A 57,671-nucleotide genomic window follows, 5' to 3' on the forward strand; every position below is an offset into this window, starting at 1 on the left:
AACGAAAAGGCAAGCTTATAGCCGACCTGTCTCTGGCGGCTGTACTTCTAGCCGGAATCCAACTGTGGGAGCGAGCTTGCTCGCGAAGACAGCGGCACATCCAACGCTCATGCAAGCTGTTCCACCGCCATCGCGAGCAAGCTCGCTCCCACAGGGGAAACGCGATCACCCTAAACCAGGCCGGCTATCAGGCCGCCTCGCGGAGGACGTTGATCTCGGCGCCCCGTTAACCACGCTGGCCGAACGCAGGCATTGCGCAGTGGGCACCTCGGCATGGATGCCGAGGTAGCCGCGCTGGGCCATGGATGGCCCTTCGCGGCGGCCCACGGAGCAATTCCTGCGTTCGGGCATGCCGAGCCTAGGCGAGGCACCAAGTGGTGGGGCAAAAGCGCTTTGGTTACTTTCGCGCTTTTCGAAAGTGACCCGCCGTCAGGGCGGAACCCTAAGTGGCCGTTACCGAAGAAATGGATATGTACACGGTCAAAACATACAATCCGCTAGGCCGCCATCGCGAGCAGGCTCGCTCCCACAATGGTCAGAGTACAGCCAGACAATCTATGGTTAGTTGAAATTTCAGTAAATATTGCCTTGAATTGCTCTGAACCCCTGCTTGGCCTGTTTAGTGGGATGACAAATCACGGTCTAAGACAGACCTGATATATCCAGTAGTTAGCGGTTTCGTTGTCAAATTGAAAGCGGGTATGTAATATTTTGTACTCTATAGCGCTGATAATAAGTGTGTCGCCTTTTGACAGGTTTGACTCGATAAAGGTTGCGTCGCGGAAAAACATGAATTCGACGGTGTCGCGATCTATTTCGATGGGTTGAATGTCTTGATTGTTTTCTTTGGGGGGCGGGCGTGATCCAGAACTTGAAGCAGTCGTGGGAGGTTGAACCTGCTTAAAGTAAATTTCGTAGTCAAAGTTATGGCTGATTCGCCATGTGGCAGTTATGTCAGTAACCTCATAGTAATCCTTTCCATCTATATCTAAAGTGCTCCCGATGTCCATCCTGAAGAAGGCTTCCTCGTAACGGGATTTAGCATGATCTGGTGGGGTGAATTGCCGATTATCAATAAAGGCTTTTATATTCCAAGAGCCGAGTGTGCTGTTGCTCATGGCGATTCTCCTTTTTTTGAGAGATTGTTTATGGTTGTGAACGCAACCGTCGTACATATGGCTCTGGTGTCGCCTAGAATTAAACTGTAAGGAATAACAGTCGTGACGAACGGTCTTTCATTCTTCCTGTCCACCCACAGAGCGGCACGGGCCGTACGCAGTGACGCAAAAACATCGCATTGAAATGGTTGTCAGGCAGTGGAGTATTCAGCCACGTCGGCGGCGTAGAAGGAGAGCGCTCAGAGTGCATGGCTACTGCGTAGCCAGCGGGAGCAAGCTCCCTCGCCACGAAGACGAAATGTTGTTCAAAACGCCCCAGACCTCCCCGGACTCCCTGTAAACTCCGGCCTTTGCCCAGCACCCAGGGAGTCGGCAATGTCGGGTTCTATCCTTTATATTCACGGCTTCAACAGCGCCCCAGCGTCGACCAAGGCCAGTCAGTTGATCAAAGTAATGGCGCAATTGGGCCTGAGCGACCGTCTACAAGTCCCAGCCCTGCACCATCACCCCCGCCAAGCCATCGGTCAGCTGGAACAGGCGATTGCACAACTGGGGCGGCCGCTGCTGGTCGGCAGCTCGCTCGGCGGCTACTATGCGACTCACTTGGCCGAGCGCCACGGCCTCAAGGCCCTGTTGGTCAACCCGGCCGTCAGCCCGCATCGGATGTTCGACGGTTACCTGGGTACGCAGAAGAACTTGTACACCGACGAAACCTGGGAATTGACCCACGACCACGTGACGGCCCTGGCCGAGCTGGAAGTGCCGGCGCCCCGGGATCCGCAGCGGTATCAGGTATGGTTGCAAACCGGTGACGAAACGCTGGATTATCGCCACGCCCAGCAGTATTACCGCGCCTGTGCCTTGCGCATCCAGGCCGGCGGCGACCACAGTTTCCAAGGGTTTGCCCAGCAGTTGCCGGCGCTGTTGAGTTTTGCCGGCATTGGCGCCGATTTGTACCAGGCGATCGACTTCACCTCGCTGTGAGCCGTCGCCCCTTTTTCATTGAACACTGACGACGAGACCCCATGGCCACTCCCAGCGCTAGCTCTTATAACGCAGACGCCATCGAAGTCCTCTCGGGCCTCGACCCGGTGCGCAAGCGCCCCGGCATGTACACCGACACCAGTCGGCCGAACCACCTCGCCCAGGAAGTCATCGACAACAGTGTCGACGAAGCCTTGGCCGGGCATGCGAAGTCGGTGCAGGTCATCCTGCACGCCGATCACTCGCTGGAAGTCAGCGATGACGGTCGCGGCATGCCGGTGGACATACACCCGGAAGAGGGTGTGTCGGGCGTCGAGCTGATCCTCACCAAGCTCCACGCCGGCGGCAAGTTTTCCAACAAGAACTACCAGTTCTCCGGCGGTTTGCACGGGGTGGGTATTTCCGTGGTCAACGCCTTGTCGACCCAGGTGCGGGTGCGGGTCAAGCGTGATGGCAACGAATACCAGATGACTTTCGCCGACGGCTACAAGGCCACCGAGCTGGAAGTGGTCGGCACGGTCGGCAAGCGCAACACCGGGACCAGCGTGTATTTCGCCCCGGACCCGAAGTACTTCGATTCGCCGAAATTCTCCGTGACCCGCCTCAAGCACGTGCTCAAGGCCAAGGCCGTGTTGTGCCCGGGGCTGCTGGTCAGTTTCGAGGACAAGGCCACCGGCGAGAAAGTCGAATGGCATTACGAAGACGGCCTGCGCTCTTACCTGGTGGACGCGGTCAACGATTTCGAGCGCCTGCCCAACGAGCCGTTCTGCGGCAGCCTGGCCGGTAACAAGGAAGCGGTGGACTGGGCGCTGTTGTGGCTACCCGAAGGTGGCGAAAGTGTCCAGGAAAGCTACGTCAACCTGATCCCTACGGCCCAGGGCGGCACCCACGTCAACGGCTTGCGCCAGGGCCTGCTCGATGCCATGCGCGAGTTCTGCGAGTTCCGCAACCTGCTGCCCCGTGGCGTGAAGCTGGCGCCGGAAGACGTTTGGGAACGCATTGCCTTTGTCCTGTCGATGAAGATGCAGGAACCGCAATTTTCCGGCCAGACCAAGGAGCGCCTGTCGTCCCGTGAGGCGGCGGCGTTTGTTTCCGGTGTGGTCAAGGATGCGTTCAGCCTGTGGCTCAATGCCAACCCGGAAACCGGCCTGGCCCTGGCGGAGCTGGCGATCAATAACGCCGGCCGCCGTCTCAAGGCGAGCAAGAAGGTCGAGCGCAAGCGCATCACCCAGGGGCCAGCCTTGCCGGGCAAACTGGCCGATTGCGCCGGGCAGGACCCGATGCGTTCCGAGCTGTTCCTGGTGGAAGGTGACTCCGCCGGTGGTTCGGCCAAGCAGGCGCGGGACAAGGAGTTCCAGGCCATCCTGCCGTTGCGGGGCAAGATCCTCAACACCTGGGAAGTGGACGGCAGCGAAGTGCTGGCCAGCCAGGAAGTGCATAACATCGCCGTCGCCATCGGCGTCGATCCGGGCGCCGAGGACATGAGCCAGCTGCGCTACGGCAAGATCTGCATCCTCGCCGACGCCGACTCCGACGGCCTGCACATCGCCACGTTGCTCTGCGCCTTGTTCGTCCAGCATTTCCGCCCGTTGGTGGACGCCGGTCACGTCTACGTGGCGATGCCGCCGCTGTACCGCATCGACCTGGGCAAGGAAATCTACTACGCCCTGGACGAAGCCGAGCGCGACGGTATCCTCGATCGCCTGGTGGCCGAGAAGAAACGTGGCAAGCCGCAGGTCACCCGATTCAAGGGCCTGGGCGAGATGAACCCGCCGCAGTTGCGCGAAACCACCATGGATCCGAACACTCGCCGGCTGGTGCAGTTGACCCTGGATGATTTCGAAGCGACCTCGGAAATGATGGACATGTTGCTGGCGAAGAAGCGCGCCGGCGACCGCAAGTCCTGGCTCGAATCCAAAGGGGACCTGGCCGAGGTGCTGGCCTGATGCGCAACGGGTTCGCCCTGGCGTTGTGGCTGTGGGCGGGGGTGGTAGCCGCGGGACCTGCGCCGGAACTGAAGCTGCTCTCCGAGCACGCCGTCGATGGCATGCGCGGCGGCAACCTGTCCGGGCTGGCGCTGTGCGGCGGCGAGATGTGGACGGTGTCCGATCGCGACGATGACCGCATCTATCGCCTCGCACCCTCCGAGGCGCCGGTCTGGCAGGCCGAGGTGGTTGAAATCGAGGTGCCGAAGGTGCCGGACAACGGTTTGCCCTGGGGCTTGAGCTCGCGGACCTGGGCGGCGTCGTTCCTGCGTGGTGGTGAGCTGGATTTCGAAGGCATCAGCTGTGACAGCGTCGGCAACCGTTATGTGGTCAGTGAGTCCTATGCCGCGGTATTGCAGGTGCCGCCGTCGGGCCCCGCGTCCTGGTTGAAAATCGCCCCCACCCTGATCCGCCAGGCCCGTGCCAGCGGCATGTTGCTGCATTTCAATGCGTTGTTCGAAGGCTTGGCGATCAACCCGGCCGGTGACCAGCTGTGGTTGGCGGCCGAGCGCGAACGTCGCGGCCTGCTGCTGATCAAGCGTCAGCAGACGGTGTGGGACTGCGATGGCAATTGCGTGTTGCTGAGCGAAGCCGGACGGGAGATGCAGCCGGCGCAGTTCCCCAAGGCCAAGGCGGTTCCGCGGGATTTCGCGGACCTGTCATTGTTCAATGGCAAGCTGTTTACCCTGGAACGCAACGCCTATCAGATCTGCCGGCGTGACCCGCGGACCGCCCAGGTCGAGCGTTGCTGGTCGTTCGCCGCCGAGGCGTTGCAGGATAACCGCCGTTATCCCCAGGCCTACGGGCTGGCCGAAGCACTGGTGGTGGATGCCGAGGGGGCCTGGATCGGCCTGGACAACAACGATGGCAAGCGGGCCGATGGTGAACAGCGGCCAATCGTCTGGCGCTTCGCCGCGCCCGAGGGTGGCTGGAGTGCCTCGCCGTGAGCCAGCAGATGCCGGGCAAGCGCGCCGGCCGGGTGCTGATGATCCTGGCCTGGTGCGCCGCGCTGTTTCTGGCGACGCGGTTTTTTGCCCAATGGGAGCAGCGCCAGCAAAACCCCAATACCCAGGTGTATTCGCAAAAAGGTGAAGGTTTTATCGAGGTGAAGCTGGTCGGCAATCAACAGGGGCATTTCGTCGCCAGCGGCCAGATCAACGGCCAGCCGGTGGACTTCATGCTCGACACCGGTGCCACTGACGTGGCGATTCCGATGGAGCTGGCCGAGCGCCTCAAGCTGGAAAAAGGGTTCGGCGTGACCTTGAGCACCGCCAATGGTGTGAGCGAAGGCTACCGTACCCGCGTCGACCGGCTGCAATTGGGCGACATCGTCTTGCGCGATGTCCGTGCCCTGGTAGCGCCCGGCCTGGGTGGCACGCAAGTGCTGCTGGGCATGAGCGCCTTGAACAAACTTGAATTTACCCAGCGCGACGGCACCATGCTGCTGCGCCAGACAACGAACTGATGAGGCCCGCATGAGCGACATTCTTGCAGACAGCTTAGACGGCGTAGAACGCCGATCGCTGGCTGACTTCACCGAAAATGCCTACCTCAACTACTCCATGTACGTGATCATGGACCGTGCCTTGCCGCACATCGGCGACGGTTTGAAGCCGGTTCAGCGGCGGATCATCTATGCCATGAGTGAGCTGGGGCTGGATGCGGATTCCAAGCACAAGAAATCGGCGCGTACCGTCGGTGACGTGCTCGGCAAGTTCCACCCCCACGGCGACTCGGCCTGCTATGAGGCCATGGTGCTGATGGCCCAGCCGTTCAGCTATCGCTACACACTGGTGGACGGCCAGGGTAACTGGGGTGCGCCGGACGATCCCAAGTCCTTCGCGGCCATGCGTTACACCGAGGCGCGGCTGTCGCGCTATTCCGAGGTGCTGCTCAGCGAGCTGGGCCAGGGCACCGCGGACTGGGGGCCGAACTTCGACGGCACCCTCGACGAACCCCTGGTTCTGCCAGCACGTTTGCCCAATATCCTCCTCAATGGCACCACCGGCATCGCCGTGGGCATGGCCACTGACGTGCCGCCCCACAACCTGCGGGAAGTGGCCACGGCGTGCGTGCGTCTGCTGGACGAGCCGAAAGCCACGGTGGAACAGCTCTGCGAGCACATCCAGGGGCCGGACTATCCGACCGAAGCCGAAATCATCACCCCGCGCGCCGACCTGCTGAAGATCTACGAGACCGGTCGCGGTTCGGTGCGCATGCGCGCCGTGTACCACATCGAAGACGGCGACATCATTGTCACGGCGCTGCCGCATCAGGTCTCCGGAGCCAAGGTCCTGGAGCAGATTGCCGCGATGATGCAGGCAAAACCGTCGAAAGCGCCGCAAGTGGCGGACCTGCGCGACGAATCCGACCATGAAAACCCCTGCCGCATCGTGATCATCCCGGTCAACAGCCGGGTCGACCACGACGCGCTGATGCAGCACCTGTTCGCCAGCACCGACCTGGAGTCCAGCTATCGGGTCAACATCAACATCATTGGCCTGGACGGCAAGCCGCAGCTGAAAAACCTGCGGGCATTGCTGGTGGAATGGCTGGAGTTCCGGGTCAAGACCGTGCGCCGGCGCCTGCAATTCCGCCTGGACAAGGTCGAGCGCCGCCTGCACCTGTTGGACGGCTTGTTGATTGCCTACCTCAACCTGGATGAAGTGATCCACATCATCCGCACCGAGGAGCACCCCAAGGCCAGCTTGATCGCGCGCTTTGACCTGAGTGAAATCCAGGCCGACTACATCCTTGACACCCGCCTGCGGCAGTTGGCGCGCCTGGAAGAAATGAAGCTGCGCGCCGAGCAGGATGAACTGCTCAAGGAACAGGCCAAGTTGCAAGCCTTGCTGGGCAGCGAAGCCAAGCTCAAGAAGCTGGTACGTACCGAGCTGCTCAAGGACGCCGAAACCTATGGCGACGACCGGCGTTCGCCAATCGTCGAGCGCGCCGAAGCCAAGGCCCTGACTGAGCACGATCTGCTGCCGAACGAGAAAGTCACCGTCGTGCTGTCGGAAAAAGGCTGGGTACGTTCCGCCAAGGGTCATGATATTGACGCGACGGGGCTTTCCTACAAGGCCGGGGACGGTTTCAAGGCCCTGGCGGCCGGGCGTTCCAACCAGTTTGCGGTGTTCGTCGACTCTACCGGGCGCAGCTATTCGGTGCCGGCGCATACCTTGCCGTCGGCTCGCGGCCAGGGCGAGCCGCTCACCGGTCGATTAACGCCTCCACCGGGTGCAACTTTTGAATGTGTGCTGATGCCTGATGATGATGGACTGTACGTCATTGCGTCGGACGCGGGTTACGGGTTCGTGGTCAAGGGCGAGGACCTGCAAGCCAAGAACAAGGCGGGCAAGGCGCTGTTGAGTCTGCCGAACAACGCCAAGGTGATTGCGCCGCGCCCGGTGGCCGATCGGGAGAACAACTGGCTGGCGTCGGTGACCACCGAAGGTCGCTTGCTGGTGTTCAAGATCAGCGACTTGCCGCAGTTGGGCAAAGGCAAGGGCAACAAGATTATCGGCATTCCCGGCGAACGGGTCGCCAGTCGTGAGGAATATGTCACGGATATTGCAGTGTTGCCGGAGGGCGCCACGCTTGTGCTACAGGCAGGAAAGCGTACGCTTTCGTTGAAGGCGGACGATCTTGAGCATTACAAGGGTGAACGTGGTCGGCGGGGCAACAAGCTTCCGAGGGGATTTCAGCGGGTCGATGCGCTGCTCGTCGAAAACCTCAATTAGGCGTAGTAGAGGGCTCGGTCTGCGATTAAATGCCGCAGATCGATGCTTTCGCGCTGGAGTCGGCGCGCATATTCACGGATGATAGGCCCTTTCAAGCGCCGGCGTAGCCGAGCGTTCTTCACATTGACCGAGTATTTTTTCACTGTGGCAAGCCTTGTGGCTGCCACCTGGACGGAACGATGACTGCTCTGCGCCTCCCTATTTTGTGGCTCGCCGGCCTGCTTGGCCTGGCGGGCTGCAGCATGAACCAGCCGGTGTCGCTGTACCAACTGGACAGCGGAACCCCGGCCCAGCCTGCGCAAAGCACAGGCATGGCCGTATTGCTCGGCCCGGTTCTGATCGCTGACTACCTGCAGCGTGAAACCTTGTTGCAACGCCAACCGGACGGCAGCCTGCAAGCCGCCACTGACGGCCGTTGGGCCGGCAGCCTGTCCTCCGACATCGATCAGTTGCTGTTGCGCCAGCTCGCCGGGCACCTGGACAGCCAGCGCGTGGTGCTGGCACCGGCGACCCAGGGTTTCACCCCGGATGTGCAGGTACTGCTGTCGATTACCCGCCTGGACTCGGGTAAGGCCCAGCCGGCAGTGCTCGATGCCCAATGGCGGTTGATCGACCGTCGTGGCAAGGTGCGCGAGAACCGCATCGTTCATCTGCAAGAGCAACATGCCGGCACCACGGCGGCACAGGTCCAGGCCCAGGGCGTGCTGCTGCAACGCCTGGCCGAACAGCTGTCGGTGTCGCTCAAGCCCCTGGCCAACCAGCCGCCTGTCGCCGAAGTGCCCCGCAAGGCCGCGCCAGCCCCGGCCAAACCGGTAGAGAAGGAAAAGGACAAGATTCCCATGGCCTTGCCGATTCGTACGGACATGGAAGTGTTCAGGTTCTGACGGTTGGACCGGATACACGACAAAGCCCGCGTTGATGCGGGCTTTGTCGTTTCTGCCGGTTGGATCTCTCGTGCCTGGGCCGGCCCTATCGCGAGCAAGCTCGCTCCCACACTGGGTCTGAGACCGGCAGACATCTCCCTGTGGGAGCGAGCCTGCTCGCGATGAGGCCGGCCCAGGCAACAAAAAGCCCGCAGACAATCACTCATCTCCCACAGCAGGTCTGAGGCTTGCAGGGATCCCCTGTGGGAGCGAGCTTGCTCGCGATGGCGGCGCTGAAGGCAACAAAAAAGCCCGCAGACAATCACTCATCTGCGGGCTTCGTTATTTCATTTCTCGGGACTCAGGCCTGGCGCTCATGCATCCGCGCCAGTTGTCGCTCCAGCATCGATGGATAAGGCTCCATCAAGCGCTCCACGCAACACGCGCCTTCGGGGCTGGCGATGGGGCGGATGCGCGCGCGCTGGCGGATCAGGGCGTCGTCGTTGATCTTGCGCTCCACCAGCAGCAGGTTGCGGCTGTGTTGCGACAGCGCCAGGGCGTCCTGGGCGGTTTCGGTCAGCAGCAGGTCGATCTGGCTCAAGCCGAACAAGCCATCGCCCAAGGTCAGGCCCAACTGCAGTTGCAGGGTGATGCCGCTGTCGGCGACTTCGATCTGCAACTGGTGACCCAAGGCGCGCAGCAACTCACCGCAGCAAATGGCATTGGTCAGGTAGTCGTCGCCACTGTCTTCGGTGTGGAACAGCATCAGCGTGCTGCCGTCGTTCAAGGTGTGCAATTCGCCCTGATAGAGTGATGCGGCCTGGTCGAGGCAGTCGCGGTAGCGCTCGAGCAACTCCTTCAGGCGCGCCTGGGGCAGGCGACGCAGTTGATCCTGGGCGCCCAGTTGCACGGCCAGTACGGCGCTGTGCTGGGGCAGGTTCGAGGCCACAGGCCTGGCGACCGGCTGAGGTGCCCCATTGACCGACTCGTCACGCAGGTCGGCGAAGGCGTCGTCGTCTTCCTCGTCCTCCACCGCGCGCACCACGTGGCGTGGGGCCGGTTTGGAGGCCGGCATCGGCTGGCTTTCGTCGAAGCCCGGGTCGCGCAGGTCACGCACTTCGAAGCCTGGCTCGGCATCGTCGTCCGTGTAGTCGAGGTCTTCAGGTTCCGGCTGGGGCTCGGGTTCCGGGGCGAAGCTGGCGTGCAGTTGCCGGGCCAGGTCGCCGATCTCGTCCTGGCGCTGGGTGGCCGGCGTGTGTTCGTCGATGTCCCGCAGCCAGACGCGCAATTGCAGCAGCGGCGTGGAGATGTGCCGCCCCAGGCGCAGGCTCAGGGCCAGTGCCAGGGCCAGCAGGATCGCGCTGAGAATGCCCATGCTTTGCAGGCTGATGGTCATCGGTTGCTGGAACTGGTCCATGTCCAGGCTGATGCGCAGTTGCCCGGCGGTCACGTCCTGGAAGGTGATCTTGCTCTGGTACATGCCGCCGGACTCGCCCAGCAGGCCAGGCTTGGGCCGCTGGCCGGCCTCGGCGAGGATGCGGTTGTCCACGCTGTAGATGGCGGCGTGGGCCACCAGCTTGTTCTTGGTCAGGTTGTTGAGCAGCACGTTGAGGCTGAGGATGTCGTTGGACACCAGCAGCTCGGTGGCGGACGTGGCGGTCTGGGTGGTCAGGCTTTCACCCAGGGCATCGGCCTGCTCGTGCATCGCCTGCTTGAACTGCAAACCCATCACACAGGCATAGATGACCAGGGCCAGGGCGACCAGGATCACGTTATGGCTGGCAATGCGCAACGCGATCGGCACACGACGGTGGCGCAGCGCACGGAAGATCAGCAGGAAGAAGTTGTCGGTTTTGACTGGCGTGGGCCGGTTCACTGAGCTCGGCTCTTTGTCCGTGAAATTGACGCGCAGTATAGCGACAGGCCCATGACCGGCAAAGCACTGGCGGTGCCCGATGGTCACTGAATGTGGGTAGAATGCGGTTTTTTTCCACCTGCGGGGGTGCGCCTTGCGCGAAATCGTCCTGATAAACATCACTGGCAGCGACCGTCCGGGTCTGACTGCGGCCATTACCGGCGTTCTGGCCCAGGGTGGTGTGAACATTCTCGACATCGGTCAGGCGGTGATCCATGACACGCTGTCGTTCGGCATCCTGGTTGAAATCCCGGACGCCGAACAAAGCAAGTCCGTGCTCAAGGACATCCTGTTCACCGCCTACAAGCTCGACCAGCAGGTGCGCTTCACCCCGGTGTCCGAGGACGATTACCAGCATTGGGTGGCCGGCCAGGGCAAGAAGCGCCATATCGTGACCCTGTTGACTCGCAAGGTCACCGCCGAGCAGTTGCAGCGCGTCAGCTCGATCACCGCCCAATATGGCCTGAACATCGACCACATCGACCGCCTGTCCGGGCGCATGCCGCTGGACACCCCGGCCGACAAGGGCAAGGGCTGTATCGAGTTTTCGGTACGCGGCGAGCCGGCCGATCCCCAGGCGTTGCGTGCGGAATTCCTCAGCGTGGCCCAGGAACTGAACGTCGACATCGCCTTTCAGGAAGATTCGCTGTTCCGCCGCAACCGCCGCCTGGCGGTGTTCGACATGGACTCGACACTGATCGAGGCCGAGGTCATCGACGAACTGGCCAAGGCGGCCGGCGTGGGCGACAAGGTCTCGGCCATCACCGAGCGAGCCATGGCCGGCGAGCTGGATTTCCGTGCCAGCTTCAAGGAGCGCCTGGCCCTGCTTAAAGGTCTGGACGTCAGCGTGCTGGATTCCATTGGCGCTTCCCTGCGGCTGACCGAAGGCGCCGAAACCCTGTTCGCCGAACTCAAGCGCCTGGGCTACAAGACCGCCATCCTGTCCGGCGGCTTCACCTACTTCGCCAAGCAGTTGCAGGCCAAGCTCGGTATCGACTACGTATTCGCCAACGAGTTGGAAGTGGTGGACGGCAAGGTCACCGGCGTGGCCGTCGAGCCGATCGTCGATGCCCAGCGCAAGGCCGACCTGCTGCGTGAACTGGCTGAAAAGGAAGGCCTGCGCCTGGAGCAGACCATCGCCGTGGGCGACGGCGCCAACGACCTGCCGATGCTGGCGATCGCGGGCCTGGGCGTGGCATTTCGCGCCAAGCCGCTGGTCAAGCAGTCGGCCAGGCAAGCGATTTCCACCCTGGGGCTGGATGGGGTGTTGTACTTGCTGGGCTTCAGGGATCGTGACGGGCAGCTTTAAGGCCGACGCTTACCTGTGTAGGAGCTGCCGAAGGCTGCGATCTTTTGATCTTGATCTTTCGCTTCAGACTCAATTGGTCTTGGAAAGATCGCAGCCTCGCTCCGCTCGGCAGCTCCTACAGCGATTTCCACAACGAATCGAAATTCCCCTCTTGATCGCCACCATCCCCGGTTTCGGTTGAGTCCTCCGGGTGATAGGAAAACTGGTTGAAGCTGTGGGTGCTGGTCACCCGGCGGTCCAGGCCGGCGCGGCGTTCCTGGCCGTTGGTATTGATCAACACCCGCTGGCCTTCCTGGAAGGGCAGGCGGGGGGCGATCATGGTCGGGGGCAGGTCAATGGCGCTGATCTCGGGGAGCAACAGCCCGCGCAGGTAGTGACCGTGCTCGTTCTCCCGGACCAGTTGCAGCCCGCAAGGCTGGGCATGGGGGGCGACCAGTTCGATGCCCATTTGCATGGCGCCGTTGCGCACTTGGCGGATCCAGCGCACCACGGCGACGCTCCAGGCTTGGTCGCTGCTGTCGCGGATGCCGATCATTTCCCCGGCTTGCAGTTGTTCCGGCACCTCCTTGGGCCAACCGAGGCAATAGCCGCCAGGGCTGTGGTTGATGATCGGCAGGTCGTAGGTGGGGAAGTGATGCTGGTTGTCGGAGCTGGTGCCATCGTCATCGGCCGGGTTGACCGGGTACTCGATTTCTTCATAGGGCAGCAGGTCGCTGTCGCCGGCGGGGGCGGCGTCGAACGCTTGCTTCCAGGTATCGTTTGTCTTGCTCGGCGAGGCTTCGAAGCGGGCCTTGCGGGTGGCGGGGCTTTTCAGGATTTCGTTGAACGAGCGCTCGCCGCCAAGGTAGTAGTGCAGCGCACTCATGCCGACGCACAGGGTCAGCGCGCCGTTGCCCTCGGTGCGCTGGAAGCTGCGTTCAGCCGCTTCGCCCCAGGCGGCTTGCAGGTGATGCAAAGTGTCGGCACTCATGCCGCCAGGGACTGGCAACGTATTATCGGCAGGTTGTTCCAGGTGAGTGGCGATTGCACGCACCAGTGGCTGGGGATCGAAGCCCTGCAAGGTCGGCTGCTGTTCGGCCCGGAACTTGGAGCGGTAGCGTGGCCCGACATCCAGCTCTGGAGCGACGGCGAACAGGCTCCTGGCAGCGGTGGCAGGGTCCAGCTTGACCCACTGGCTCCAGGATTCGAGCACCTCGGTCAGTCGTCCGATCTGGCTCTGGCGCAATTGATTGCTGCGTGACGCGCCCAGCAGCAGGGCGACGACATAGGTCTGCTCGGCGTTCAATTGATGGACCTGGCTGGCCAGCTCGTCACTCACGCTCAGGTGTTGCAAGCGATGCAGGCAGGCGATCCGGTACAACTGATGCAAGTCCAGCCATAGCCCCTCGGGCACTGGACTGTAGAGCTGGCTGGCACGCAGCAGCGGGCCGTTGAGGGCATGCATCGCCCGTTGCAGCGCGGTGCTCAGCAGGCGGGCCCGGTCCTTGGTGTATTTCGACGCGATACGCGCCACGATCTGTTTGTAGCCCATCGCCAGTTGGGTTTGCAGGGCCTGGCACAGGTTGACGATCTTGCGCGAGCGATCATCCAGCACGATGGCCTGTTGCAGGAAGTGCCGCTCCAGGTGCTTGCAGACGTAATACACCTCGGGCCGCAGCAGTTCGAGCAATTGCAGGCGATTGTCGCTGGGCGTGAGCAGTTGGTTGAGTTCACCCAGGGCCTGGTACAACAGGCGGGCCGTTTCGCCGATGTTGGCCTTGGGCAGGTTGGCGATCCAGCGCTTGAGGTCCCGTGGCGTAGCATCGCAGAACGACAGGCGTGATTGTGTCGGGGTCAGGACGCGCAATAGCTGGAGAGGGCTGGTCTCATTCATGCCGTGTACGGGCTCCGGCGGGAAATAAACGTGATGTTTCCAACTCTAGCAGCTGACAGGCAGGCGTGTTGCCCTGAAAGTGCTGTGGGAGCAAAGCTTGCTCGCGATGCAGGCGCCGCGTTTTTTAGACCGCGTTATCGTTCATCGCGGGCAAGCCTTGCTCCCACAGACCTGCTTCAAGGGCGGGTGTGACTCAGCCTTTGGGCAGCGCCAGGCCCTGGCCCATCTGCACGGGCGACCCGGCCACCAGGTCTTCGGCCCATTTCACCTGGCCTGGACCGAACAGCACGATGGCGGTCGAACCCAGTTTGAAGCGTCCCAGTTCGGCGCCTTTTTCCAGATGGATCGGCCCACGGGCGGCTTCGTCGTAACGGAAGGTTTTCAGCTCACGCTTGGGCGGCGTCACCAGCCCGGCCCAGACGGTTTCGATGGAGGCCACGATCATCGCGCCCACCAGCACCACGGCCATCGGCCCGCGCTCGGTGTCGAAAATGCACGCCACGCGCTCGTTGCGGGCGAACAGCTCCGGAACGTTTTCGGCGGTGGTCTGGTTGACCGAGAAAATCCGCCCAGGGATGTAGACCATCTCCCGCAGGGTGCCGGCCAATGGCATGTGCACGCGGTGGTAGTCCTTGGGGGACAGATAGATGGTGGCGAAATCGCCGCCCATGAACGGCGCTGCGTTGGCCGCGTCACCGCCCAGCAGCTCCAGCACGCTGAAGCTGTGGCCCTTGGCCTGGAACACCCGGCCATGCTCGATCGGGCCGAGCTGGCTGACGGCGCCGTCGGCGGGGCTGAGGATCGCGCCCGGGGTTTCGTCCAGCGGCCGCGCGCCGTCTTTCAGGGCGCGGGTGAAGAAGGCGTTGAAGTGCTCATACGCAGTCAGGTCTTCCACCAGGGCCTGGGACATATCCACTTGATAGCGCTTGGCGAACCACGCGGTGAAGGCATTCTTGAACCAGCGCACGCGGCATTCGGCAATGCAACCGGCCAACCGCGACAGCAGGTGGTGGGGCAGCAGGTATTGAGTGAGGATGAACAAACGGTTTTTCATTAACTGTCCTTAAGAACCTTCAAAGCTCGATGGGCGTGTCGGGGTGGTTGCCCCATTCGCCCCAGGAACCGGCATAGCCTTTGACTCGTGGATAACCGAGCGCCTTGGCCACCAGGTAGGTGAAGCCAGAGCGGTGGTGAGTCTGGCAGTGGGTGATGATTTCTTTGTCGGGCGTGATGCCCAATCGTTCGAGGATCTGCGGCATATCCTTGCGAATGCGCAGGTTGCGCGCCGGGTCCATGCCGGCGGTCCATTCGAAATTGACCGCCCCTGGAATATGTCCGCCCCGGGCCGCGACGACTTTCTCGCCGGAGTATTCCTGCGGGCCACGCGCATCCCAGATGGCCAGGTCGGCGGCACCGAGGCGGCTTTGCAGGTATTCGCGGGTGGCGGTGGGGGCATCGTGCAACGTCAGGGGCACCGGGCCGGCAACCGGTGCCGGAACATCGACGGACACTGGCAGGCCTTCGTCCAGCCAGGACAGCAGGCCGCCGTCGAGGTAGTGATAGTTCGAGTGGCCGATCACGTCCAGCAGCCAGATAAAGCGCCCGGCCCAGCCTCCGCCTTCGTCGTCGTAGACCACGTAGACCGCGTCCGGGTGATGCCCAAGCTCGCCGAACAGGGTTTCCAGGTCGGTTTTGGCCGGCAGCAGGCCCGGTGCCGGCGGTTGGCCGAGCTGGGTGCGCTTGGGGTCGACGAAACGTGCACCGGGGATGTGCCCGGTGCTGTAGCGCGCGGCGCTGGTCAGGTCCACCAGAATCAGTTCGCGGGCGTCGAGGCGCGGCAGCAGTTCGCTCGGCTCGATCACCAGCGGCAAGCCAGAGAAGTCAGGCATGTGAGGTCTCCAGGGGCGCAAAGGGAAAGGATTGTAGCAAGTTCAGCGACCGCGGTTGGTAAAGGTATGCAGGGCCCTTTCGATGCATTGCACGGTTTTGCCAAAGGCTTGCACGGTGATATCCGAGAACGGCCCGCCGCCCTGGTCCACCGCCACCAGCATGATCACCCGGCCGTTGCAGGTCAGTGAGCGCAACAGCAGGTGCTCACCTCGGAACAGGCTGCGCAGGCCCGGCGGCAGTAGTGCCGAAAACTGCGCGTTGTTGTCCGGGTTCAGGCGAACCTGGGCCTGCTGGGCCAGTAACCGTTGCAATATTTTGCTCTGGCTGATGGTAAAGCTCATGGCTGCGGCTTCCTTGGGCAGGCCGGCAGTCTGGTGTACGCGCATGCTGATCTGGCTGCGGTCGGCCATCAGGATCATCACTCGGCGCATGCCACAGGCCACCAGGACGTCCCGTGCCGAGGTGGTCAGGTGCATGGCATTGCGAAAGGGGCTCGGCTCCACCAGCATGGCGGAGCATTGCTTGCGCCACTGGCTCAGGTCTTGGGCGCTGGGTGGGGCGGCGGGCAGCAAGCCGGGGTGGACGCGACGGCTGCCCGAGGGCCAGATCAGCGCCACGGCCGGGTGCCAGAGGTCCGGCATGGCGTGATGATGGGCGCTATTGGCCGCTTGTTGGTGCAGCTGTTGCTGGACCTCGTCCATAGACATCTGCAGATACAAACTGGTGAGGTACTGCCAGCGGGTGATAGCGGGGCTGTCCCAGGCCTGTTGTGCGGCAAGTGCCAGGCCGTTGGCCAGCAATACGGTGTTGGCCGGCTGGTTGAGCCAGCGTCGCAGGATCGGGTCGTCGTCCAGGCGATTCTGCTGGCGCAGGGGGTGTTCGCTGTCCCGGGCGATGCGCAGGACTTTCACCAGCTCGCGGCGTTCATTGAGCAGCAGGCGATAACCTTGCGCCACCCAGATGGGCAAGCGCCAGGTTTCCACCAGCCCCAGGCAGATTTCCAGCAGGCTGACGCCGAACAGTTCGCGCTCTACCTTGGGCGCGGGCTCGCCTTTATGGACGACCCGCAGTTCCCATTCCCCGAGCAGTCGTGGATGGGTCAGGGCCAGGGGCCAGAGCGGCGACAGGAACAACAGGCTGCCCCAGTGTATGTCTTGCCACAGCCGCGCCAGGCGGCTGGCAAAAAAACCATTGGCCTGTTGCGTGGCGTGCTGGCTGATCAATTGCAACTGGCGCAAGGCGATAGGTATTTCATGCTCCGGCAACGACGGCAGGCGGGCGAGCAGTTCCTCGGTACGCTTGAGGCCGAGGCGGTTGATGGCCACTTCGAGGTTTTCCGCAGGTTCTGCAAGGCTGCCATGGGTGTGATGGTTGGCCTCGCGGATAACGCTCAGGGCCAGGGCGGGGCTGTCCTGCATCAGGTCGGCGATGTCGCGCAATGAGCGGCGGCTGTCGGCGAGGGCCTTGCAGACCAGGTCGTGGCTGGCCTGGGGCACCGGCAGATGCACGCCTTTGAGCAGCTTCACCCAGCCTTCGAGGGTGGTCGGTCGGGGCGTTGGAACCTTGGTTTCGTTAGTCATGGCTGGACGTGATCATCGTATGAATTCTCTACGCCCGGAACGGGGCAAATTGGCTTTTCGCCAGAACAGCCTATAGTCTGGCGCAGTTTTGCCGATAAGTAGAAGAAGAGATTTTTCAGCTTCCGAATATGACCTTGAACCCGACTTAAATAAGTACTTTCTATCTATGGCTAAAATTATCGGCATCATTGTCGTGTTCGCGAGCGTACTCGGCGGATACGTGCTCTCCCATGGCAAGATTGCCGCCCTGATCCAACCTTTCGAGGTCATGATCATCGGTGGCGCGGCCCTCGGCGCATTCCTGCAGGCCAACCCTGGCTATATGACGATGCACGTGCTCAAGAAATCCCTGGGCATGTTCAGTTCGCGCTTTAGCCACACCTTCTACCTCGAGGTGCTGGGGCTGATCTACGAGATCCTCAACAAGAGCCGCCGCGAAGGCATGATGGCGATCGAAGGCGACATCGAAGACGCCGCCGCCAGCCCGATTTTCGCCAAGTACCCGGCCGTGCTCAAGGACGCCCGGATGACGGCGTTCATCTGTGATTACCTGCGCATCATGTCGTCCGGCAACATGGCGCCCCATGAGCTCGAAGGCCTGTTCGACATGGAGCTGTACAGCCTCAAGGAAGACCTGGAGCACCCGTCTCACGCGGTCAATGGCATCGCGGATGCCATGCCTGGTTTCGGTATCGTCGCGGCGGTATTGGGTATCGTGGTGACCATGGCGTCCCTGGGCGACGGTGACCAGAAGTCCATCGGCCTGCACGTGGGGGCGGCATTGGTGGGTACCTTCTTCGGTATTTTGGCGGCGTATGGTTTCTTCGGCCCGCTGGCCCACTGCCTGGCCCACGATGCCAAGGAAGAACTCAATGTCTATGAAGCCATCAAGGCGTCCCTGGTGGCCTCGGCCTCGGGCATGCCGCCATCATTGGCGGTAGAGTTCGGTCGCAAGGTCCTGTACCCGGCACACCGTCCAAGCTTCGCCGAGCTGGAACAAGCGGTTCGCGGTCGCTAAATCATGGAAAATAACCAGCCGATCATCGTCAAGCGCGTCAAGCGCATTGCCGGCGGGCACCATGGCGGTGCCTGGAAAATTGCCTTTGCCGACTTCGCCACGGCGATGATGGCTTTCTTCCTGGTGCTGTGGTTGCTGTCCACGGCGACCCCGGAGCAGAAGATCGCCATCGCCGGTTACTTCAAGGACCCGGTCGGCTTTTCCGAAAGTGGCACGCCCTACATCATCGACCTGGGCGGCTCGCCGACCCTGGCCCCGGAAAACACCCTCAACCCCGAGGTCAAATCCCAGCCCCAGCCTGACAAGGTGACAGTGGATTCCGAGCAGGTCGAAGGCATGGCCGAACAAGTCGAGCGCGAGCGCCTGGAACTGCTGTTGCAGGAACTGCAGAACAAGGTCGAAGAGAACCCGCAACTGCAGAAATTCAAGGACCAGATCCTGTTCGAAATCACCCCGAACGGCTTGCGCATCCAGATCATGGACGCCGAGAACCGGCCGATGTTCGATTCCGGCAGCGCGCGCCTGAAGCCGTATTTCGAGGACATCCTGTTGGCCATGGCCGACACCATCAAGGCGGTGCCGAACAAGATCAGCATCAGTGGTCATACCGATGCCAAACCCTACATCGGCAAGGGTGACTACGGTAACTGGGAGCTGTCCGCCAACCGCGCCAACGCGGCCCGTCGCGCCCTGGTGGCCGGCAGCTATCCGGACGAGCAGGTGGCGCGGGTGGTCGGTTATGCGTCTTCGGCGCTGTTCGACCGCAAGGACCCGTTCAACCCGGTCAACCGGCGTATCGATATCGTGGTATTGACCAAGAAGGCGCAGAAAGCCATCGAGGGTTCGCAAACCGACGATCCGGCACCCGATCCGGTGCCGGGCGAGGGTGCGCCGGGTGAAGCGCCTGCTCCGACCTCCACACCTGGCGCGGCGGTCGATCCGAATGCGTTGCCGGCGGACAAGCAACCCGTACCGGCCCATGAGCTGCGCGAGCGGCTGAACCTGTTCGACGATGCCGCGCCCAAGCCTCCCGGAGCGCCGGCGCAGTGATTGAAGGTTTGTCGATGGACCTGTGGCGAGGGGATTTATCCCCGTTGGGCTGCGCAGCAGCCCCCCCTATGCCTGTCTTTTTATTCAGGGATATGAAAGGGAGGGGGCACTTCGCGCCCCAGCGGGGATAAATCCCCTCGCCACAATTGTGTCCGGCTTCCCTTCCTTTCAGCTCAGTAACCGCTTTCCGGCAGGCTGGCGATGATCGAGCGGTAGCTGTTCATCCGTTGCTGATGCACGCGACCTTCTTCCAGGGCCTTGAGCAGGGCGCAACCGGGTTCGCGGTCGTGTTTGCAGTCGCGGAAGCGGCAGGTGCCGATCAGCTCGTTGAACTCGATGAACCCGGCTTCGACATCGGCCCGGCTGACGTGGCCCAGGCCGAATTCGCGGATACCCGGCGAGTCGATCAATTCACCGCCGCCAGGGAAGTGGAACAGCCGCGCGGTGGTGGTGGTGTGGGTGCCCTGGCCGGACAGCTCGGACAACGGCCCGACGCGCGTCTCGACGTCCGGCAGCAGGCTGTTGACCAGGGAAGACTTGCCCACGCCAGACTGGCCGACGAACACACTGATGCGCCCGTCCAGCTGCTGTTGCAACTGCTCCATGCCGTTGCCGTGATGGGCCGAGACTTCCAGTACCGGGTAACCCAGATCCCGATAGACCGCCAGCAGGGCGTTCAGCGCCGGGGCGTTGTGTTCGTCGATCAGGTCGAACTTGTTGAGCAGCAGCAACGGGCGGATACCCGCGTGTTCGGCGGCCACCAGGTAACGGTCGATCAGGTTGGCGTGAGGCTCGGGCAACGGAGCGAACACAATGACGATCATGTCGACGTTGGCGGCCACGGGCTTGAGCTGGCCTCGGCTGTCCGGCCGGCACAGCTCGGTGTGGCGCGGCAACTGCGCGACGATCACGCCGATGCCCTGGTTACCGGCCCGCCAGACCACCTGGTCGCCCGTCACCAGCGCCGGCAGGTTGGCGCGCAAGTGGCAGCGGAACACCTGGCCAGCCAGTTCGCCTTCCAGGGCCTCGACCTCGACCTGCACGCCGAAGTGGGCGATCACCAGACCGGTCTGTTCAGGGCCCAGGTCGCCACCCTCCAGGGCTTCGACAGCACTGGATTCGCGTTTGGCGGCGCGGGCGGCGCGCTCGCCCTGGATCTTTTCGATGCGCCAGTTCTGACGACGATTGAGTTGGCGTTTGGCCATGGGTGTTCCGTATGAAGAAATGCAGCGAATAGGGTAAAACGGCGGCGAGTTTAGCACGCCCAAGGGCCTGCCTAAGCTAAACTGCGTGGCTACGCCGAGGAGCTTCCCTATGCAAAACCCGCAGAACCTGATCTGGATCGACCTGGAAATGACCGGTCTGAACCCTGACACCGACGTCATCATCGAAATGGCCACCATCGTCACCGACAGCGACCTCAACACCCTGGCCGAAGGTCCGGTGATCGCGATCCACCACAGCGACGAAGTCCTGGCCGGCATGGACGAGTGGAACACCCGCCAGCACGGCGGCTCGGGCCTGACCCAGCGGGTGCGCGAGAGCAAGATCAGCATGGCCGAAGCCGAGGCCCAGACCCTCGCTTTCCTGGAACAATGGGTGCCCAAGGGCAAGTCGCCGATCTGCGGCAACAGCATCTGCCAGGATCGTCGCTTCCTCTATACCCACATGAAATCCCTGGAAAGCTACTTCCACTACCGCAACCTGGACGTCTCCACCCTCAAGGAGCTGGCCGCCCGCTGGGCGCCAGAAGTGCGCGACAGCTTCCAGAAGGGCAGCACCCACCTGGCCCTGGACGACATCCGCGAGTCCATCGCCGAGTTGCAGCATTACCGCAAGCATTTCATCAAGTTCTGAAGCCTGTCCCATGTAGGAGCTGCCGAAGGCTGCGATCTTTTGATGTAGATCCGCTGAGCGTTCGCTTGCGGCTCAATTGGCTGGGAAAAGATCGCAGCCTCGCTTTGCTCGGCAGCTCCTACGGGCTTGTTCTCCTGCAAGGATCGTCATCAATGTTGCTGATGCTTTATCTGATCGCCATCACCGCCGAAGCCATGACCGGCGCCTTGTCCGCCGGAAGGCGGGGCATGGACTGGTTTGGCGTGGTGCTGATTGCCTGTGTCACGGCGTTGGGGGGCGGCTCGGTGCGCGATGTGTTGCTCGGTCATTACCCGCTCACCTGGGTCAAGCACCCTGAGTACCTGGTGCTGACCACCGCGGCGGCGATGCTGACGGTGTTCCTGGCGCGCTGGATGCGCCACTTGCGCTCGCTGTTCCTGGTGCTCGACGCCGTGGGCCTGGTGGCGTTTACCCTGATCGGCTGCATGACGGCCCTGGAAATGGGCCATGGCATGCTGGTGGCGTCGGTCAGTGGGGTGATCACCGGGGTGTTCGGTGGCATCCTCCGGGACATCTTCTGCAACGATATTCCGCTGATCTTCCGTCGCGAACTCTACGCCAGCGTCTCGTTTGCCGCGGCGTGGTGTTATCTGCTGTGTGTCTTCCTGCAATTGCCCAACGAGCAGGCGATCCTCATCACCTTGTTCGGCGGTTTCCTGCTGCGGCTCCTGGCGATTCGCTTTCACTGGGAAATGCCGAAGTTCGTCTACAACGACGAGGTCTGACGCTCGGCATGTTGGCGCAACGCCCACGCCACGTGCTCGCGTACCAGTTCCGAGGGATAGTCGCGCCGCGCCTCCAGCGCTTGCAGCACGGGAATGGTTGACGGCGCATTGCCCAGGCCCACCGCCAGGTTGCGCAGCCAGCGCTCGTAACCGGCACGGCGCAACGGTGAACCCTCGGTGCTGCTGAGGAATTTCTCTTCGTCCCACATGAACAGCTCGGCCAGCCCGGCATTGTCCAGGTTGTGCCGCGGCTTGAAGTCGCTTTCCCCGGAGGGGCGGGCAAAGCGGTTCCACGGGCAGACGATCTGGCAGTCGTCACAGCCGAATACCCGGTTGCCGATCAGTGGCCGCAGCTCTTCAGGAATGGCGCTTTTCAGCTCGATGGTCAGGTAGGAAATACAACGGCGAGCATCGAGCACGTAAGGGCCGACGAAGGCATTCGTAGGACAGATGTCCAGGCATGCGGTGCATTTTCCACAATGTTCGGTGCCGTGGGGCGGGTCGACGGGCAGCGGCAGGTCGACAAACAGCTCGCTCAGGAAAAAATAGCTGCCGGCCTTGCGGTTCAACACCAGGGTGTTTTTACCGATCCAGCCCAGGCCGGCCTGTTCGGCGATGGCTTTTTCCAGCACCGGTGCGCTGTCGACAAAGGCGCGGTAGCCAAAGGGACCGATGACCGCCTGAATTTTTTCCGCCAATTGCTGCACGCGTTTACGGATCAATTTGTGGTAATCGCGGCCCAACGCATAACGCGAGACGTAGGCTTTTTCCGGTTGGCCGAGCAATTGCGCCATTTGCGTATCGCCCGGCAAGTAATCCATGCGCAGGGAAACCACCCGCAGCGTGCCCGGCACCAGTTCCTCGGGGTGCGAGCGTTTGCTGCCATGGGCGCCCATATAGTCCATTTCGCCGTGGTAGCCGGCTTCGAGCCAGCGTTGCAGGTGTTGTTCATGCTCGGCCAGGTCCAGGCCGCTGATGCCGACCTGCTGGAAACCCAGCTCGCGGCCCCATTCCTTGATGGATTGGGCGAGGGCGGGGAGGTCTGTGGGAATGGCAGGCATGAGGCGAGAGAAACCGGAGCTGAGATGCGTATAATTCTGCCAGACATCGGAGCCCGAAGACGCATGCCGCACACTAAAGATGATTTTCCCGACGCGCTGTACAGCGCCGCGCAGGTCCGGGCCCTCGATGCTCAACTGATCGCGGCAGGCACCGCCGGTTTCGAATTGATGCAGCGTGCTGCCCGCGCCACCTGGCGAGCGATCGTCCGACGCTGGCCTGACGCACGCGAGCTGACCGTGTTGGCCGGCCATGGCAACAATGCCGGCGATGGCTACCTGGTCGCGACCCTGGCCCGGCGCGCCGGTTGGTCGGTGCGGGTGCTGACGGTGGGCGAGCCCCGGCGATTGCAGGGGGACGCCGCCAATGCCCATGCCGAGGCCGTGGCGGTGGGCGTGCCGATGGAGCCGTGGTCGGATGAGGCCGAGTTGCGCGGCGTGTTGCTGGACGCGCTGCTCGGCACCGGCCTGAATGGCGATGTGCGCGAGCCTTATGTGCAGGCCATCGATACGATCAACGTCAGCGGCCTGCCGGTCGCGGCGGTGGATATCCCTTCGGGGTTGTGCGCCGACACCGGCCGGGTGCTGGGCACGGCGGTGGCGGCCGACCTGACCGTGACCTTCATTGGCTTGAAACTGGGGTTGTTCACTGGCGAGGCGGCGGACCGGGTCGGTGAGCTGGTGTTCAATGACCTGCACGCCGACCCGGATATCGTTGAAACGGCACCGGCCTGTGCCCGATTGCTCCTGCCCTACAATCTGCCTCGTCTGTCACCTCGTGCCGCCACTTCCCACAAGGGCAAGTTCGGTCATGTGTTGTTGATTGGCGGCGACCGCGGCTTCGGCGGCGCTATCCAGATGAGTGCCGAAAGCGCCCTGCGCTGCGGGGCGGGCATGGTTTCGCTGGCGACCCGCAGTGAGCATGTGTCCGCCGCGCTGATGCGTTTACCGGAAGTGATGGTGCAGGGCACCCATTCGGCGAACCAATTGATGGGCTTGCTCCAGCAGGCCAGCGTGCTGGTGGTCGGGCCGGGCCTGGGCCAGGCGGCCTGGGGGCGCAGCCTGCTGTCGACGGCGGCCAATGCGCCACTGCCGCAAGTATGGGATGCCGATGCACTGAACCTGCTGAGCAGCGGCGATGTCCGTTTGCCTGAGCAGTGCGTCATCACCCCGCACCCGGGCGAGGCGGCGCGCCTGTTGGAGATATCCACCGCCCAGGTGCAGGCCGATCGCCCGGCGGCGGCCCATGCCTTGAGCCAGAAATACAGCGCCACGGTGATCCTCAAGGGCGCCGGCAGCCTGATTGCCAGCCCGGACGGTCGCCTGGCGGTTTGCAGCCAGGGCCATCCGGCCATGGCCACCGCCGGTCTGGGGGATGTGCTGGCCGGTGTGGTCGGGGCCTTGCTGGCCCAGGGCATGGAAGGCTTCGAGGCCGCGTGCCTGGCGGTCTGGCTGCATGCCAGTGCCGGTGCCCAGGTCGGTCGCTCGGGCCGGGGATTGGCGGCGACCGATCTGATCCCGGCCATTCGTCAGTTGTTGGAGGAGCATTCACCGTGTCTGAAGTAACCCTGTACGTGGCGGACGAACAAGCCATGACACAATTTGGCGCCCGCATCGCGCAGATCACCGCCGGCCACGGCCTGATTTTTCTCGAAGGCGACCTCGGCGCGGGGAAAACCACCTTGTCCCGTGGCATCATTCGCGGCCTCGGGCACGTCGGTTCAGTCAAGAGCCCGACGTTCACCCTGGTCGAGCCCTATGAGATCGGCGACATTCGCGCCTTCCATTTCGACCTGTATCGATTGGTGGATCCCGAGGAGCTGGAATTCCTCGGTATCCGCGATTATTTCGAAGATGACGCCTTGTGCCTGATCGAATGGCCCCAGAAGGGTGCAGGCTTTTTGCCAAAGCCCGACCTGACCATTACCATTGGCGCGCAGAACGGCGGGCGTTCGCTGAAACTGACGCCGCAAGGCTCCCGTGGTGAGTCGTGGTGTGCCGCTTTGGCATTGGAAAACTAATTGATGATGGGGTTTGGTATGCGCTTTCGCGCGGTGGTTGCTGTCGTAGGACTGTTGCTTACGGCACTGGCCGTCGATGCTGTGGCCGAGACAAAGGTCAACAGCGTTCGCCTCTGGCGGGCGCCGGACAACACACGGCTGGTGTTTGACCTGACGGGGCCGGTGCAGCACAGCGTATTCACCCTGACCGCCCCGGATCGCCTGGTGATCGACATCAACGGCGCGACCCTGGGGGCGCCGCTGAATGTCGCTACCGCCAACACGCCGATCACCGCCATGCGTTCGGCCCAGCGTACGCCGACCGACCTGCGGGTGGTCATCGACCTGAAAAAAGCCGTGACCCCGAAGAGCTTCACCCTGGCCCCCAACGCCCAGTACGGCAACCGGCTGGTGGTGGACCTGTTCGACAACCCGGCCGATGCCGAGCCACCGCCACCGCCACCGCCGCCAACCAATGTGGCCACGGTGCCAGCGGTGCCGGTGACCCCGACCGAGCCTGCGCTCAAACTGCCACCGGCCCCGGCCGGCAAGCGCGACATCATCGTGGTGATCGACGCCGGTCATGGTGGCGAAGACCCGGGCGCCTCGGGCTCGCGCGGGCAACGTGAAAAAGACGTGGTGCTGTCCATCGCCCGTGAATTGCAGCGCCAGGTCAACGGCATGAAAGGCTTCCGCGCCGAACTGACCCGCACCGGCGACTATTTCATTCCCTTGCGCGGACGCACCGAAATCGCCCGCAAGAAAGGCGCCGACCTGTTCGTCTCCATTCACGCCGACGCCGCGCCTTCGGCGGCAGCGTTCGGGGCCTCGGTGTTTGCTCTGTCCGACCGTGGCGCGACGTCCGAGACCGCCCGTTGGCTGGCCGACACTGAAAACCGCTCGGACCTGATCGGCGGTGCCGGCAACGTCAGCCTCGACGACAAGGACCGGATGCTCGCCGGCGTCCTGCTCGACTTGTCGATGACCGCCTCGTTGACCTCCAGCCTGAACGTCGGCCAGAAGGTCTTGAGCAACATCGGTCGTGTCACGCCGCTGCACAAGCAGCGCGTCGAACAGGCCGGGTTCATGGTGCTCAAGTCGCCGGACATCCCGTCGATCCTGGTGGAAACCGGGTTCATTTCCAACGCCAACGAAGCCTCGAAACTGTCGACGTCGAGCCATCAGCAGGCCCTGGCCCGCTCCATCAGCAGCGGCGTACGGCAGTTCTTCCAGCAGAACCCACCGCCGGGCACCTACATCGCCTGGCTGCGGGACTCCGGCAAGATCGCCCAGGGGCCGCGGGATCACCGCGTCAACCCGGGCGAAACCCTGGCGATGATTGCCGTGCGCTACCAGGTGTCGCCCGCCACCTTGCGCAGCGCCAACAATCTCAAGAGCGATGAGCTCAAGATTGGCCAGACCCTGACCATTCCGGGCAATGAAGTGGCGGCCAAGCAATGAGTGACGAAGTGATCGGCAACACCGCCCGCATCGAACTGCTCAGCCCTCGGCTGGCGAACCAGATCGCCGCCGGTGAAGTGGTCGAGCGTCCGGCGTCGGTCATCAAGGAACTGCTGGAGAACAGCCTCGACTCCGGGGCCCGGCGCATCGATGTGGATGTCGAGCAGGGCGGCGTCAAGCTGCTGCGGGTGCGCGATGACGGTGGCGGGATTCCCTCTGACGACCTGCCGCTGGCCCTGGCGCGTCATGCCACCAGCAAGATCCGCGACCTGGAAGACCTCGAGCGGGTCATGAGCCTGGGCTTCCGGGGCGAGGCGCTGGCGTCCATCAGTTCGGTGTCGCGCCTGACCCTCACCTCCCGCACCCGCGATGCCGAGCAGGCCTGGCAGGTCGAGACCGAAGGCCGCGACATGGCGTCTCGCGTCCAGCCCGCGGCCCATCCGGTGGGCACTTCGGTGGAAGTGCGCGACTTGTTCTTCAACACCCCGGCCCGACGCAAGTTTCTCAAGGCCGAGAAGACTGAATTCGATCACCTGCAAGAAGTCATCAAGCGCCTGGCCCTGGCGCGTTTTGACGTGGCGTTCCATTTGCGCCACAACGGCAAGACCATCCTCAGCCTGCACGAGGCCCACGACGATGCCGCCCGCGCCCGGCGCGTGGGCGCGGTGTGCGGTGCGGGGTTCCTGGAGCAGGCCTTGCCCATCGAGGTGGAGCGCAACGGCTTGCACCTGTGGGGGTGGGTCGGCTTGCCAACGTTCTCCCGCAGCCAGGCGGACCTGCAATATTTCTACGTGAACGGCCGGGCGGTGCGCGACAAGCTGGTGGCCCACGCGGTGCGCCAGGCCTATCGTGATGTGCTGTTCAATGGCCGGCATCCGACTTTCGTGCTGTTTTTCGAGGTCGATCCGGCAGTGGTGGACGTCAACGTGCACCCGACCAAGCATGAGGTGCGTTTCCGTGACGGGCGCATGGTCCACGATTTCCTCTATGGCACCCTGCACCGTGCCCTGGGCGATGTGCGTCCGGAAGATCAGTTGGCGGCTCCGGCGGCGGTGGCTGGCATGGTCCGGCCGACAGGGCTGGATGCCGGTGAGTTCGGTCCCCAGGGCGAAATGCGCCTGGCGGCCAATGCGCTGCTGGAGCAACCCCAGCCTCAGCCCAGCTACAACACGGCCGGCAGCGGCGCTGGCAGCGGCTATCAGTATCAATACACCCCGCGCCCGCAATCCAACGTGCCGGCAGCCGAGGCCCAGGCGGCCTATCGCGAGTTCTTCAAGCCCTTGCCGGAAACCGGTGCGGCGGCGCTGCCCGACGGCCAGGGCGATATCCCGCCGCTGGGCTATGCCCTGGCGCAACTCAAAGGCATCTATATCCTCTCGGAAAATGCCCAAGGCCTGGTGCTGGTGGACATGCACGCCGCCCATGAGCGGATCATGTACGAGCGGCTGAAAATCGCCATGGCCAGCGAAGGCCTGAGCGGCCAGCCGCTGTTGGTGCCCGAGTCCCTGGCCGTCAGCCAACGCGAAGCCGATTGTGCCGAAGAGCATGTGGCCTGGTTCCAGCGCCTGGGCTTCGAATTGCAGCGCCTGGGCCCGGAAACCCTGGCGATCCGCCAGATCCCGGCCTTGCTGAAGCAGGCCGAGGCCAATCGCCTGGTCAGCGATGTGCTGGCGGACTTGATGGAGTACGGCACCAGCGACCGGATCCAGGCGCACCTGAACGAACTGCTCGGCACCATGGCCTGCCACGGCGCGATCCGCGCCAACCGGCGCCTGGCCCTGCCGGAAATGAACGGTCTGCTGCGGGACATGGAAAACACCGAACGCAGCGGTCAATGCAACCATGGCCGGCCGACCTGGACCCAACTGGGCCTGGACGACCTGGACAAACTGTTCCTGCGCGGTCGTTGATGAGCCCGTTGCCACCCGCGATTTTCCTGATGGGGCCGACCGCCGCCGGCAAGACCGACCTGGCTATCGAATTGACCAAGGTCCTGCCCTGCGAGTTGATCAGTGTCGATTCGGCCTTGGTCTATCGGGGCATGGACATCGGCACCGCCAAGCCGTCAAAAGAACTGCTGGCCGAATTTCCCCACCGGCTGATCGACATCCTGGACCCGGCCGAGGCTTATTCGGCGGCCGATTTCCGGCGCGATGCGCTCCAGGCCATGGCCGAAATCACCGCACGGGGCAAGATCCCGCTGCTGGTGGGCGGTACGATGCTGTATTACAAGGCCTTGGTCGACGGGCTGGCGGACATGCCGGCGGCCGATCCCGAGGTGCGCGCGCAGATCGAAGAAGAGGCCGCGCGTCTGGGCTGGCAGGCCCTGCACGAGCAATTGGCGGTCATCGACCCGCAGTCGGCGGCGCGTATTCACCCCAATGACCCGCAGCGGCTCAGTCGGGCCCTGGAGGTTTATCGGGTCAGCGGCCAGAGCATGACCGCCCTGCGCCAGCGACAATCTGCGCAAAGTACTGAAGCAGCCGCTTCGGGACTGCAACAATTGCCCTATACTGTCGCGAATCTGGCCATCGCTCCGGCGAACCGGCAAGTGCTGCATCGGCGAATTGAACAAAGATTCACACTAATGTTGGAACAGGGGTTCATAGACGAGGTCGTAGCCCTGCGTGAGCGAAGTGACCTGCATGCCGGGTTGCCGTCTATACGTGCGGTAGGTTATCGACAAGTCTGGGATTACCTGGACGGCAAGCTGACGTCAGCCGAGATGCGGGAGCGTGGGATCATTGCCACGCGCCAATTGGCGAAACGCCAGTTCACCTGGCTGCGCAGCTGGACTGACCTGCATTGGCTCGACAGTCTCGATTGCGACAATCTGCCACGCGCCTTGAAATACCTCGGGACCATCTCCATATTGAGCTGAGTCCTTGCAATTGCCGTCTATCCTTGGGGGTGTGACGGCCCAAGCCATCTGATTCCGATTTTTATAATTGATCCTTAAAGGAGTGCGGCACATGTCAAAAGGGCATTCGCTACAAGACCCTTACTTGAACACTTTACGTAAAGAGAAAGTTGGGGTGTCCATCTATCTGGTCAACGGGATCAAACTGCAAGGCACGATCGAGTCTTTCGACCAGTTCGTCATCCTTCTGAAAAACACCGTCAGCCAGATGGTCTACAAGCACGCGATCTCGACAGTGGTGCCAGTTCGTCCAATTCGTCTGCCTAGCGCAACCGAATCCGAAGGCGGTGACGCTGAACCGGGTAACGCCTGATAGGAGCCTCCTTTGTTCTTTGAGCGCCACGGTGGTGGTGAACGGGCCATTCTCGTTCACTTGGATGGACAGGACCCTGAGGCGCGCGAAGATCCGCAGGAGTTTCAGGAATTGGCACTTTCGGCCGGCGCCGAGACCGTCGCGTTTTTCAACGTGCCGCGTCATCGGCCAACCGCCAAGTTCCTGATCGGCAGTGGCAAGGTCGAGGAGTTGCGCGACCTGGTCAAGGCCGAGCAGGTCGATCTGGTGATTTTCAATCACATCCTCACGCCCAGTCAGGAACGTAACCTCGAACGTGTCTTCGAGTGTCGCGTGATCGACCGCACGGGGCTGATCCTCGATATCTTCGCCCAGCGCGCCCGCACCCATGAAGGCAAGCTTCAGGTCGAACTGGCCCAGCTTGAGCACATGAGTACGCGGCTGGTCCGCGGCTGGACTCACCTCGAGCGGCAGAAAGGCGGTATCGGCCTGCGCGGTCCGGGTGAAACCCAGCTGGAAACCGACCGACGCCTGTTGCGGATTCGCCTGCGCCAGATCAAGGGGCGGCTGGAAAAGGTCCGCAGCCAGCGCGAGCAGTCGCGACGTGGTCGCAAGCGCGCGGATATCCCGACGGTTTCACTGGTGGGCTATACCAACGCCGGCAAATCGACCCTGTTCAACAATGTCACCCAATCCGACGTCTACGCCGCCGACCAGTTGTTCGCCACACTCGACCCGACCCTGCGCCGGCTCGACCTGGACGACCTCGGGCCGATCGTGCTGGCCGACACCGTGGGCTTTATCCGTCACCTGCCGCATAAACTGGTCGAGGCTTTCCGGGCTACGCTCGAAGAGTCGAGCAACTCCGACCTGCTGCTGCACGTGATCGATGCCGCCGAGCCGGACCGGATGCTGCAGATCGAGCAGGTGATGGTGGTGCTGGGCGAGATCGGAGCCCAGGACTTGCCGATCCTCGAGGTATACAACAAACTCGATTTGCTCGAAGGCGTGGAGCCGCAGATCCAGCGCGATGCCGATGGCAAGCCGCAACGGGTCTGGCTGTCGGCCCGCGATGGCACCGGCCTGGACCTGCTCAAGCAGGCCGTGGCCGAACTGTTGGGCAGCGATCTGTTTGTCGGCACCCTGAAATTGCCACAACGTTTCGCCCGGCTGCGTGCGCAGTTTTTCGAGCTGGGGGCCGTGCAAAAAGAAGAACACGACGAAGAAGGTGTCTGCCTGCTGGCTGTTCGCCTGCCTCGGACGGAGCTCAACCGACTGGTCAGTCGCGAAGGGCTGCAACCGATGGAATTCATCGAGCAACACACTTTGCAATAAAAGCCTGAGAAAGCGGTGTCAGGCATTCTGTAGCATTGGTCGGCGCGCCGTGGGTGCGTCTTTGCTTTATCAGATGGAGAGCGCTATGGCTTGGAATGAGCCGGGTGGCAACTCGAATAATCAGGATCCTTGGGGTGGCAAGCGTCGTAACAACGGCGACCGCAAGGGGCCGCCGGATCTCGACGAGGCCTTCCGAAAGCTGCAGGAAAGCCTGAACGGTTTGTTCGGTGGTGGTAAAAAACGCGGTGACGAGGGGGGCGGTCGTTCGGGCAAGGGCGGCGGTTTCGGCCTGCTCGGCATCGGTCTCGTCGTGCTGGCGGCTGTCTGGCTGTACAGCGCGGTCTATGTCGTGGACGAGCAGGAGCAAGCCGTGGTGCTGCGCTTCGGCAAGTACTACGAGACGGTTGGTCCGGGCCTGAACATCTATTTCCCGCCGATCGACCAGAAGTTCATGGAGAACGTCACGCGTGAGCGGGCGTACACCAAGCAGGGCCAGATGCTGACCGAAGACGAGAATATCGTCGAGGTGCCGCTGACCGTGCAATACAAGATCACCAACCTGCAGGACTTCGTGCTGAACGTCGACCAGCCGGAAACCAGCCTGCAGCACGCGACCGAAAGTGCCCTGCGCCATGTGGTGGGTTCCACCGCCATGGACCAGGTGCTGACCGAAGGTCGTGAACTGATGGCCAGTGAAATCAAGGAGCGCCTGCAACGGTTCCTCGATACCTATCGCACCGGTATCACCGTCACCCAGGTCAACGTCCAGAGCGCAGCGGCACCGCGTGAGGTCCAGGAAGCCTTCGACGACGTGATCCGTGCCCGTGAAGACGAGCAGCGTTCGCGCAACCAGGCTGAAACCTATGCCAACGGCGTCGTGCCGGAAGCTCGTGGCCAGGCCCAGCGCATCATCGAGGATGCCAACGGTTACCGCGATGAGGTGGTCTCCCGTGCCAAGGGTGAGGCCGATCGCTTCACCAAGCTGGTGGCCGAGTATCGCAAGGCCCCTGAAGTGACCCGCCAGCGTTTGTACCTGGACACCATGCAGGAAGTCTTCAGCAACACCAGCAAGGTCCTCGTGACCGGCAACAAGAACGGCCAGAGCAATCTGCTGTACCTTCCGCTGGACAAGATGGTCGAGAGCGGTCGCAACACCAGCACGCCACCGGCCAGTTCGGCGGCGGCCGGTAATGAGGTCGGCACCCGTGCGGCGGCGGACCTGCAACAACAGCAAGCACGTACCAGGGAGAGTCGCTGATGAGCAATAAATCGCTGATCGCCCTTATTGTCGGTGTCGTCGTGGCGATCGCTGCCTGGAACTGCTTCTACATCGTGGCTCAGACCGAGCGCGCGGTGTTGCTGCAATTCGGTCGCGTGGTCCAGGCTGATGTCCAGCCGGGGCTGCATGTGAAGGTGCCGTACGTCAACAAGGTGCGCAAGTTCGACGCCCGCCTGATGACGCTGGATGCGCCGACGCAACGCTTCCTGACGCTGGAAAAGAAAGCCGTGATGGTGGATGCCTATGCCAAGTGGCGCGTGAAGGATGCCGAGCGCTTCTACACCGCGACCTCGGGCCTTAAGCAGATCGCCGACGAGCGTCTGTCCCGTCGTCTGGAATCGGGCCTGCGTGACCAGTTTGGTAAGCGCACGTTGCATGAAGTGGTGTCCGGCGAGCGTGATGCGCTCATGGCCGACATCACCCGTTCGCTGAATACGATGGCGGAAAAAGAGCTGGGTATCGAAGTGCTCGATGTCCGGGTCAAGGCTATCGATTTGCCGAAGGAAGTGAACCGCAGCGTGTTCGAGCGGATGAGCACCGAGCGCGAGCGTGAAGCCCGCGAGCACCGCGCCAAGGGTAACGAGCTGGCCGAAGGCATCCGTGCCGACGCCGATCGCCAACGCCGCGTGCTGCTGGCCGAAGCCTATCGTGAATCGGAAGAGGTCCGGGGTGATGGCGATGCCCAGGCCGCTGCGATCTACTCCAAGGCTTATGGCCAGGATCAGGAGTTCTACGCGTTCTACCGTAGCCTGCGTGCCTACCGTGAAAGCTTCGCGAACAAATCCGACGTCATGGTCCTGGACCCAAGCAGCGACTTCTTCCACTACCTGGAAAAGTCCAAGCCTTGATGCGGCGTTGACCTGAAGCACTCCGCCCGGCGGCTAAAGCGTCGGGCGGGGTGATCCTTTGGGAAAACGTGTGTATGATGCGGCAGCCGGGAAATTCCCGGCTTTTTTGCGTCTGCACGTTTGATTGTGGTTTTGGTTGCAGGCGTCGGGTTGAACGACTCGACAGGTTTTTCGAGGAAAGTGCTGGGCGAGGCCGATTGCTGGCCGTTCGTCACGTCGCTCATGCGCGTGTTTTGCGCGTGGGCCAAGTATTTTCTGCTTCACTCAAGGCTTGCCCGAGGGCTGGCCGCCCGGACCATAGGGGAATGGCGTAATGGCAACGGTAGACCGCTGGCTGCTGCCAGATGGCATCGAAGAAGTACTGCCACCGGAAGCTGCGCGTATCGAAGTAGCGCGTCGGCAGGTGTTGGATCTGTTCCAGAGCTGGGGTTACGAGTTCGTCGTCACCCCGCATATCGAGTACCTGGAATCCCTGCTCACCGGCGCGGGTCAGGACCTGGATCTGCGCACCTTCAAGGTGATCGACCCACAGTCGGGTCGGCAGATGGGCTTTCGTGCCGATATCACGCCGCAAGTGGCGCGTATCGACGCCCATACCCTGCGCCGTGAAGGCCCGAGCCGCCTGTGCTACGCCGGCAGCGTGCTGCATGCCCAGCCGCGAGCCTTGTCATCTTCGCGCAGTCCGATCCAGCTGGGCGCCGAGTTGTATGGCGATGCCAGCCCGAGCAGCGACGTGGAAGTCATCAGCCTGATGTTGGCCATGCTGCAACTGGCTGACGTGCCTGATGTCCACATGGACCTGGGGCATGTCGGCATCTATCGCGGCCTGGCCCGTGCGGCCGGTTTGTCCGGCGAAGTGGAGCAACAGCTGTTCGATGCCCTGCAACGCAAGGCCATCGACGAAGTCATCAGCCTGACCGAGGGCCTGCCGGCCGATCTGTCGGGCATGCTGCGGGCACTGGTGGACCTGTGCGGCGGGCGTGAAGTATTGGCCGCAGCCCGTGAGCGCCTGGCCCATGCGCCGGCGCCGGTATTGGCCGCGCTGGACGATTTGCTGGCGATTGCCGAGCGTCTGTCTGTGCGTTTCCCCGAGTTGCCGCTGTATTTCGACCTGGGCGAGTTGCGCGGTTATCACTATCACACCGGCGTCGTGTTCGCCGTGTTCGTGCCGGGCGTGGGCCAGTCTATCGCCCAGGGCGGCCGTTATGACGACATCGGTGCCGACTTTGGTCGCGCCCGTCCGGCGACCGGCTTCTCTACCGATTTGAAAACCCTGGTGACCCTGGGGCGTGCTGAAGTCGAGCTACCGTCTGGCGGTATCTGGATGCCTGACAGTACGGATGCGGCACTCTGGCAGGCAGTCTGTCAGTTGCGCAGTGAGGGTCAGCGTGTCGTCCAGGCCTTGCCTGGGCAGCCTTTGGCCGCCGCCCGTGAAGCGGACTGCGACCGGCAATTGATTCAGCAGAACGGGCTTTGGCAAGTATTGCCGCTGGCTTCTTGAGTTTTCCCGCCGGCCGTGGCCGGCACCAAGTTTGCGCGAATGAGGACAAGTGTTATGGGTAAGAATGTCGTAGTCCTGGGCACCCAGTGGGGTGATGAGGGCAAAGGCAAGATCGTTGATCTGCTGACCGAACATGCTGCCGCCGTAGTGCGCTACCAGGGTGGCCACAACGCAGGCCACACCTTGGTGATCGACGGTGAAAAAACCGTCCTGCACCTGATTCCGTCGGGCGTGCTGCGCGAAGGCGTCCAGTGCCTGATCGGCAACGGTGTGGTGGTTGCGCCCGATGCCCTGCTGCGGGAAATCATCAAGCTGGAAGAAAAAGGCGTACCGGTGCGCGAGCGCCTGCGTATCAGCCCGTCCTGCCCGTTGATCCTGTCCTATCACGTGGCGCTGGACCAGGCCCGTGAAAAGGCCCGTGGCGAGCTGAAGATCGGCACCACCGGTCGTGGCATCGGCCCGGCCTACGAAGACAAGGTGGCCCGTCGTGGCCTGCGCATCGGTGACCTGTTCCACCGTGAGCGTTTCGCCGCCAAGCTGGGTGAGTTGCTGGACTACCACAACTTCGTCCTGGTCAATTACTACAAAGAACCGGCCATCGACTTCCAGAAGACCCTGGACGAGTGCATGGAATACGCCGAGCTGCTCAAGCCGATGATGCTCGACGTCACCGCCGAGCTGCACGAGCTGCGTCGCGCCGGCAAGGACATCATGTTCGAGGGTGCCCAGGGTTCGTTGCTGGATATCGACCACGGTACCTACCCGTACGTCACCAGCTCCAACACCACTGCCGGCGGCATCGCCACCGGTTCGGGGTTCGGCCCGATGTACCTGGACTACATCCTGGGTATCACCAAGGCCTACACCACTCGCGTCGGTTCGGGTCCATTCCCGACTGAGCTGTTCGACGACGTCGGTGCCTTCCTGGCCAAGCGTGGCCACGAATTCGGTGCCACCACCGGCCGTGCCCGCCGTTGTGGCTGGTTCGATGCCGTCATCCTGCGTCGCGCCATCGACGTCAACAGCATCTCGGGCCTGTGCCTGACCAAGCTGGACGTGCTGGACGGCCTGGAAACCATCAACATCTGCGTGGGCTACAAGAACCAGGACGGCGCTGTCATCGACGCACCGACCGACGCCGACAGCTACATCGGCCTGGAGCCGGTGTACGAGCAGATGCCAGGCTGGACCGAATCGACCGTCGGTGCCAAGACCCTGGAAGAACTGCCTGTGGCAGCGCGCAACTACATCAAGCGCGTCGAAGAGTTGGTCGGTGCGCCGATTGACATTATTTCGACGGGGCCGGACCGCAACGAAACCATCGTTCTGCGTCATCCGTTCGGCTGATAAGTCTTTGATGTAAAAAACAAAGGGCCCTCGTTGGGCCCTTTGTCGTTTCTGTCTGCCGGGCGGCACGACACTTGCTATGCAACTCCATTAAGGCACCGCTTTCCCGAGTGCCATCAAATTAATGGCGTTTGGTAGAGGGATTTCACGTGTCGGCCGTTCTCTCACTGTTACAAAGCCGTTTGCTGCGGCCTGTGTTCGTTACCCTGGGGATCGCCCTTTTGGTGCAGGTGCTGGTAGCCGTTGCGCTGACCCGAAGCACCGTCACGGCGTTGGAAGCCGATCTGGGCGCGCGGTTGGGAGTGGACAGCCAGAAGCTTTCCGCTGAGCTGGAGCAGGCCGGGCGAGAGGTCACGTCGAGCCTGGACAGCCTGTCCGCCAATACCCGCCAGCGGCTCAATGCCGGCTTGTCCGCTCGCCTGAAGGACGAACAGGCGCAGTTGCGTGGGACCTTGGAGAAGGACTTGAGGGATTCCGCCAATGATATGGCGCAACTCCTGGCTTCCGTTGCACCGCGTGCCATGTGGGATAACGATGTGCCCACCCTCTCTGAATTCGCCCGTCGGGCCCAGCGCAATCCCAACGTACTGTTCGTCATCTATGACGACGCCGCGGGTGAGCACCTGACGCGCTACCTGAACCGGGAAAACCCGATCAACAAGGCGCTGCTGGAAAAAGGCAAGGGCGAGCGGGCGTTGGACAAGGTGCTGGAGGCGGCGAAGAACGATCCGTCGGTGTATTACCTCGAAGCCTCGATCAACCCCAATGGCGTCGAGATCGGCAAAGTCTTGATGGGGGTTTCCACGGCGTCGGTTGAAACCGACCTGAAGGCGCTGGACCAGCGCTTCTCGGCCTTGATCGCCAGCAGCGATCAATTGGTCGGCGACAGCCTCAAGGGCGCGGCGGCTGACAGCGCCACCGCCATGCGCGGTCGCCTGGCGTCGGCCCAAACCACGGCCACGCAGATGCAGACCAACACCGCCAGTACTGTGCAGGACGCTGCGGGCACCTTGCGCTGGCGCATCGGCCTGGGCCTGGCGCTGGTGGGCTTCGGCGTGTTGGTGTTGCTGGCCGTGGTGCTGGGGCGTCGGGTGGTCAATCGCTTGAAACTGCTGATCGCGGCCATGAACGATCTGGCGGCGGGCGAGGGCGACCTGACCAAGCGCGTGCAAATCAACAGCAAGGACGAAATCGGCGACATGGCCTCGGCGGTCAATCGCTTTGTGGATAAGTTGCAGCCCATCGTGCGTGAGGCGGGCGATGTGGCCCAGCGCACCGGTGTGGAAATCGGTGCGATGACCTTGCGCAACTCCGGCGCCGATGCGGCGGCCGGGATGCAGCGTGATGAAGTGGCCGAGAGCCTGCGCGCGCTGTCGCAAATGGCGGACGAGGCTCAATCGGAAAGCCAGGCGATGCAGGCGGCCCTGCAGCAAGTGGTGGAGATCCGCCAGGCCACCGATGAAAACACGCGAACTTCGGCCAAGGTCGGCGGCCTGATCGAGGCCCTGGCCGGCCAGGTCGATACCGGGGCGAAAGTGATCGAGCGCTTGGCGCAGCAGAGCGAACAGATTGAAGTGGTGCTGACCGTGATTCACGGCATCGCCGAGCAGACCAATTTGCTGGCCTTGAACGCGGCCATCGAGGCGGCGCGGGCCGGGGAAACCGGGCGCGGTTTTGCGGTGGTGGCGGATGAGGTGCGGGCGTTGGCGAGCAAGACCCAGAGCTCTACGGGCGATATCCAGGCGCATATCGTGGCCTTGCAGCAGGGGGCTCGCGAGGCGGTGGCCGCCATCGGCCAGGCCGGGCGCCAGGCCAGCGAAGGCTTGTTGGTGCTGCGTGACAGCGCGCGGTTGCAGCAGTCGGTGCAGGCGTCTGTCGAGCAGGTGCATGCGGCCATCGGCCTGGCGACCCAGGCGGCGGCTCATCAGGCCCAGGGCGCGCAAGCGGTGCGTGGGCGGGTGGAAACCATCCATGCCCAGGCTGAGAAAGCGGCCCAGGCCGTGGTCGAGACCACCGCCAGCGGCAAGGTGCTGGACAGCCTGGCGGCGCAACTGAAGGCAAGTCTGGGGCAGTTCAGGGCCTGATCGGGTGGTTGGGCTGGCCCCATCGCGAGCAAGCTCGTGATGGGGCCTGTAGGAGCTGGCGAAGCCTGCGATCTTTTGATCTTTCACTCGCGATTCAATTGTCTGGGGAAAGATCGCAGTCTCGTTGCACTCGGCAGCTCCTACAGTTCGTGGTTGGCGAGAGAGAAGAGCTAGGGGCCAGAAACGCAAAAACCCGCTTTCGCGGGTTTCTGTGAGGTTCAAGGTCGTGACCTTGAAGCTTGAATTGGTGCCCAGAAGAAGACTCGAACTTCCACGACCTTGCGGTCACCAGCACCTGAAGCTGGCGTGTCTACCAATTTCACCATCTGGGCAGCATCTTCAGCGTTGCCGCTGTTGATGTGGCGCACTATACGGAGCGCGTTTTGATCTGTAAACCCCTGTTTTTGTTTTAGTAATTGCCCAGTGCAATTCCAGGGGGCGGAAATGCAAAAACCCGCTTTCGCGGGTTTTTGTTGAGCTGCCAGGTCGTTGACCTGCTGCTCGAAATTGGTGCCCAGAAGAAGACTCGAACTTCCACGACCTTGCGGTCACCAGCACCTGAAGCTGGCGTGTCTACCAATTTCACCATCTGGGCAGTATCGGCAACGTGTGTACGTCGTCGATGGCGCGCACTATACGGAGCGTGTTTTTAACTGTAAACCCCTGCGGAGAAAAAAACCGCTAAATTTCACGAGCGGTGCTTTCCGGGGGCTTCGAAGGCAGGTCAAATGATCCTGGAAACGCTATCGGATGCTTGAAATTTCCCGTTTCATTAAGCCTATGCCAAACTAACCCGCATATAGACAAGGTGAAAACTCTCTAATGGCCGATTGGCAGTCCCTCGATCCCGAGGCCGCTCGTGAAGCGGAAAAATATGAAAACCCTATTCCTAGCCGTGAACTGATCCTGGCGCATCTCGCCGATCGGGGTTCGCCTGCTAGCCGCGAGCAGTTGGTCGAAGAGTTCGGTCTGACCACCGAGGACCAGCTCGAAGCCCTGCGCCGCCGTCTGCGCGCCATGGAGCGCGACGCTCAACTGATCTACACCCGGCGCGGCACCTATGCGCCGGTGGACAAGCTCGACCTCATCCTGGGCCGCATCGCCGGTCACCGTGACGGCTTCGGTTTCCTGATTCCGGACGACGGCAGCGATGACCTGTTCATGAGCCCGGCACAAATGCGCCTGGTGTTCGACGGTGACCGGGCCCTGGCCCGCGTGTCCGGCCTGGATCGTCGTGGTCGCCGCGAAGGCGTGATCGTCGAAGTGGTGTCCCGTGCCCATGAAAGCATCGTTGGCCGTTACTTCGAAGAAGGCGGTATCGGTTTTGTCGTGCCGGATAACCCGAAGGTTCAGCAGGAAGTGCTGATTACCCCGGGCCGTAATGGCGCCGCCAAGGTGGGTCAGTTCGTCGAGGTGAAAATCACTCATTGGCCAACTGCGCGCTTCCAGCCACAGGGCGATATCGTTGAAGTGGTCGGCAACTACATGGCGCCGGGCATGGAAATCGACGTTGCGCTGCGCACCTACGACATTCCTCACGTCTGGCCCGAGGCTGTGCTCAAGGAAGCCGCCAAGCTCAAGCCGGAAGTCGAAGAGAAAGATAAAGAAAAACGCATCGATCTGCGCCATCTGCCGTTCGTTACCATCGACGGCGAAGATGCCCGCGACTTCGACGATGCGGTCTATTGCGAAGCCAAGCCCGGCAAGCTGCGCCTGTTCTCCGGCGGCTGGAAGTTGTTCGTCGCGATTGCCGACGTGTCCAGCTACGTGAAGATCGGTTCGGCCCTGGATAACGAAGCCCAGGTGCGCGGCAACTCCGTGTATTTCCCTGAGCGCGTGATTCCGATGCTGCCTGAGCAGCTGTCCAACGGCCTGTGCTCGCTGAACCCGAAAGTCGACCGTTTGGCCATGGTGTGCGAGATGACCATCTCCAAAACCGGCGAAATGACCGACTACCAGTTCTACGAAGCGGTGATCCACTCCCAGGCGCGCCTGACCTACAACAAGGTCAGCACCATCCTGGAAACGCCGAAGACCAGCGAAGCCAAGGCGCTGCGTAGCGAATACGCTGGCGTGGTGCCGCACCTCAAGCAGTTGTACTCGCTGTACAAGGTGTTGCTGGGTGCCCGCCACGTGCGTGGCGCGATCGATTTCGAGACCCAGGAAACCCGGATTGTCTTCGGTTCCGAGCGCAAGATCGCTGCAATCACCCCGACGACCCGCAACGATGCGCACAAGCTGATCGAAGAGTGCATGCTGGCAGCCAACGTGGCCACCGCCGAATTCCTCAAGAAGCACGAGATTCCTGCGTTGTACCGCGTGCACGACGGCCCGCCGCCGGAGCGTCTGGAAAAACTGCGGGCCTTCCTCGGCGAGCTCGGCCTGTCCCTGCACAAAGGCAAGGACGGCCCGACGCCGAAGGACTACCAGGCACTGCTGGCGAGCATCAAGGACCGTCCGGATTACCATGTGATCCAGACAGTGATGCTGCGCTCCCTGAGCCAGGCGGTGTACAGCGCCGACAACCAAGGCCACTTCGGTCTGAATTACGAGGCGTACACCCACTTCACCTCGCCGATCCGCCGTTACCCGGACCTGCTCACGCATCGCGCGATCCGCAGCGTGATCCATTCCAAGCAGAACACCCCGCACGTCAAGCGCGCCGGTGCCATGACTATTCCGAAGGCGCGGATCTATCCGTACGACGAGGCGGCCCTGGAACAGTTGGGCGAGCAGTGCTCCATGAGCGAACGCCGCGCCGACGAAGCCACTCGCGACGTGGTGAACTGGCTCAAGTGCGAGTTCATGAAAGACCGCGTGGGCGAGTCGTTCCCAGGTGTGATCACTGCCGTGACCGGCTTTGGTTTGTTTGTCGAACTGACCGACATCTACGTCGAGGGCTTGGTGCACGTCACCGCCTTGCCGGGTGATTACTACCACTTCGACCCTGTGCACCACCGCCTGGCGGGCGAGCGCACCGGTCGCAGCTTCCGCCTGGGCGACACCGTGGAAGTGCAGGTCATGCGCGTCGACCTCGATGAGCGCAAGATCGACTTCGGAATGCCTGACAAACCCGCCGAAGCACCGACTGGCCGTAAAAAACGTGGCGGCGAGACCGCAACGCCTGCGACCAGGGGTAAAGGCGCTCCTGCAAAAACCGCAGAGCCTGAGCCAGCCAAGGCCGGTCGCCGTTCGTCTGTCAAGGACAAGGCTCCCGAAGCCTACCGCCCCAGCGACGCGGCGGCGAAAAACGCCGAACTGCGCAAGAGCCGCGAATTGAAGCAGCAGTTGCTCAACGAAGCCAAAAGCGGTGGTAAAGCGGCGTCTGGGGGAAAGTCCCACGGGGCGGAAAAGCCATCGAGCAAGCCGAGTAAACACCGTAAAGGCCCGCCAAAGGCGGGGTCGGCCCCCGCGAAAAGCGGCGGGTCGCGCAAACCTAAGGCCAAGTCATGAGTCTGGAAAAAATCTACGGCGTGCATGCCGTAGAGGCACTGCTGCGTCACCACCCCAAACGTGTCAAGCAAGTGTGGTTGGCGGAAGGTCGCAGCGAGCCCCGTGTGCAAGCGCTGGTCGAACTGGCCACCCAGAACAAGGTTGCCATCGGCCAGGCCGAGCGGCGCGAAATGGACGTGTGGGTCGAAGGCGTTCACCAGGGGGTGGTGGCGGACGTCAGCCCGAGCCAGGTCTGGGGCGAGGCGATGCTCGACGAACTGCTCGATCGCACCGAAGGCGCCCCCCTGCTGCTGGTGCTGGATGGCGTGACCGACCCGCATAACCTCGGCGCCTGTCTGCGTTCGGCCGATGCCGCCGGTGCATTGGCGGTGATCGTGCCCAAGGACAAGTCGGCCACCCTGACGCCCGTGGTGCGCAAGGTGGCCTGCGGCGCGGCGGAAGTGATCCCGTTGGTGGCGGTGACCAACCTGGCGCGCACCCTGGAAAAACTCCAGCAGCGCGGCCTCTGGGTGGTCGGCACGGCGGGCGAGGCCGAGGTCAGCATCTATGACCAGGACCTGACGGGCCCGACGATCCTGATCATGGGCGCCGAAGGCAAGGGCATGCGTCGCCTGACCCGCGAGCATTGCGACTACCTGGTCAAGCTGCCGATGGCGGGCAGCGTCAGCAGCCTCAACGTCTCGGTGGCCACCGGCGTGTGCCTGTTCGAGGCGCTGCGCCAGCGTAGCGTCAAGGCTGTGGCCAAAAAGCCCTGATCCAGACGCGTATCAAATGTGGGAGCGAGCTTGCTCGCGATGACGGTGCCGCCGTGACGTAAACGTCGACTGGCACGCCGCTATCGCGAGCAAGCTCGCTCCCACAGTGTTTGTGCAAGGTGAGATTCGGTGGTTGTTCAAATAATCGCCAATTGCCTTGCGCCGCCCTCGGCCCTTCTCTACAATTGCGCCCCTTGCTGTGATGGCAGGCACTTATGTGTCTAGCGTCCACAAGTCCATAAGTGTCATTCACTCCTTGTCTGACCGTTTTTGAGCGGCAGGCTACAACCCGTAAGGAGCATTCATGCGTCATTACGAAATCATCTTTTTGGTCCACCCGGATCAAAGCGAGCAAGTCGGCGGCATGGTTGAGCGTTACACCAAGCTGATCGAAGAAGACGGCGGCAAAATCCACCGTCTGGAAGATTGGGGCCGTCGTCAACTGGCCTACGCAATCAACAATGTTCACAAGGCTCACTACGTGATGCTGAACGTTGAGTGCACTGGCAAGGCCCTGGCCGAGCTGGAAGACAACTTCCGCTACAACGATGCAGTGATCCGTAACCTGGTCATCCGTCGCGAAGAAGCCGTCACCGGCCAATCCGAGATGCTCAAGGCTGAAGAAAACCGCAGTGAGCGCCGTGAGCGTCGCGACCGTCCTGAGCACTCTGACAGCGCCGATGGCGATGACAGCGATAGCGACAGCGACAACAGCGATAACGCTGACGAGTAATCCACGGACCTTTTAAGGAGCCAATCACATGGCACGTTTCTTCCGTCGTCGTAAATTCTGCCGCTTCACCGCTGAAGACGTGAAAGAGATCGATTACAAAGATCTCAACACTCTGAAAGCCTACGTATCCGAGACCGGCAAAATCGTTCCAAGCCGTATCACCGGTACCAAAGCTCGTTATCAGCGTCAGCTGGCCACCGCTATCAAGCGCGCCCGCTTCCTGGCCCTGCTGGCCTACACCGACAGCCACGGCCGCTGAGACCGGGCAGTCGACGAGTAGTAAGGGATTGAATGCATGCGCGCCTTAGCTGACTTCATCATGCGGGGACGTGTGCAGGCCACGTTGGTTGTGGCCGGATCCGCGGCATTGCCGCTGTTGTTCTGGTTGAGTGCCGCCGCTGGGTGCCTTGTGCTCCTGCGGCGCGGTTCGGACGCCTTGAGCGTCCTGGGTATCGGGTTGTTGTCAGCGTTGGTGAGCTGGTACTTCCTGGAGGACCCGACAACACTTCTGGTGTTGCTCGGGGCTGGTGGCCTGGCGTTGGTTTTGCGCGCCGGCCATACCTGGAACCGCGTGCTGCTGTGCAGCGTGGCCGTGGGGTTGTTGTGTGCGGTGAGCCTGGGAACTGTATTCAGTTCCTTCATCGAGTCACTGGCGCAGACGTTCGAACACGTCCTGCCGCTGGCGATGGGTGAGGTCTACGAGACATTCTCGGCAGACCAGAAGGCGTTTCTCACCGCCCTGAGCGCTCCGCTGATGATCATTTCGATAGCGTCTTCGCTGCAGATCTTTAGCGTGCTGTGCCTGATTCTTGGGCGCTATTGGCAGGCGTCGTTGTATAACCCCGGTGGTTTCGGTCGCGAGTTTCGCACCATCCGATTCCCCAAGAGCGTGGCGCTGTCACTGCTGGCCGTCATGTGTGTCGCTCCGTTTTTCGGGCTGCATGCACTGATCCTGTTGCCGTTGTGCAGTGTTGCGCTGGTCTTCGCCGGCCTGGCCCTGATTCACGGCCTGGTGGCGCAGAAGCGACTGGCCACGTTCTGGCTGGTGGGGATATACGTGACGTTGTTGCCTTTCATGCACTTGCTCGGTCCGTTGCTCGTGGTCTTGGCCATCGTTGACAGCCTGATTGATTTTCGCGGTCGTATGGCGCCGAAAGACGCCGACAACGCGAACGGTGAAGGTTAAAAGTTAGAGGATTTTCACATGCAACTGATCCTTCTGGAAAAAATCGCCAACCTGGGCAACCTGGGCGACAAAGTAAACGTTAAGGCCGGCTACGGTCGTAACTATCTGCTGCCTTTCGGCAAAGCCACCGCTGCGACCGCCGCCAACCTGGCTGCGTTCGAAGAGCGTCGTGCCGAGCTGGAAAAAGCCGCCGCAGACCGTAAGGCATCGGCTGAAAGCCGTGCTGCCCAACTGGCCGAGCTGGAAGTGACCATCACTGCCACCGCTGGCGACGAAGGCAAGCTGTTCGGTTCTATCGGTACTCACGACATCGCTGACGCACTGACCGCCTCCGGCGTTGAAGTGGCGAAAAGCGAAGTTCGTCTGCCGAACGGCACCATCCGCAACGTAGGCGAATTCGACGTAGCCGTGCACCTGCACGCCGAAGTTGAAGCCACCGTACGCGTTGTCGTGGTAGCAGCCTAAGCAACACCTGTCGGTTGGCACCCTCGGGTGCTAGCCGGTAACATCGGGCACGATCCTGTTTACAGGTCGTGCCCTTTGTCTTTCTGCAATTGCTGAATTTCATAACCAGACGTGGCCATGAACGAAATCACCGCTCCCGAGCAATACGATCTGCAAACCGCTGCCCTGAAGGTGCCTCCGCATTCCATCGAGGCCGAACAGGCCGTGCTCGGTGGCCTGATGCTGGACAACAACGCCTGGGAACGCGTGCTCGATCAGGTCTCCGACGGCGATTTCTACCGACATGACCACCGCCTGATTTTCCGTGCTATCGCCCGTCTGGCCGATCAGAACATGCCGATCGACGTCGTCACCCTGGCCGAGCAATTGGACAAGGAAGGGCAGACGTCCCAGGTTGGCGGCCTCGGTTACCTGGGCGAACTGGCGAAAAACACGCCGTCGGTCGCCAACATCAAGGCCTATGCGCAGATCGTCCGCGAGCGGGCGACCTTGCGTCAGTTGATCGGCATCAGCACCGAGATCGCCGACAGCGCTTTCAACCCGGAAGGTCGCACCGCCGCCGAGATCCTCGACGAAGCCGAACGGCAGATCTTCCAGATCGCCGAGGCTCGGCCGAAAACCGGCGGCCCGGTGAGCGTCAACGACCTGTTGACCAAGGCCATCGACCGCATCGACACCTTGTTCAACACCGACAACGCCATCACCGGCCTGTCCACCGGCTACACCGACCTCGACGAGAAGACCAGCGGCCTGCAACCGTCCGACCTGATCATCGTCGCCGGCCGTCCGTCCATGGGTAAGACCACCTTTGCGATGAACCTGGTGGAAAACGCCGTGCTGCGCAGCGACAAGGCGGTGCTGGTGTATTCCCTCGAGATGCCAGGCGAATCGCTGATCATGCGTATGCTCTCGTCCCTGGGGCGCATCGACCAGACCAAGGTCCGTTCCGGCCAATTGGAAGACGACGATTGGCCGCGCCTCACCTCGGCGGTCAACCTGCTCAACGACCGCAAGCTGTTCATCGACGATACGGCCGGTATCAGCCCGTCGGAAATGCGCGCCCGGACCCGGCGCCTGGTGCGTGAGCACGGCGATATCGCCCTGATCATGATCGACTACCTGCAGCTGATGCAGATCCCCGGTTCCAGCGGCGACAACCGGACCAACGAGATTTCCGAAATCTCCCGTTCCCTCAAGGCCCTGGCCAAGGAATTCAACTGCCCGGTGGTGGCGCTCTCCCAGCTGAACCGTTCCCTGGAGCAGCGCCCGAACAAGCGCCCGGTGAACTCCGACTTGCGGGAATCCGGAGCGATCGAGCAGGACGCCGACGTCATCATGTTCGTCTACCGCGACGAGGTGTATCACCCCGAGACGGAGCACAAGGGCATCGCCGAAATCATCATCGGCAAGCAGCGGAACGGCCCGATCGGCTTCATCCGCCTGGCGTTTATCGGCAAGTACACGCGCTTCGAAAACCTGGCACCGGGTAGCTACAATTTCGATGACGATGAGTAAGTTCTTCGTCGTCTGATCCGGCCTCATCGCGAGCAAGCTCGCTCCCACAGAGGAATGCATTCCTCTGTGGGAAAGGGCGGGACGAGAAGTCTCCCACGGTCCGTACTGGCTAGAGTCGGAATCGAGCTTTTAGTCCCGCCCACCCCTTCAAGTCTAAACATACAAGCGAGCTTGCTCGCGATAGGTGCGCCGCCGATTTCCGACCATAGCCGTCGGAATTGGTCAAAATTTGTGCTATATTCCGCGCCCGCGATTTTTCATCCTTTATACCGGTCATCGACATGCAAGCAGCCAAGCCGTTATTTGACTATCCCAAGTACTGGGCCGAATGTTTCGGCCCGGCGCCGTTCCTGCCCATGAGCAGGGAGGAGATGGATCAGCTCGGCTGGGATTCGTGCGACATCATCATCGTGACCGGTGATGCCTATGTCGATCACCCGTCGTTCGGCATGGCGATCATTGGCCGTCTGCTGGAAGCCCAGGGCTTTCGTGTCGGGATCATTGCCCAGCCGAACTGGCAGTCCAAAGACGACTTCATGAAGCTTGGCGAGCCCAACCTGTTTTTCGGTGTCGCGGCCGGCAACATGGACTCGATGATCAACCGCTACACCGCCGACAAGAAAATCCGTTCCGATGACGCCTACACCCCCGGTGGCCTGGCGGGCAAACGGCCGGATCGCGCGAGCCTGGTCTACAGCCAGCGCTGCAAGGAAGCCTACAAGCACGTGCCGATCGTGCTGGGTGGTATCGAAGCGTCGCTGCGCCGCATCGCCCATTACGACTACTGGCAGGACCGGGTGCGCAACTCGATCCTGATCGACGCCTGCGCCGACATCCTGCTCTACGGCAACGCCGAGCGGGCGATTGTCGAAGTCGCCCAGCGCCTGTCCTATGGTCACAAGATCGAAGACATCACCGACGTGCGCGGCACCGCATTCATCCGTCGTGATACGCCGCAAGGCTGGTACGAAGTCGATTCCACGCGCATCGACCGCCCGGGCAAGATCGACAAGATCATCAATCCGTACGTGAACACCCAGGACACTGCCGCCTGCGCCATCGAGCAGGAGAAGGGGCCGGTTGAGGACCCGAGCGAAGCCAAGGTCGTGCAGATCCTGGCGAGCCCGAAAATGACCCGGGACAAGACCGTGATTCGCCTGCCGTCGGTGGAAAAGGTCCGTGGCGACGCGGTGCTCTATGCCCACGCCAACCGCGTGCTTCACCTGGAAACCAACCCGGGTAACGCCCGCGCCCTGGTGCAGAAGCACGGCGAAGTCGACGTCTGGTTCAACCCGCCGCCCATTCCGATGACCACCGAAGAAATGGACTACGTGTTTGGCATGCCTTACGCGCGTGTTCCCCATCCGGCGTACGGCAAGGAGAAGATCCCGGCCTACGAGATGATCCGTTTCTCGGTGAACATCATGCGTGGCTGCTTTGGTGGCTGCACCTTCTGCTCGATCACCGAGCATGAAGGCCGGATCATCCAGAACCGCTCCGAAGAGTCGATCATCCGCGAGATCGAAGAGATCCGCGATAAGGTCCCGGGCTTCACCGGGGTGATTTCCGACCTCGGCGGCCCGACCGCGAACATGTATCGCATTGCCTGCAAGAGCCCGGAAATCGAATCCGCGTGCCGCAAGCCGTCCTGCGTGTTCCCGGGCATCTGCCCGAACCTGAACACCGACCATTCTTCGCTGATCCAGCTGTACCGCAGCGCCCGGGCCTTGCCTGGGGTGAAGAAGATTTTGATTGCCTCCGGCCTGCGTTACGACCTGGCGGTCGAGTCGCCGGAATACGTCAAGGAGCTGGTGACCCACCACGTCGGCGGCTACCTGAAGATCGCGCCGGAGCACACCGAGGAAGGCCCGCTCAACCAGATGATGAAGCCGGGCATCGGCAGCTATGACAAATTCAAACGGATGTTCGAGAAGTACACCAAGGAAGCCGGGAAAGAGCAGTACCTGATTCCCTACTTCATCGCCGCCCACCCGGGCACCACCGACGAAGACATGATGAACCTGGCGCTGTGGCTCAAGGGCAACGGTTTCCGGGCCGACCAGGTGCAGGCGTTCTATCCGTCGCCGATGGCCACGGCCACCGCCATGTACCACTCGGGCAAGAACCCGCTGCGCAAGGTCACCTACAAGAGCGATGCGGTGACCATCGTCAAGAGCGAGGAGCAGCGCCGCCTGCACAAGGCCTTCCTGCGGTATCACGACCCCAAGGGCTGGCCGATGCTGCGTGAAGCGTTGACCCGCATGGGCCGCGCCGACCTGATCGGGCCGGGCAAGAACCAATTGATCCCGCTGCACCAGCCAGCCACCGACAGCTACCAGAGCGCCCGTCGCAAGAACTCGACGCCAGCCGGCAGCCACAAGGTGGGCAAGGAAACCACCAGGATCCTGACCCAGCACACCGGCCTGCCGCCGCGGGCCAGCGATGGCGGCAACCCGTGGGACAAGCGCGAGCAGGCCAAGGCCGCGGCTTTCGCCCGTAACCAGCAGGCGGCCAAGGAGCGCAAGGATGCGGCCAAGGGCAAGGGGCCGAAACCGGCGCGCAAGCCTGTCGTGCCACGCTAACGGGTCAATCCACGATGTAAAACGCCAGCCTCAGTGCTGGCGTTTTGCTTTCTAGCGACGGTGCTGCCCGTTTGTTATCGTGGCGCCGCCCCGCAATGTAAGACGAAATGCGGAGCCCTTTGTGGCGAGGGAGCTTTGCTCCCGCTCGACGGCGTAGGAGCTGTCGAGCGAAGCGAGGCTGCGATCTTTCCCCGGACACTTGAATCCCAAGCGAAAGATCAAAAGATCGCAGCCTTCGGCAGCTCCTACAGAGCCAGCAGGGATAAATTTCCCCCACCATAGGGTTCAGTGTGGATAAAGACTCACTTCCGATTCTCAAGGACGATTCATATGAGCAGCGCTACAACGGGCATCGGCATGGACCTGAGCTTCTCCCAGTTCATGGCCCGCAAACGCATCGAAAGCCAGATCAACCTGCCGCGCCTGTTTGCTGCCATTGACGCCGATCCTGGCATCGCCGGGGCGGGCGTGGTGTATGTCGATTCCGAATACAACGTCGTGACCCTGCGCGAGTTCAAGCCGATTTGCAGCATCGCGCCCAAGCGCATCATTCTGCGCGAGGCGAAAAAATACATCGCGCCGCAGCAGTTCATCGATCAGGTCAAAAGCAGCCCCCGCGAGTCCAAGCTCGGGCTTGAAGCGACCAATGCCGGCTTGTCCTGTGTCGCCGCGGTGATCGGTTGGGTGGTGGTGTTCAGTGGCAGCGTCGCGGTGCCCTTTACGGCGGGGGCAAGTGCCTTTGTCGTTGCCCTGGGCGCCGCTGCCGCGACGGCCAGTACCGCGCAATGCGTCATTGGCGGGATGCGGGTGGCCAATGAGCTGACCAATCCGACCGGCAACGATGAGATGAACGACGCCGACTGGTACAACATCGTGTCGCCGATCCTTGACGGGGTTTCCCTGGTGGGGGTCGGTGGCTCGGCCCTGACGACTGTCCGGCTGCTCAAGGCCAACAAGGCGGCCGCCACCGGAAAGAGTTGGTATCAGTTGCTCAAGGGGCTGAATCGGCAAGAGCGCAGCAAACTGACCAAGGAGCTGTTGACGCTGAAGGACCCGAGTCTGACCGCGAAGCTGCTCAAGCTGCAGCAACGCGCGGGAGCCCTGCCCAAACGTTATTCGTCTGCCGAGATCAGGCACGCGACGCTGACACAGATAAAGGACTCCCTGGGAGGCGCGCTGGGGGTCATTGGCAGTTATACCGGCGATGGCGCCGTGAAGACGGTTGCCGTCGGCCTGTACGAGGAGTTCACGGAATGATCGGGGGCGGATCGCTGAAGCCGTTCCTCGCCCGTTATTTTCCGGTGTTCATGGGGACGATCCTGCTGGGCTGCTTTTCCGGGTCCACGCTGCTGGTGTTGGCCGGGGCCACGTATTGGCGTGCCCTGGAGCCGTCAGCCAGGACCGACTATGTCGGGCTCGGCACCTTGGCCCTGGTGCTCGTCCTGGTCCTGAGCAACCTCTTGATCGCTCGCGGGCGCGCCTGGGCGGTCTGGTGGGTGGCGGGGTATTTCCTGGCCTGTCTGGCGGCGGTGCTGCCGACGTTCGCTTATGGAGCGCATCAGGGCGTGTACCTGTTCGCTGTGCTGTTGCCACTGCTGGGGCTGTTACTGCTCAACAGCAAGCGTCATCGGGAAATGCGCAGCAAACTCGTCGATATCCGCCGCCAACGCGCGCTGATCATTCAGGCCGCCAAAGCCTCACGCCCGCGTCGCTGAGTCGATTCGCGCCGCATTTATGTGCATTCCTTTACAGATGAATACGGGCATCGCGCGTTTTTAGTGCTCTACTGCCTTGAGTAGACAAAGAAAGTGTCGGGCCTGCCTGCATGGCATAAGTCTTGCGCCGCTTTCGATACCGCCCAGGCTCGCAGGAGGCACGTCGTGTCGATCCATGTCGCATTGCATCACGTCACGCATTACCGCTACGACCGCGCCGTCGAACTCGGCCCGCAGATCGTTCGCCTGCGTCCGGCCGCCCACAGCCGCACGCGGATTCTTTCCTATGCGCTGAAGGTTTCGCCCGAGCAGCATTTCATCAACTGGCAGCAAGATCCCCAGGGCAATTACCTGGCGCGGCTGGTATTTCCCGAGAAAACCCGGGAGCTGCGGATCGAAGTCGATCTGCTGGCGGAAATGGCGGTGTTCAATCCGTTCGACTTCTTTCTCGAGCCCTACGCCGAGAAAATTCCGTTTGCCTACGCGGCTGACGAACGCAAGGAGCTGGCGCCTTACCTGGAAACCCTGCCGCTGACGCCGAGGTTCCAGGCCTACCTGGACGGCATCGACCGCACGCCGTTGCCGGCGGTGGATTTCCTGGTGGCGCTCAACCAGCGCCTGAGCGAAGACATCAACTACCTGATCCGCATGGAACCCGGCGTCCAGACCCCGGAGCATACCCTGGAGCACGCGTCCGGCTCGTGCCGCGACTCGGCCTGGTTGTTGGTGCAGCTGTTGCGCAACCTTGGCCTGGCCGCGCGGTTTGTTTCCGGCTACCTGATCCAGTTGACCGCCGACGTGAAGAGCCTCGATGGGCCGTCCGGCACTGACGTCGACTTCACCGACTTGCATGCCTGGTGCGAGGTCTACCTGCCCGGTGCCGGCTGGATCGGCCTGGATGCGACGTCCGGGCTGTTCGCCGGTGAAGGCCATATCCCGCTGGCCTGCAGCCCCGATCCGTCCTCGGCGGCACCGATCAGTGGCCTGGTGGAGCCCTGCGAGTGTGAGTTCAGCCACGAAATGTCCGTCGAGCGGGTCTGGGAAGCGCCGCGGGTGACCAAGCCTTACACCGACGCGCAATGGCTGGCGATCCAGGCCCTGGGGCGGCAGATCGATGCCGATCTGCTGGAGGGCGACGTGCGCCTGACCATGGGCGGCGAACCGACCTTTGTCTCCATCGATGACCCGGACGGCGCCGAGTGGAACACCGCGGCACTCGGGCCGGACAAGCGCCGGCTCTCAGCCGAGCTGTTCCAGCGCATGCGCAATCACTATGCGCCCAAGGGGCTGGTGCATTTCGGCCAGGGCAAATGGTACCCCGGCGAGCAACTGCCGCGCTGGTCGCTCAACTGCTATTGGCGGCGCGACGGGGTGCCGATCTGGCACAACAGCGCGTTGATCGCCGACGAGCAGGAGGATTACGGCGCCGATGGCGAACTGGCCGGACGCTTCCTGGCGAGCGTCGCCGAGCGTTTGAAGATTCCTGCGCGGTTCGTGTTTCCGGCCTACGAAGACAACTTCTATTACCTCTGGCGCGAAGGCGCACTGCCTTCGAACGTCACGGCCGAGGACCCACGCCTGGAGGACGCTCTGGAGCGTGCACGGTTGCGCAAGGTCTTCAGCCAGGGCCTGGACAAGGTCATCGGCCAGGTCCTGCCGTTGGCTCGTACCGCCAAGGGGGATCAATGGCAAAGCGGTCGCTGGTACCTGCGGGACAACCACTGTCGCCTGGTGCCGGGGGATTCGCCCCTGGGGTATCGCTTGCCGCTGGCGTCCCAGCCTTGGGTGACGGCGGCCGAGTACCCGTTCATCCACCCCACCGACCCGAACCAGGACTTGCCCGAGCTGCCCGGTACCGAGCAACTGGCGCGGCACGGCGAGGCGGCGACCGAGCAGGAGCGTGTCCCGGAGATCGACAAGTCCGCCGACTGGCTGACCCGCACCGCTTTCTGTGCCGAGGCCCGCGAAGGCCGGCTCTATCTGTTCATGCCGCCGCTGGAGCGGGTCGAAGATTACCTGGAACTGGTCAGTGCCATCGAAGCGACGGCTGAGGAACTGCGGTGTCCGGTGCTGTTGGAAGGCTACGAACCGCCGAACGACCCGCGCCTGAGCAATTTCCGCATCACCCCCGACCCCGGTGTGATCGAGGTCAACGTACAACCCTCGGCGACCTGGGATGAGTTGGTCGAGCGCACTGAGTTTTTGTACGAAGAAGCGCGACAGACCCGACTGACCACCGAGAAATTCATGATCGATGGCCGGCACACCGGCACGGGCGGCGGTAACCATTTTGTACTGGGTGGCGCGACACCGGCCGACTCGCCGTTCCTGCGACGTCCCGACCTGCTGCGCAGCCTGATCAGTTACTGGCATAACCATCCGTCGTTGTCCTACCTGTTTTCCGGGTTGTTCATCGGCCCGACCTCCCAGGCGCCCCGCGTGGACGAGGCGCGCAACGACGCCTTGTACGAGCTGGAAATCGCGTTCGCGCAAATGCCACAGCCCGGCGAAGCGTGTCCGCCGTGGTTGGTTGATCGCTTGTTGCGCAACCTGTTGATCGACGTGACCGGCAATACGCACCGCGCCGAATTCTGCATCGACAAGCTCTATTCACCGGACGGCGCCACGGGGCGTCTCGGCCTGTTGGAGTTGCGTGCGTTCGAGATGCCGCCCCACGCCCGCATGAGCCTGGCCCAGCAATTACTGCTGCGGGCGCTGGTGGCGCGGTTCTGGCGCGAACCTTATGCGCCGGCGAAACTGGCGCGCTGGGGCACCAAGCTGCATGACCGTTTCCTGCTGCCGCACTTTATCGAGCAGGATTTTGCCGATGTCATCCATGAGCTGAACGCCGCCGGCTACCCGCTGCGGGCCGAGTGGTTCGCCGCACACCTGGAGTTCCGCTTCCCCAAGGTGGGCGATTACGCGGTCAGCGGTATCGAGCTGCAATTGCGCCAAGCCCTCGAGCCTTGGCATGTACTGGGGGAGGAGGGCGCGGTCGGCGGCACCGTGCGTTATGTGGATTCCTCCCTGGAGCGTTTGCAGGTCAAGCTCAGCGGCCTGGCGCCGCAACGCTACTTGCTGACCTGCAATGGCGTGCCGGTGCCGTTGCAACCGACTGGTCGGGTCGGCGAATTTGTCGCCGGGGTGCGTTTCCGAGCGTGGCAACCGGCCAACTGCCTGCAACCGACCATCCCGGTGCATGCGCCGCTGGTTTTCGACTTGCTCGACACCTGGATGCAACGTTCCGTGGGCGGTTGCCAGTATCATGTGGCCCATCCGGGCGGGCGCAACTATGACAGCCTGCCGGTGAATGCCAACGAGGCCGAGAGCCGGCGCATGGCGCGCTTCTTCCGTCTCGGGCACACGCCGGGGAAACTGCCGATGCCCAGCCTGGCAGTGGATGACGAGTTTCCACTCACGCTCGACCTGCGACGTTTCCAGGACGCATCAACAAAATAAAGAACCCGTTCGACTGCGTAGGAGCTGCGGTGTAGGAGCTGTGTAGGAGCGGTGTAGGAGCGGTGTAGGAGCTGTCGAGTGAAACGAGGCTGCGATCTTTCCCCTGCCAATTAAGTCTTGAGCGAAAGATCAAAAGATCGCAGCCTTCGGCAGCTCCTACCGGGGCGTTACTCCGCGCGCGCATCATCACAATCTTTCACCTATCCGGGCGTCATGCGCTTGCGCTAGTCTCACCTTTCATTGCCGTCTGCCGAGCTTTCCATGCCTGACCTGCTTGACCGTTACCCGCTGACGACGGGCACCTATCACGAATTAATGGACGACAGCGGTGCGGTACGTACGCACTGGCGGCGGCTGTTCGACCAGTTGCAGCGCAGCACACCGGCCCAGTTGCTCCAGCGCCAGGCCCTGCTGGCCCGGCAGATCCAGGAAAACGGCGTGACCTACAACGTCTACGCCGATCCGAAAGGCGCCGACCGACCGTGGGAGCTGGACCTGCTGCCCCATGTGATCGACCCGCAGGAATGGCAGCATCTGTCCGCCGGGATCGCCCAGCGTGCGCGATTGCTCAATGCGGTGCTGGCCGACCTGTACGGGCCGCAGCGGCTGATCAGCGAAGGGCTGCTTCCGGCGGAGCTGGTGTTCGGGCACAACAATTTCCTCTGGCCCTGCCAGGGTATCGTGCCGCCGGACGGCAGTTTCCTGCACTTGTATGCGGTGGATCTGGCGCGCACGCCCGACGGCCGCTGGTGGGTCACGGCGGACCGGACCCAGGCGCCTTCGGGGGCCGGGTACGCGCTGGAAAATCGCATGATCGTTTCCCGCGCCTTTCCCGACTTGTATCGCGACTTGAAGGTGCGGCACCTGTCCGGATTTTTCCGCACCTTGCAGGAAACCCTGGCGCGACAGGCACCCAGCGACGGCGAGTCGCCGCTGGTGGTGCTGTTGACGCCGGGGCGGTTCAACGAAAGCTATTTCGAACACCTGTACCTGGCGCGCCAGCTGGGCTATCCGCTGGTGGAGGGCGGCGACCTGACGGTTCGCGATGCTACGGTCTACCTCAAGACTCTCAGCGGCCTGCGCCGGGTCCACGCCATCATGCGCCGGCTCGACGACGATTTCTGCGACCCCCTGGAGCTGCGCACCGATTCGGCCCTCGGCGTGCCAGGGTTGCTGGAAGCCGTGCGCCAGGGCCGGGTGCTGGTGGCCAATGCCTTGGGCAGTGGCGTGCTGGAGTCGCCGGGCCTCCTGGGCTTTCTGCCGAAGATCAACCAGTACCTGTTCGGCGAAGAACTGCTGCTGCCGTCCATCGCCACCTGGTGGTGCGGTGAGCCGCCGGTGTTGGCCCAGGCCCTGGAAAAATTGCCGCAACTGTTGATCAAGCCGGCGTTTCCTTCCCAGAGTTTCAGCCCGGTGTTCGGTCGCGACCTGAGCGAGGCGCAGCGCGGCCAACTGGCGGCGCGCATGCAGGCACGGCCTTATGCCTATGTCGCCCAGGAACTGGCGCAACTGTCCCAGGCACCGGTCTGGCAGGCCGAAGATGGGCAAATCCAGCCCCGGGCGATCGGCATGCGCATGTATGCCGTGTCCGGCAAGGATGATTATCGGGTGCTGCCGGGTGGCCTGACCCGGGTGGCCGCCGAGGCCGATGCCGAAGTGGTGTCGATGCAGCGCGGTGGCGCCAGCAAGGACACCTGGGTCTTGGGAGAGCAGGCGCCCGGCGGTGAACAATGGAAGGCCCAGCGAACCGTGGGGGTCCATGACCTGGTTCGACGGGATCCGTACCTGCCTTCACGGGTGGTGGAAAACCTGTTCTGGTTCGGCCGCTATTGCGAACGTTGCGATGACAGCGCGCGGTTGTTGCGGATCATGCTGGCGCGTTATGTCGATGGCGACGACCCGCAGGCCCTGCAATCGGCGGTGGCGCTGGGCGAAAGCCTGATGCTGCTGCCCGAAGAGGGCGAACTGCCCGAGCGTTTGCTGGCGGCTCTGCTGGGGGACGACTGGTCGTTCAGCCTGCGCTCCAACCTGCAGCGTTTGCAATGGGCCGCCTCGCAAGTGCGCGGCAAGCTGTCCCGGGAGAACTGGCAGGCGCTGGTGGAACTGCAGCGCGAAGCCATGGAACTGGAAACCGAGGAAGCGGACTTCGGCGAGCTGCTGGATTTCCTCAATCGGCTGGTGATGTCCCTCGCGGCGTTGTCCGGGTTCGCCCTGGATGACATGACCCGCGACGAAGGCTGGCGCTTCCTGATGATCGGTCGGCGCCTGGAGCGCCTGCAGTTTCTCAGCAGCAGCCTGGCGGCGTTCCTGCGCAGCGATGCGGTATTCGATCAGGCCGGGCTTGAGTGGCTGCTGGAACTGGGCAACAGCAGCATCACCTACCGTTCGCGTTATTTGGCGGTGGCCCAGTTGATCCCGGTGCTGGACTTGCTGCTGCTGGACGAACAGAACCCCCACGCGGTGCTCTTCCAGTTGAAGCTGGTGAGCCGCACGCTCAAGCGCTTGAACGATGATTTTGCCGCGCCCAGGGAAACCGCCTTGCCGGACCTGGTCGCACGCCTGTCACGCTTTGACCTGCGTTGCCTGGAAAACCCATTGTTCGGCGAAGCCAGCCTGCGCGCCGCACTCGATGGGCTGGCCGACCTGTTGCAGGAAGTGGCCGATGCCAGTGGCCAAGTGTCCGATCGCCTGGCCTTGCGTCATTTCGCCCACGTCGATGACGTCAGCCAACGCACGGTGTCCGTCTGATGAGCGCTCGTTACCAGATCCTCCACGATACCCATTACCACTACGACAGCCCGGTGTCCCTGGCCCAGCAGCTCGCTCATCTGTGGCCTCGGGCCTGTGACTGGCAGCGTTGCACCGAACAGCAACTGTTGATCAGCCCGGAACCGACGACCCGGCGCGATGAACAGGATGTGTTCGGCAACCCGCTGACCCGGCTGGCCTTTGAACGGCCCCATGACGAGCTGCTGGTCAATGCCCGCCTGAGCGTCGAGGTGCTGGCCCGTCCCGAGCTGGATTTCAACCTGTCCCCGGCCTGGGAGTCGACCCGCAACGCGCTGACCTACAGTGGCCGGCCATTGGCGGCGCCGTTGCTGGAGGCGTGCCGTTATCGTTTCGAATCACCGTATGTGCATCTCAAGCGCAGCTTCGTCGAGTTTTCCGAAAGCTGCTTCCCGCCGGGACGACCGTTGATGGTCGGCGTTCGAGCGCTGATGGAGAAGATTTTCGAGGAATTCACCTTCGACGCCGAGGCGACCCAAGTGGCGACGCCGCTGGTGGAGGTGCTGGAACGGCGGCGGGGCGTATGCCAGGACTTCGCCCACCTGATGCTGGCCTGCGTGCGTTCTCGCGGCCTGGCGGCGCGTTACGTCAGCGGCTACCTGCTGACCCAGCCGCCGCCCGGCCAGCCCCGGCTGATTGGCGCCGATGCGTCCCACGCCTGGGTCTCGGTGTATTGCCCGGTGTTGGGGTGGGTGGATTTCGACCCGACCAACAACGTCCAACCGGCCCTGGAACACATCACCCTGGCCTGGGGCCGGGATTTTTCCGATGTGTCACCGTTGCGGGGGGTGATCCTGGGGGGCGGTGCCCATGATCCTGAAGTGCGGGTGACGGTGATGCCGTTGGAATCATGAACACTGTGTGAACCCTGTGGGAGCGAGCTTGCTCGCGATGACGTCGTGTCAGCCAATGAGGAGGTTGACTGTTAATCCGCTATCGCGAGCAAGCTC

The 57,671-nt window shown here is 62.5% G+C and carries 44 protein-coding genes, 2 tRNA genes and 1 pseudogene; 37 read left to right on the top strand and 10 right to left on the bottom strand.

Going from position 1 to position 57,671, the window contains the following annotated elements; all coding sequences use genetic code 11:
- Positions 1 to 635: 635 nt before the first annotated feature.
- Complete coding sequence (locus BLQ55_RS17680) at positions 636 to 1,118, bottom strand: hypothetical protein (protein WP_092255528.1); 483 nt, start codon at positions 1,116 to 1,118, stop codon at positions 636 to 638.
- A gap of 375 nt (positions 1,119 to 1,493) precedes the next feature.
- On the opposite strand from BLQ55_RS17680, the gene BLQ55_RS17685 reads away from it, so the two are divergent.
- The 6 genes from BLQ55_RS17685 to BLQ55_RS17710 all read left to right on the top strand — a co-directional run bounded on the left by BLQ55_RS17685 (position 1,494) and on the right by BLQ55_RS17710 (position 8,711).
- Positions 1,494 to 2,102, top strand: coding sequence for a YqiA/YcfP family alpha/beta fold hydrolase (locus tag BLQ55_RS17685; protein WP_092205338.1), 609 nt, complete (start codon positions 1,494 to 1,496; stop codon positions 2,100 to 2,102).
- A gap of 41 nt (positions 2,103 to 2,143) precedes the next feature.
- Positions 2,144 to 4,048, top strand: a complete 1,905-nt coding sequence (gene parE / locus BLQ55_RS17690; protein WP_092205339.1) for a DNA topoisomerase IV subunit B — start codon at positions 2,144 to 2,146, stop codon at positions 4,046 to 4,048.
- The gene (locus tag BLQ55_RS17695) at positions 4,048 to 5,034 is read left to right on the top strand and encodes an esterase-like activity of phytase family protein (protein WP_092255531.1); all 987 of its coding nucleotides are present in this window, start codon (positions 4,048 to 4,050) and stop codon (positions 5,032 to 5,034) included. The genes parE and BLQ55_RS17695 overlap by 1 nt, the downstream gene beginning before the upstream one ends.
- Complete coding sequence (locus tag BLQ55_RS17700) at positions 5,031 to 5,552, top strand: retropepsin-like aspartic protease family protein (RefSeq protein ID WP_092255534.1); 522 nt, start codon at positions 5,031 to 5,033, stop codon at positions 5,550 to 5,552. The genes BLQ55_RS17695 and BLQ55_RS17700 overlap by 4 nt, the downstream gene beginning before the upstream one ends.
- A 10-nt stretch (positions 5,553 to 5,562) precedes the next feature.
- A complete protein-coding gene (gene parC, locus BLQ55_RS17705; RefSeq protein ID WP_092205342.1) occupies positions 5,563 to 7,827 on the top strand; it encodes a DNA topoisomerase IV subunit A in 2,265 nt (754 codons plus the stop codon).
- Positions 7,828 to 8,006: 179 nt separating this feature from the next.
- Complete coding sequence (locus BLQ55_RS17710) at positions 8,007 to 8,711, top strand: PqiC family protein (protein WP_092255537.1); 705 nt, start codon at positions 8,007 to 8,009, stop codon at positions 8,709 to 8,711.
- Between the two features lie 340 nt (positions 8,712 to 9,051).
- Here the strand turns inward: BLQ55_RS17710 and BLQ55_RS17715 are convergent, their stop codons facing one another.
- Entirely contained in the window at positions 9,052 to 10,566 is a 1,515-nt protein-coding gene (locus BLQ55_RS17715) for an AhpA/YtjB family protein (RefSeq protein ID WP_092205344.1), read from the bottom strand.
- A 133-nt stretch (positions 10,567 to 10,699) separates the two neighbouring features.
- Between BLQ55_RS17715 and serB the strand changes: the two genes are divergently transcribed.
- Positions 10,700 to 11,914, top strand: a complete 1,215-nt coding sequence (gene serB / locus BLQ55_RS17720) for a phosphoserine phosphatase SerB (protein WP_092205345.1) — start codon at positions 10,700 to 10,702, stop codon at positions 11,912 to 11,914.
- Positions 11,915 to 12,029: 115 nt separating this feature from the next.
- Here serB and BLQ55_RS17725 read toward each other — a convergent pair whose 3' ends face one another.
- The 4 genes from BLQ55_RS17725 to BLQ55_RS17740 all read right to left on the bottom strand — a co-directional run bounded on the left by BLQ55_RS17725 (position 12,030) and on the right by BLQ55_RS17740 (position 17,257).
- Positions 12,030 to 13,787 carry a molecular chaperone gene (locus tag BLQ55_RS17725; protein WP_092255540.1) on the bottom strand — a complete coding sequence of 586 codons (1,758 nt, stop codon included), beginning with the start codon at positions 13,785 to 13,787 and terminating at the stop codon, positions 12,030 to 12,032.
- Between the two features lie 193 nt (positions 13,788 to 13,980).
- Complete coding sequence (gene asd, locus BLQ55_RS17730; RefSeq protein ID WP_092205347.1) at positions 13,981 to 14,841, bottom strand: archaetidylserine decarboxylase; 861 nt, start codon at positions 14,839 to 14,841, stop codon at positions 13,981 to 13,983.
- A gap of 19 nt (positions 14,842 to 14,860) precedes the next feature.
- Positions 14,861 to 15,676, bottom strand: coding sequence for a rhodanese-like domain-containing protein (locus BLQ55_RS17735; protein ID WP_092255545.1), 816 nt, complete (start codon positions 15,674 to 15,676; stop codon positions 14,861 to 14,863).
- Positions 15,677 to 15,718: 42 nt separating this feature from the next.
- The gene (locus BLQ55_RS17740; RefSeq protein ID WP_092255548.1) at positions 15,719 to 17,257 is read right to left on the bottom strand and encodes an HDOD domain-containing protein; all 1,539 of its coding nucleotides are present in this window, start codon (positions 17,255 to 17,257) and stop codon (positions 15,719 to 15,721) included.
- 166 nt (positions 17,258 to 17,423) lie between these two features.
- Between BLQ55_RS17740 and motA the strand changes: the two genes are divergently transcribed.
- Together motA and motB are read left to right on the top strand one after the other, a co-directional pair.
- Positions 17,424 to 18,275 carry a flagellar motor stator protein MotA gene (gene motA / locus BLQ55_RS17745; RefSeq protein ID WP_092205350.1) on the top strand — a complete coding sequence of 284 codons (852 nt, stop codon included), beginning with the start codon at positions 17,424 to 17,426 and terminating at the stop codon, positions 18,273 to 18,275.
- Between the two features lie 3 nt (positions 18,276 to 18,278).
- Entirely contained in the window at positions 18,279 to 19,325 is a 1,047-nt protein-coding gene (gene motB, locus BLQ55_RS17750; RefSeq protein ID WP_092255551.1) for a flagellar motor protein MotB, read from the top strand.
- 173 nt (positions 19,326 to 19,498) lie between these two features.
- Here the strand turns inward: motB and rsgA are convergent, their stop codons facing one another.
- Entirely contained in the window at positions 19,499 to 20,530 is a 1,032-nt protein-coding gene (gene rsgA / locus BLQ55_RS17755; RefSeq protein ID WP_092255555.1) for a small ribosomal subunit biogenesis GTPase RsgA, read from the bottom strand.
- 109 nt (positions 20,531 to 20,639) lie between these two features.
- On the opposite strand from rsgA, the gene orn reads away from it, so the two are divergent.
- On the top strand, positions 20,640 to 21,182 hold the full coding sequence (gene orn / locus BLQ55_RS17760) for an oligoribonuclease (RefSeq protein WP_060739428.1): 543 nt from the start codon (positions 20,640 to 20,642) through the stop codon (positions 21,180 to 21,182).
- A 152-nt stretch (positions 21,183 to 21,334) separates the two neighbouring features.
- Positions 21,335 to 21,946: a trimeric intracellular cation channel family protein gene (locus BLQ55_RS17765; protein ID WP_030140169.1), complete on the top strand. Its 612-nt coding sequence runs from the start codon at positions 21,335 to 21,337 to the stop codon at positions 21,944 to 21,946.
- Here BLQ55_RS17765 and queG read toward each other — a convergent pair.
- A complete protein-coding gene (gene queG, locus BLQ55_RS17770) occupies positions 21,928 to 23,007 on the bottom strand; it encodes a tRNA epoxyqueuosine(34) reductase QueG (protein WP_092205354.1) in 1,080 nt (359 codons plus the stop codon). The two genes, BLQ55_RS17765 and queG, sit on opposite strands and share 19 nt — an antisense overlap.
- A gap of 63 nt (positions 23,008 to 23,070) precedes the next feature.
- On the opposite strand from queG, the gene BLQ55_RS17775 reads away from it, so the two are divergent.
- The 13 genes and pseudogenes from BLQ55_RS17775 to BLQ55_RS32915 all read left to right on the top strand — a co-directional run bounded on the left by BLQ55_RS17775 (position 23,071) and on the right by BLQ55_RS32915 (position 38,071).
- A complete protein-coding gene (locus tag BLQ55_RS17775) occupies positions 23,071 to 24,570 on the top strand; it encodes an NAD(P)H-hydrate dehydratase (protein ID WP_092255558.1) in 1,500 nt (499 codons plus the stop codon).
- Positions 24,558 to 25,025, top strand: coding sequence for a tRNA (adenosine(37)-N6)-threonylcarbamoyltransferase complex ATPase subunit type 1 TsaE (gene tsaE / locus BLQ55_RS17780; protein WP_003197219.1), 468 nt, complete (start codon positions 24,558 to 24,560; stop codon positions 25,023 to 25,025). Before BLQ55_RS17775 ends, tsaE begins: the two co-directional genes overlap by 13 nt.
- A gap of 3 nt (positions 25,026 to 25,028) precedes the next feature.
- The gene (locus BLQ55_RS17785; RefSeq protein ID WP_092255739.1) at positions 25,029 to 26,465 is read left to right on the top strand and encodes an N-acetylmuramoyl-L-alanine amidase; all 1,437 of its coding nucleotides are present in this window, start codon (positions 25,029 to 25,031) and stop codon (positions 26,463 to 26,465) included.
- Positions 26,462 to 28,375, top strand: a complete 1,914-nt coding sequence (mutL, locus tag BLQ55_RS17790; RefSeq protein WP_092255561.1) for a DNA mismatch repair endonuclease MutL — start codon at positions 26,462 to 26,464, stop codon at positions 28,373 to 28,375. The genes BLQ55_RS17785 and mutL overlap by 4 nt, the downstream gene beginning before the upstream one ends.
- Positions 28,375 to 29,346 carry a tRNA (adenosine(37)-N6)-dimethylallyltransferase MiaA gene (gene miaA / locus BLQ55_RS17795; RefSeq protein ID WP_092205358.1) on the top strand — a complete coding sequence of 324 codons (972 nt, stop codon included), beginning with the start codon at positions 28,375 to 28,377 and terminating at the stop codon, positions 29,344 to 29,346. The genes mutL and miaA overlap by 1 nt, the downstream gene beginning before the upstream one ends.
- Before the next feature lie 91 nt (positions 29,347 to 29,437).
- Positions 29,438 to 29,698: an RNA chaperone Hfq gene (gene hfq / locus BLQ55_RS17800; RefSeq protein ID WP_003186419.1), complete on the top strand. Its 261-nt coding sequence runs from the start codon at positions 29,438 to 29,440 to the stop codon at positions 29,696 to 29,698.
- A 12-nt stretch (positions 29,699 to 29,710) separates the two neighbouring features.
- Positions 29,711 to 31,012 carry a ribosome rescue GTPase HflX gene (hflX, locus tag BLQ55_RS17805; RefSeq protein WP_092205359.1) on the top strand — a complete coding sequence of 434 codons (1,302 nt, stop codon included), beginning with the start codon at positions 29,711 to 29,713 and terminating at the stop codon, positions 31,010 to 31,012.
- A gap of 85 nt (positions 31,013 to 31,097) precedes the next feature.
- Positions 31,098 to 32,270, top strand: a complete 1,173-nt coding sequence (gene hflK, locus BLQ55_RS17810; protein ID WP_092205360.1) for an FtsH protease activity modulator HflK — start codon at positions 31,098 to 31,100, stop codon at positions 32,268 to 32,270.
- Entirely contained in the window at positions 32,270 to 33,139 is an 870-nt protein-coding gene (gene hflC / locus BLQ55_RS17815) for a protease modulator HflC (RefSeq protein WP_092255564.1), read from the top strand. Before hflK ends, hflC begins: the two co-directional genes overlap by 1 nt.
- A gap of 313 nt (positions 33,140 to 33,452) precedes the next feature.
- Entirely contained in the window at positions 33,453 to 34,640 is a 1,188-nt protein-coding gene (locus BLQ55_RS17820; protein WP_046065549.1) for an ATP phosphoribosyltransferase regulatory subunit, read from the top strand.
- Between the two features lie 54 nt (positions 34,641 to 34,694).
- Complete coding sequence (locus tag BLQ55_RS17825) at positions 34,695 to 35,987, top strand: adenylosuccinate synthase (protein WP_039592540.1); 1,293 nt, start codon at positions 34,695 to 34,697, stop codon at positions 35,985 to 35,987.
- A gap of 1,124 nt (positions 35,988 to 37,111) precedes the next feature.
- A pseudogene (locus BLQ55_RS32910) lies at positions 37,112 to 37,165 on the top strand (hypothetical protein); the annotation flags it as partial.
- A 201-nt stretch (positions 37,166 to 37,366) separates the two neighbouring features.
- Positions 37,367 to 38,071, top strand: coding sequence for a methyl-accepting chemotaxis protein (locus tag BLQ55_RS32915; RefSeq protein WP_371128541.1), 705 nt, complete (start codon positions 37,367 to 37,369; stop codon positions 38,069 to 38,071).
- Positions 38,072 to 38,316: 245 nt separating this feature from the next.
- Here BLQ55_RS32915 and BLQ55_RS17835 read toward each other — a convergent pair.
- A tRNA-Leu gene (locus BLQ55_RS17835) sits at positions 38,317 to 38,403 on the bottom strand.
- Positions 38,404 to 38,579: 176 nt separating this feature from the next.
- Positions 38,580 to 38,666: transfer RNA gene (locus tag BLQ55_RS17840), tRNA-Leu, on the bottom strand.
- Between the two features lie 227 nt (positions 38,667 to 38,893).
- Here BLQ55_RS17840 and rnr point away from each other — a divergent pair.
- From rnr to BLQ55_RS17910, 13 genes are all read left to right on the top strand, one after another.
- Complete coding sequence (gene rnr, locus BLQ55_RS17845) at positions 38,894 to 41,524, top strand: ribonuclease R (protein WP_092205315.1); 2,631 nt, start codon at positions 38,894 to 38,896, stop codon at positions 41,522 to 41,524.
- Positions 41,521 to 42,279, top strand: coding sequence for a 23S rRNA (guanosine(2251)-2'-O)-methyltransferase RlmB (rlmB, locus tag BLQ55_RS17850; RefSeq protein ID WP_077506233.1), 759 nt, complete (start codon positions 41,521 to 41,523; stop codon positions 42,277 to 42,279). Before rnr ends, rlmB begins: the two co-directional genes overlap by 4 nt.
- Positions 42,280 to 42,583: 304 nt before the next feature.
- Positions 42,584 to 43,012, top strand: a complete 429-nt coding sequence (gene rpsF / locus BLQ55_RS17855) for a 30S ribosomal protein S6 (protein WP_003186395.1) — start codon at positions 42,584 to 42,586, stop codon at positions 43,010 to 43,012.
- A gap of 28 nt (positions 43,013 to 43,040) precedes the next feature.
- Positions 43,041 to 43,271 (top strand): 30S ribosomal protein S18, encoded by a 231-nt coding sequence (gene rpsR, locus BLQ55_RS17860; RefSeq protein ID WP_002551829.1) that lies wholly within the window; start codon positions 43,041 to 43,043, stop codon positions 43,269 to 43,271.
- 36 nt (positions 43,272 to 43,307) lie between these two features.
- Positions 43,308 to 44,198, top strand: a complete 891-nt coding sequence (locus BLQ55_RS17865; RefSeq protein WP_092205316.1) for a YybS family protein — start codon at positions 43,308 to 43,310, stop codon at positions 44,196 to 44,198.
- A gap of 18 nt (positions 44,199 to 44,216) precedes the next feature.
- Positions 44,217 to 44,663: a 50S ribosomal protein L9 gene (gene rplI / locus BLQ55_RS17870; RefSeq protein WP_003186385.1), complete on the top strand. Its 447-nt coding sequence runs from the start codon at positions 44,217 to 44,219 to the stop codon at positions 44,661 to 44,663.
- Between the two features lie 117 nt (positions 44,664 to 44,780).
- Positions 44,781 to 46,178: a replicative DNA helicase gene (gene dnaB / locus BLQ55_RS17875; protein WP_027911801.1), complete on the top strand. Its 1,398-nt coding sequence runs from the start codon at positions 44,781 to 44,783 to the stop codon at positions 46,176 to 46,178.
- Positions 46,179 to 46,459: 281 nt separating this feature from the next.
- Positions 46,460 to 48,760, top strand: a complete 2,301-nt coding sequence (locus BLQ55_RS17885; RefSeq protein ID WP_092255569.1) for a YgiQ family radical SAM protein — start codon at positions 46,460 to 46,462, stop codon at positions 48,758 to 48,760.
- A 330-nt stretch (positions 48,761 to 49,090) separates the two neighbouring features.
- Positions 49,091 to 50,017, top strand: coding sequence for an Ssp4 family T6SS effector (locus BLQ55_RS17890; protein ID WP_092255573.1), 927 nt, complete (start codon positions 49,091 to 49,093; stop codon positions 50,015 to 50,017).
- Positions 50,014 to 50,475 (top strand): hypothetical protein, encoded by a 462-nt coding sequence (locus tag BLQ55_RS17895; protein ID WP_092255576.1) that lies wholly within the window; start codon positions 50,014 to 50,016, stop codon positions 50,473 to 50,475. Before BLQ55_RS17890 ends, BLQ55_RS17895 begins: the two co-directional genes overlap by 4 nt.
- Positions 50,476 to 50,640: 165 nt before the next feature.
- The gene (locus tag BLQ55_RS17900; RefSeq protein WP_092255579.1) at positions 50,641 to 53,934 is read left to right on the top strand and encodes a transglutaminase family protein; all 3,294 of its coding nucleotides are present in this window, start codon (positions 50,641 to 50,643) and stop codon (positions 53,932 to 53,934) included.
- 261 nt (positions 53,935 to 54,195) lie between these two features.
- Entirely contained in the window at positions 54,196 to 56,682 is a 2,487-nt protein-coding gene (locus tag BLQ55_RS17905) for a circularly permuted type 2 ATP-grasp protein (protein WP_092205321.1), read from the top strand.
- The gene (locus tag BLQ55_RS17910) at positions 56,682 to 57,575 is read left to right on the top strand and encodes a transglutaminase family protein (RefSeq protein WP_060739409.1); all 894 of its coding nucleotides are present in this window, start codon (positions 56,682 to 56,684) and stop codon (positions 57,573 to 57,575) included. Before BLQ55_RS17905 ends, BLQ55_RS17910 begins: the two co-directional genes overlap by 1 nt.
- The last annotated feature ends 96 nt before the right edge of the window (positions 57,576 to 57,671 follow it).

The organism is Pseudomonas sp. NFACC13-1 (genome assembly GCF_900104425.1).
In the GTDB taxonomy this organism is placed as follows: domain Bacteria; phylum Pseudomonadota; class Gammaproteobacteria; order Pseudomonadales; family Pseudomonadaceae; genus Aquipseudomonas; species Aquipseudomonas fluorescens_AA.

What these genes read in the sequence shown, in the direction of transcription:
- rlmB (WP_077506233.1), top strand. Translation starts at nt 41,521, where the DNA reads ATGAGTCTGGAAAAAATCTACGGCGTGCATGCCGTAGAGGCACTGCTG.
- hflK (WP_092205360.1), top strand. Translation starts at nt 31,098, where the DNA reads ATGGCTTGGAATGAGCCGGGTGGCAACTCGAATAATCAGGATCCTTGG.
- BLQ55_RS32915 (WP_371128541.1), top strand. Translation starts at nt 37,367, where the DNA reads ATGGCGGACGAGGCTCAATCGGAAAGCCAGGCGATGCAGGCGGCCCTG.
- BLQ55_RS17765 (WP_030140169.1), top strand. Translation starts at nt 21,335, where the DNA reads ATGTTGCTGATGCTTTATCTGATCGCCATCACCGCCGAAGCCATGACC.
- BLQ55_RS17865 (WP_092205316.1), top strand. Translation starts at nt 43,308, where the DNA reads ATGCGCGCCTTAGCTGACTTCATCATGCGGGGACGTGTGCAGGCCACG.
- BLQ55_RS17685 (WP_092205338.1), top strand. Translation starts at nt 1,494, where the DNA reads ATGTCGGGTTCTATCCTTTATATTCACGGCTTCAACAGCGCCCCAGCG.
- hflC (WP_092255564.1), top strand. Translation starts at nt 32,270, where the DNA reads ATGAGCAATAAATCGCTGATCGCCCTTATTGTCGGTGTCGTCGTGGCG.
- miaA (WP_092205358.1), top strand. Translation starts at nt 28,375, where the DNA reads ATGAGCCCGTTGCCACCCGCGATTTTCCTGATGGGGCCGACCGCCGCC.
- parE (WP_092205339.1), top strand. Translation starts at nt 2,144, where the DNA reads ATGGCCACTCCCAGCGCTAGCTCTTATAACGCAGACGCCATCGAAGTC.
- BLQ55_RS17895 (WP_092255576.1), top strand. Translation starts at nt 50,014, where the DNA reads ATGATCGGGGGCGGATCGCTGAAGCCGTTCCTCGCCCGTTATTTTCCG.
- rpsF (WP_003186395.1), top strand. Translation starts at nt 42,584, where the DNA reads ATGCGTCATTACGAAATCATCTTTTTGGTCCACCCGGATCAAAGCGAG.
- BLQ55_RS17905 (WP_092205321.1), top strand. Translation starts at nt 54,196, where the DNA reads ATGCCTGACCTGCTTGACCGTTACCCGCTGACGACGGGCACCTATCAC.
- mutL (WP_092255561.1), top strand. Translation starts at nt 26,462, where the DNA reads ATGAGTGACGAAGTGATCGGCAACACCGCCCGCATCGAACTGCTCAGC.
- BLQ55_RS17820 (WP_046065549.1), top strand. Translation starts at nt 33,453, where the DNA reads ATGGCAACGGTAGACCGCTGGCTGCTGCCAGATGGCATCGAAGAAGTA.
- BLQ55_RS17680 (WP_092255528.1), bottom strand. Translation starts at nt 1,118, where the DNA reads ATGAGCAACAGCACACTCGGCTCTTGGAATATAAAAGCCTTTATTGAT.
- motB (WP_092255551.1), top strand. Translation starts at nt 18,279, where the DNA reads ATGGAAAATAACCAGCCGATCATCGTCAAGCGCGTCAAGCGCATTGCC.
- BLQ55_RS17785 (WP_092255739.1), top strand. Translation starts at nt 25,029, where the DNA reads ATGATGGGGTTTGGTATGCGCTTTCGCGCGGTGGTTGCTGTCGTAGGA.
- hfq (WP_003186419.1), top strand. Translation starts at nt 29,438, where the DNA reads ATGTCAAAAGGGCATTCGCTACAAGACCCTTACTTGAACACTTTACGT.
- BLQ55_RS17885 (WP_092255569.1), top strand. Translation starts at nt 46,460, where the DNA reads ATGCAAGCAGCCAAGCCGTTATTTGACTATCCCAAGTACTGGGCCGAA.
- BLQ55_RS17910 (WP_060739409.1), top strand. Translation starts at nt 56,682, where the DNA reads ATGAGCGCTCGTTACCAGATCCTCCACGATACCCATTACCACTACGAC.
- BLQ55_RS17710 (WP_092255537.1), top strand. Translation starts at nt 8,007, where the DNA reads ATGACTGCTCTGCGCCTCCCTATTTTGTGGCTCGCCGGCCTGCTTGGC.
- asd (WP_092205347.1), bottom strand. Translation starts at nt 14,841, where the DNA reads ATGAAAAACCGTTTGTTCATCCTCACTCAATACCTGCTGCCCCACCAC.
- orn (WP_060739428.1), top strand. Translation starts at nt 20,640, where the DNA reads ATGCAAAACCCGCAGAACCTGATCTGGATCGACCTGGAAATGACCGGT.
- BLQ55_RS17740 (WP_092255548.1), bottom strand. Translation starts at nt 17,257, where the DNA reads ATGACTAACGAAACCAAGGTTCCAACGCCCCGACCGACCACCCTCGAA.
- rnr (WP_092205315.1), top strand. Translation starts at nt 38,894, where the DNA reads ATGGCCGATTGGCAGTCCCTCGATCCCGAGGCCGCTCGTGAAGCGGAA.
- BLQ55_RS17890 (WP_092255573.1), top strand. Translation starts at nt 49,091, where the DNA reads ATGAGCAGCGCTACAACGGGCATCGGCATGGACCTGAGCTTCTCCCAG.
- rpsR (WP_002551829.1), top strand. Translation starts at nt 43,041, where the DNA reads ATGGCACGTTTCTTCCGTCGTCGTAAATTCTGCCGCTTCACCGCTGAA.
- dnaB (WP_027911801.1), top strand. Translation starts at nt 44,781, where the DNA reads ATGAACGAAATCACCGCTCCCGAGCAATACGATCTGCAAACCGCTGCC.
- motA (WP_092205350.1), top strand. Translation starts at nt 17,424, where the DNA reads ATGGCTAAAATTATCGGCATCATTGTCGTGTTCGCGAGCGTACTCGGC.
- BLQ55_RS17725 (WP_092255540.1), bottom strand. Translation starts at nt 13,787, where the DNA reads ATGAATGAGACCAGCCCTCTCCAGCTATTGCGCGTCCTGACCCCGACA.
- queG (WP_092205354.1), bottom strand. Translation starts at nt 23,007, where the DNA reads ATGCCTGCCATTCCCACAGACCTCCCCGCCCTCGCCCAATCCATCAAG.
- parC (WP_092205342.1), top strand. Translation starts at nt 5,563, where the DNA reads ATGAGCGACATTCTTGCAGACAGCTTAGACGGCGTAGAACGCCGATCG.
- rplI (WP_003186385.1), top strand. Translation starts at nt 44,217, where the DNA reads ATGCAACTGATCCTTCTGGAAAAAATCGCCAACCTGGGCAACCTGGGC.
- rsgA (WP_092255555.1), bottom strand. Translation starts at nt 20,530, where the DNA reads ATGGCCAAACGCCAACTCAATCGTCGTCAGAACTGGCGCATCGAAAAG.
- BLQ55_RS17695 (WP_092255531.1), top strand. Translation starts at nt 4,048, where the DNA reads ATGCGCAACGGGTTCGCCCTGGCGTTGTGGCTGTGGGCGGGGGTGGTA.
- BLQ55_RS17825 (WP_039592540.1), top strand. Translation starts at nt 34,695, where the DNA reads ATGGGTAAGAATGTCGTAGTCCTGGGCACCCAGTGGGGTGATGAGGGC.
- BLQ55_RS17775 (WP_092255558.1), top strand. Translation starts at nt 23,071, where the DNA reads ATGCCGCACACTAAAGATGATTTTCCCGACGCGCTGTACAGCGCCGCG.
- BLQ55_RS17735 (WP_092255545.1), bottom strand. Translation starts at nt 15,676, where the DNA reads ATGCCTGACTTCTCTGGCTTGCCGCTGGTGATCGAGCCGAGCGAACTG.